General features: G+C 48.8%; 47 protein-coding genes, 1 tRNA gene and 1 pseudogene (1 of these 49 cut by a window edge). 33 read left to right on the top strand and 16 right to left on the bottom strand.

The features are described from left to right. The first annotated feature begins 83 nt into the window (after positions 1 to 83). Positions 84 to 159: transfer RNA gene (locus tag HGT70_RS12095), tRNA-Trp, on the top strand. A 122-nt stretch (positions 160 to 281) separates the two neighbouring features. Here HGT70_RS12095 and hdfR read toward each other — a convergent pair. Continuing rightward, entirely contained in the window at positions 282 to 1,106 is an 825-nt protein-coding gene (hdfR, locus tag HGT70_RS12090) for an HTH-type transcriptional regulator HdfR (RefSeq protein ID WP_214195995.1), read from the bottom strand. A gap of 121 nt (positions 1,107 to 1,227) precedes the next feature. Here hdfR and HGT70_RS12085 point away from each other — a divergent pair, with 121 nt between their 5' ends. Further along, positions 1,228 to 1,566, top strand: coding sequence for a MaoP family protein (locus tag HGT70_RS12085; RefSeq protein ID WP_071432712.1), 339 nt, complete (start codon positions 1,228 to 1,230; stop codon positions 1,564 to 1,566). A gap of 27 nt (positions 1,567 to 1,593) precedes the next feature. Here HGT70_RS12085 and HGT70_RS12080 read toward each other — a convergent pair whose 3' ends face one another. Continuing rightward, positions 1,594 to 3,105: a YifB family Mg chelatase-like AAA ATPase gene (locus HGT70_RS12080; RefSeq protein WP_214195994.1), complete on the bottom strand. Its 1,512-nt coding sequence runs from the start codon at positions 3,103 to 3,105 to the stop codon at positions 1,594 to 1,596. A 262-nt stretch (positions 3,106 to 3,367) separates the two neighbouring features. Here HGT70_RS12080 and ilvL point away from each other — a divergent pair, with 262 nt between their 5' ends. From ilvL to ilvA, 6 genes are all read left to right on the top strand, one after another. After that, a complete protein-coding gene (gene ilvL, locus HGT70_RS12075) occupies positions 3,368 to 3,466 on the top strand; it encodes an ilv operon leader peptide (protein WP_099824934.1) in 99 nt (32 codons plus the stop codon). 147 nt (positions 3,467 to 3,613) lie between these two features. Next, positions 3,614 to 5,260 carry an acetolactate synthase 2 catalytic subunit gene (gene ilvG, locus HGT70_RS12070; protein WP_214195993.1) on the top strand — a complete coding sequence of 549 codons (1,647 nt, stop codon included), beginning with the start codon at positions 3,614 to 3,616 and terminating at the stop codon, positions 5,258 to 5,260. Beyond that, a complete protein-coding gene (ilvM, locus tag HGT70_RS12065; protein WP_071432706.1) occupies positions 5,257 to 5,514 on the top strand; it encodes an acetolactate synthase 2 small subunit in 258 nt (85 codons plus the stop codon). Before ilvG ends, ilvM begins: the two co-directional genes overlap by 4 nt. Before the next feature lie 17 nt (positions 5,515 to 5,531). Further along, positions 5,532 to 6,461, top strand: a complete 930-nt coding sequence (locus HGT70_RS12060; protein ID WP_071432704.1) for a branched-chain amino acid transaminase — start codon at positions 5,532 to 5,534, stop codon at positions 6,459 to 6,461. Between the two features lie 63 nt (positions 6,462 to 6,524). Then, positions 6,525 to 8,375 (top strand): dihydroxy-acid dehydratase, encoded by a 1,851-nt coding sequence (gene ilvD / locus HGT70_RS12055; protein WP_071432702.1) that lies wholly within the window; start codon positions 6,525 to 6,527, stop codon positions 8,373 to 8,375. A 4-nt stretch (positions 8,376 to 8,379) separates the two neighbouring features. Beyond that, positions 8,380 to 9,927, top strand: coding sequence for a threonine ammonia-lyase, biosynthetic (gene ilvA / locus HGT70_RS12050; RefSeq protein WP_071432700.1), 1,548 nt, complete (start codon positions 8,380 to 8,382; stop codon positions 9,925 to 9,927). Here ilvA and ilvY read toward each other — a convergent pair whose 3' ends face one another. Then, entirely contained in the window at positions 9,928 to 10,812 is an 885-nt protein-coding gene (gene ilvY, locus HGT70_RS12045; protein WP_071432698.1) for an HTH-type transcriptional activator IlvY, read from the bottom strand. A gap of 155 nt (positions 10,813 to 10,967) precedes the next feature. Between ilvY and ilvC the strand changes: the two genes are divergently transcribed. Further along, on the top strand, positions 10,968 to 12,446 hold the full coding sequence (ilvC, locus tag HGT70_RS12040; RefSeq protein WP_214195992.1) for a ketol-acid reductoisomerase: 1,479 nt from the start codon (positions 10,968 to 10,970) through the stop codon (positions 12,444 to 12,446). A 102-nt stretch (positions 12,447 to 12,548) separates the two neighbouring features. Here the strand turns inward: ilvC and HGT70_RS12035 are convergent, their stop codons facing one another. The 3 genes from HGT70_RS12035 to HGT70_RS12025 form a co-directional block, all read right to left on the bottom strand. Continuing rightward, positions 12,549 to 13,883: an MFS transporter gene (locus HGT70_RS12035; RefSeq protein ID WP_071432693.1), complete on the bottom strand. Its 1,335-nt coding sequence runs from the start codon at positions 13,881 to 13,883 to the stop codon at positions 12,549 to 12,551. A gap of 218 nt (positions 13,884 to 14,101) precedes the next feature. Then, a complete protein-coding gene (gene yhjD / locus HGT70_RS12030) occupies positions 14,102 to 15,112 on the bottom strand; it encodes an inner membrane protein YhjD (protein ID WP_071432692.1) in 1,011 nt (336 codons plus the stop codon). A 54-nt stretch (positions 15,113 to 15,166) separates the two neighbouring features. After that, complete coding sequence (locus HGT70_RS12025) at positions 15,167 to 16,657, bottom strand: aminotransferase-like domain-containing protein (protein ID WP_071432690.1); 1,491 nt, start codon at positions 16,655 to 16,657, stop codon at positions 15,167 to 15,169. 140 nt (positions 16,658 to 16,797) lie between these two features. On the opposite strand from HGT70_RS12025, the gene HGT70_RS12020 reads away from it, so the two are divergent. Then, the gene (locus HGT70_RS12020; protein WP_071432688.1) at positions 16,798 to 17,382 is read left to right on the top strand and encodes a LysE family translocator; all 585 of its coding nucleotides are present in this window, start codon (positions 16,798 to 16,800) and stop codon (positions 17,380 to 17,382) included. Between the two features lie 34 nt (positions 17,383 to 17,416). Here HGT70_RS12020 and mqo read toward each other — a convergent pair whose 3' ends face one another. Both mqo and HGT70_RS12010 read right to left on the bottom strand, forming a co-directional pair. Further along, the gene (gene mqo, locus HGT70_RS12015) at positions 17,417 to 19,042 is read right to left on the bottom strand and encodes a malate dehydrogenase (quinone) (RefSeq protein ID WP_214195991.1); all 1,626 of its coding nucleotides are present in this window, start codon (positions 19,040 to 19,042) and stop codon (positions 17,417 to 17,419) included. Positions 19,043 to 19,420: 378 nt separating this feature from the next. Beyond that, positions 19,421 to 19,669: a DUF1158 domain-containing protein gene (locus HGT70_RS12010; protein ID WP_071432685.1), complete on the bottom strand. Its 249-nt coding sequence runs from the start codon at positions 19,667 to 19,669 to the stop codon at positions 19,421 to 19,423. Positions 19,670 to 19,913: 244 nt separating this feature from the next. Between HGT70_RS12010 and mntP the strand changes: the two genes are divergently transcribed. The 6 genes from mntP (at position 19,914) to HGT70_RS11980 (ending at position 25,725) form a co-directional block, all read left to right on the top strand. Next, positions 19,914 to 20,486 (top strand): manganese efflux pump MntP, encoded by a 573-nt coding sequence (mntP, locus tag HGT70_RS12005; protein WP_071432682.1) that lies wholly within the window; start codon positions 19,914 to 19,916, stop codon positions 20,484 to 20,486. Positions 20,487 to 20,522: 36 nt separating this feature from the next. Then, positions 20,523 to 20,885 carry a protease inhibitor I42 family protein gene (locus HGT70_RS12000; RefSeq protein ID WP_071432680.1) on the top strand — a complete coding sequence of 121 codons (363 nt, stop codon included), beginning with the start codon at positions 20,523 to 20,525 and terminating at the stop codon, positions 20,883 to 20,885. Positions 20,886 to 21,056: 171 nt separating this feature from the next. Next, complete coding sequence (locus tag HGT70_RS11995; RefSeq protein ID WP_214195989.1) at positions 21,057 to 22,892, top strand: ABC transporter ATP-binding protein; 1,836 nt, start codon at positions 21,057 to 21,059, stop codon at positions 22,890 to 22,892. 79 nt (positions 22,893 to 22,971) lie between these two features. Further along, a complete protein-coding gene (locus HGT70_RS11990; RefSeq protein WP_071432676.1) occupies positions 22,972 to 23,475 on the top strand; it encodes a TIGR00645 family protein in 504 nt (167 codons plus the stop codon). A 71-nt stretch (positions 23,476 to 23,546) separates the two neighbouring features. Further along, entirely contained in the window at positions 23,547 to 23,966 is a 420-nt protein-coding gene (locus HGT70_RS11985; RefSeq protein ID WP_157725398.1) for a DUF2946 domain-containing protein, read from the top strand. A 55-nt stretch (positions 23,967 to 24,021) separates the two neighbouring features. Then, positions 24,022 to 25,725, top strand: coding sequence for a DUF2534 family protein (locus HGT70_RS11980; protein ID WP_071432674.1), 1,704 nt, complete (start codon positions 24,022 to 24,024; stop codon positions 25,723 to 25,725). Between the two features lie 45 nt (positions 25,726 to 25,770). Here HGT70_RS11980 and gorA read toward each other — a convergent pair whose 3' ends face one another. Next, the gene (gorA, locus tag HGT70_RS11975) at positions 25,771 to 27,123 is read right to left on the bottom strand and encodes a glutathione-disulfide reductase (RefSeq protein ID WP_071432672.1); all 1,353 of its coding nucleotides are present in this window, start codon (positions 27,121 to 27,123) and stop codon (positions 25,771 to 25,773) included. Positions 27,124 to 27,263: 140 nt separating this feature from the next. Between gorA and rnz the strand changes: the two genes are divergently transcribed. Beyond that, entirely contained in the window at positions 27,264 to 28,175 is a 912-nt protein-coding gene (gene rnz, locus HGT70_RS11970) for a ribonuclease Z (protein WP_214195987.1), read from the top strand. A 52-nt stretch (positions 28,176 to 28,227) separates the two neighbouring features. On the opposite strand, the gene HGT70_RS11965 is transcribed toward rnz, so the two are convergent. Next, positions 28,228 to 29,070: a 23S rRNA (adenine(2030)-N(6))-methyltransferase RlmJ gene (locus HGT70_RS11965; RefSeq protein WP_071432668.1), complete on the bottom strand. Its 843-nt coding sequence runs from the start codon at positions 29,068 to 29,070 to the stop codon at positions 28,228 to 28,230. A gap of 194 nt (positions 29,071 to 29,264) precedes the next feature. Between HGT70_RS11965 and prlC the strand changes: the two genes are divergently transcribed. Both prlC and rsmJ read left to right on the top strand, forming a co-directional pair. Then, a complete protein-coding gene (gene prlC / locus HGT70_RS11960) occupies positions 29,265 to 31,307 on the top strand; it encodes an oligopeptidase A (protein WP_214195985.1) in 2,043 nt (680 codons plus the stop codon). Between the two features lie 4 nt (positions 31,308 to 31,311). Next, entirely contained in the window at positions 31,312 to 32,073 is a 762-nt protein-coding gene (rsmJ, locus tag HGT70_RS11955) for a 16S rRNA (guanine(1516)-N(2))-methyltransferase RsmJ (RefSeq protein WP_214195983.1), read from the top strand. A gap of 46 nt (positions 32,074 to 32,119) precedes the next feature. Here rsmJ and uspA read toward each other — a convergent pair whose 3' ends face one another. Both uspA and pitA read right to left on the bottom strand, forming a co-directional pair. Continuing rightward, a complete protein-coding gene (gene uspA, locus HGT70_RS11950; RefSeq protein ID WP_071432661.1) occupies positions 32,120 to 32,551 on the bottom strand; it encodes a universal stress protein UspA in 432 nt (143 codons plus the stop codon). Positions 32,552 to 32,758: 207 nt separating this feature from the next. Continuing rightward, positions 32,759 to 34,246, bottom strand: a complete 1,488-nt coding sequence (gene pitA, locus HGT70_RS11945) for an inorganic phosphate transporter PitA (RefSeq protein ID WP_214195981.1) — start codon at positions 34,244 to 34,246, stop codon at positions 32,759 to 32,761. Between the two features lie 230 nt (positions 34,247 to 34,476). On the opposite strand from pitA, the gene HGT70_RS11940 reads away from it, so the two are divergent. The 6 genes and pseudogenes from HGT70_RS11940 (at position 34,477) to HGT70_RS11910 (ending at position 41,574) form a co-directional block, all read left to right on the top strand. Further along, the gene (locus HGT70_RS11940) at positions 34,477 to 35,673 is read left to right on the top strand and encodes a BaiN/RdsA family NAD(P)/FAD-dependent oxidoreductase (protein WP_214195979.1); all 1,197 of its coding nucleotides are present in this window, start codon (positions 34,477 to 34,479) and stop codon (positions 35,671 to 35,673) included. A 105-nt stretch (positions 35,674 to 35,778) separates the two neighbouring features. After that, positions 35,779 to 36,336: pseudogene (locus tag HGT70_RS16735) on the top strand (SLAC1 family transporter). Then, positions 36,314 to 36,952, top strand: coding sequence for an SLAC1 family transporter (locus HGT70_RS16730; protein ID WP_214195973.1), 639 nt, complete (start codon positions 36,314 to 36,316; stop codon positions 36,950 to 36,952). The pseudogene HGT70_RS16735 and the gene HGT70_RS16730 overlap by 23 nt, the downstream one beginning before the upstream one ends. 70 nt (positions 36,953 to 37,022) lie before the next feature. After that, the gene (locus HGT70_RS11920) at positions 37,023 to 39,452 is read left to right on the top strand and encodes a glucose/quinate/shikimate family membrane-bound PQQ-dependent dehydrogenase (protein ID WP_214195972.1); all 2,430 of its coding nucleotides are present in this window, start codon (positions 37,023 to 37,025) and stop codon (positions 39,450 to 39,452) included. A gap of 279 nt (positions 39,453 to 39,731) precedes the next feature. Further along, positions 39,732 to 40,577, top strand: a complete 846-nt coding sequence (locus HGT70_RS11915; protein ID WP_071432653.1) for an aldo/keto reductase — start codon at positions 39,732 to 39,734, stop codon at positions 40,575 to 40,577. Positions 40,578 to 40,743: 166 nt separating this feature from the next. Then, complete coding sequence (locus tag HGT70_RS11910) at positions 40,744 to 41,574, top strand: fumarylacetoacetate hydrolase family protein (RefSeq protein ID WP_071432651.1); 831 nt, start codon at positions 40,744 to 40,746, stop codon at positions 41,572 to 41,574. Positions 41,575 to 41,643: 69 nt separating this feature from the next. Here the strand turns inward: HGT70_RS11910 and HGT70_RS11905 are convergent, their stop codons facing one another. Then, positions 41,644 to 42,957 carry an MFS transporter gene (locus tag HGT70_RS11905; protein ID WP_071432650.1) on the bottom strand — a complete coding sequence of 438 codons (1,314 nt, stop codon included), beginning with the start codon at positions 42,955 to 42,957 and terminating at the stop codon, positions 41,644 to 41,646. A gap of 251 nt (positions 42,958 to 43,208) precedes the next feature. Next, a complete protein-coding gene (locus HGT70_RS11900; protein WP_214195970.1) occupies positions 43,209 to 44,210 on the bottom strand; it encodes a LacI family DNA-binding transcriptional regulator in 1,002 nt (333 codons plus the stop codon). A gap of 149 nt (positions 44,211 to 44,359) precedes the next feature. On the opposite strand from HGT70_RS11900, the gene oxlT reads away from it, so the two are divergent. Continuing rightward, the gene (gene oxlT, locus HGT70_RS11895) at positions 44,360 to 45,619 is read left to right on the top strand and encodes an oxalate/formate MFS antiporter (protein WP_071432646.1); all 1,260 of its coding nucleotides are present in this window, start codon (positions 44,360 to 44,362) and stop codon (positions 45,617 to 45,619) included. On the opposite strand, the gene mmuM is transcribed toward oxlT, so the two are convergent. Both mmuM and mmuP read right to left on the bottom strand, forming a co-directional pair. After that, the gene (gene mmuM, locus HGT70_RS11890) at positions 45,603 to 46,556 is read right to left on the bottom strand and encodes a homocysteine S-methyltransferase (protein WP_214195969.1); all 954 of its coding nucleotides are present in this window, start codon (positions 46,554 to 46,556) and stop codon (positions 45,603 to 45,605) included. The genes oxlT and mmuM overlap by 17 nt on opposite strands. Beyond that, positions 46,543 to 47,946, bottom strand: coding sequence for an S-methylmethionine permease (gene mmuP / locus HGT70_RS11885; protein WP_071432641.1), 1,404 nt, complete (start codon positions 47,944 to 47,946; stop codon positions 46,543 to 46,545). Before mmuP ends, mmuM begins: the two co-directional genes overlap by 14 nt. A gap of 194 nt (positions 47,947 to 48,140) precedes the next feature. Between mmuP and kdpF the strand changes: the two genes are divergently transcribed. The 7 genes from kdpF to fumA form a co-directional block, all read left to right on the top strand. Beyond that, complete coding sequence (gene kdpF, locus HGT70_RS16875; RefSeq protein WP_071432640.1) at positions 48,141 to 48,230, top strand: K(+)-transporting ATPase subunit F; 90 nt, start codon at positions 48,141 to 48,143, stop codon at positions 48,228 to 48,230. After that, positions 48,230 to 49,933, top strand: coding sequence for a potassium-transporting ATPase subunit KdpA (gene kdpA, locus HGT70_RS11875; protein ID WP_214195968.1), 1,704 nt, complete (start codon positions 48,230 to 48,232; stop codon positions 49,931 to 49,933). Before kdpF ends, kdpA begins: the two co-directional genes overlap by 1 nt. 1 nt (position 49,934) lies before the next feature. Further along, the gene (gene kdpB, locus HGT70_RS11870; protein WP_214195966.1) at positions 49,935 to 51,974 is read left to right on the top strand and encodes a potassium-transporting ATPase subunit KdpB; all 2,040 of its coding nucleotides are present in this window, start codon (positions 49,935 to 49,937) and stop codon (positions 51,972 to 51,974) included. A gap of 9 nt (positions 51,975 to 51,983) precedes the next feature. Next, positions 51,984 to 52,562: a potassium-transporting ATPase subunit KdpC gene (kdpC, locus tag HGT70_RS11865; RefSeq protein WP_214195964.1), complete on the top strand. Its 579-nt coding sequence runs from the start codon at positions 51,984 to 51,986 to the stop codon at positions 52,560 to 52,562. A gap of 3 nt (positions 52,563 to 52,565) precedes the next feature. Continuing rightward, complete coding sequence (gene kdpD / locus HGT70_RS11860) at positions 52,566 to 55,229, top strand: two-component system sensor histidine kinase KdpD (protein WP_214195962.1); 2,664 nt, start codon at positions 52,566 to 52,568, stop codon at positions 55,227 to 55,229. A 1-nt stretch (position 55,230) separates the two neighbouring features. Beyond that, entirely contained in the window at positions 55,231 to 55,899 is a 669-nt protein-coding gene (locus HGT70_RS11855) for a response regulator (protein WP_214195960.1), read from the top strand. A gap of 221 nt (positions 55,900 to 56,120) precedes the next feature. Further along, positions 56,121 to 56,679, top strand: the start of a protein-coding gene (gene fumA / locus HGT70_RS11850) for a class I fumarate hydratase FumA (protein ID WP_214195959.1). The gene runs 1,094 nt beyond the window's last position; 559 of the gene's 1,653 nt are visible here — the first part of the coding sequence; it begins with the start codon at positions 56,121 to 56,123; the stop codon falls past the right edge of the window.

The following is a 56,679-nucleotide window of genomic DNA, read 5'->3' as shown; positions in this document are numbered from 1 at the left end:
GAGCGGTAGTTCAGTTGGTTAGAATACCTGCCTGTCACGCAGGGGGTCGCGGGTTCGAGCCCCGTCCGTTCCGCCACCTTTTTAGGGGCGTAGTTCAATTGGTAGAGCACCGGTCTCCAAAACCGGGTGTTGGGGGTTCGAGTCCCTCCGCCCCTGCCAGAAAGTAGAATCCTTTACATACGTAAAGGATTTTTTTTTGCCTATAATTAGCGTATTGATATTTATACCTACTAAAATAGGCGTTATCCGCTCTTCAACGTCCAACGCCTAACATCCAATCCCTAACCTACACTCACCGGAACCTTCGCTAACTGCTTTAATTCTTCTAAATGATCACTATTTTGCAGCCATACAGCATAAAGTGTCCTCGGGATAACCGGAGAGTTATCCATTTTTACAAGATCTGGGTATAACTCCTCCCAATAATCAGGAAGGAACGCACAACTTTGTGTTGAGCCAAGAAGTTCTCGGGCAATATTGGCAGAAGTGGTTGTCAGCAAATAAGAGTCATCGATTTCTGCGAGATATTCATCGTGATATTGGAAATCAGCGCCCCATTCAACTTTAATATACCGGTAATTTTCTACTTCTGTACTATTTCTGGAGCGAAATAGAGCCAAGTTTAACGACCCAATAGGTTGGCTAATAAGCTCATCCATTTTTGGTGCTTCGGTAGTAATTAATAAATCTAACTGACGCTCATGTATTTGCTTTACTAACAGGTGTCGCTGCGCGACCCTCGCTTCGATATGAAGCTCCTCATATTCAGCATATAACGTCTTAAGCCAATTAGTAAGATAGGCCTCCCACAATGCCGTGCTCGCTCCTACGGACAACTCATGATGCTGTAGGGCCAGTGCAACATCCTTTTTTGCCTGTGCCCACGTGGCCATCAACGATTCTGCGTAAGGCCGAAGCTTTTCGCCAGCTGTAGTTAATCGTATATTGTTTCTATGACGGGTAAATAAGCTTACGCCAAGCTGATTCTCCAATTGCCTAATTCGAAAACTCACTGCAGATTGAGTAAGATAAAGCGCTTCTGCAGCACGGCCAAAGTGACGTGTGCGGCTCACTTCCAGGAAAGTTTTGAGTAATTCAGTATCCAAAGGACTTCTCCAAAAAAATTTATCGTATCAATTTAAATCTTTTGTTTTACACTTTGTCAAGCCTAACTAATACTCCGCGGCATGAACTACTCAGCTAATAATAGAAGCAGGAGCGTGTTATATGGCGGAAAGCTTTGTAACTACCCACCGTTTTTTCGATAACAAGCATTACCCTCGTGGATTCTCACGTCATGGAGATTTCACGATCAAAGAAGCTCAACTGTTAGAGCGTCAGGGATTTGCAATGAACGAGCTAGATTTAGCCAAGCGCGATCCAGTGACCGATGAAGAACAACAATTTGTTGAAGTCTGCCGAGGCCAGCGCCCCGCGGTGACTGAAGCTGAGAAGGTGTGGTCTAAGTATATGGCGCGTATTAAACGCCCTAAGCGTTTTCATACCCTATCAGGTGGCAAGCCACAAATGGATACTGTCGAAGACTATAGCGACAGCGACGATTAATTAATTGGCCCACTAAGGTGGGTCTTTTTATTCATAAAGCTGTGTCAAATACTGACTAATACGATCAGCATAGCGGTAACTTAATGCTTCTTGAAGCGATGTCCTACTAATTTCCGTGTCATTCTGTAGATCGGCAATTGTTCGAGCAATTCTTAAGATATGCAGAAATGCTCGGTGAGAAAGAGACAATTTTTCTAAACAGCCACATAGCCAATTCGAATCATCTGATGAGATGGCACAGTAGCGGCTTATTCCATTTGTACACAATAATGCGTTTTCCATACCCTGCCTTTGCAATTGTACTCTCCGGGCAATCACGACTCTGTTACGGACCTCCAGGCTAGATTCACCTTTCGACTGCATGAGCTCTTTAGAAGGGGCGGTAACCTCGATAGAGAGTTGAAATCGGTCAGTTAATGCAGCTGATATGCTACGCTCAAGCTTATTCGATATATATTTTGATCTACATCCCCTAGAGTCTGATAAGCCATAGGACAAGGGGAGGTTCATCGCGGCCACTAACTGAAACCTCGCGGGATAGATAACGTGTTTTTTAGCCCGTGAAAGTGCAACGTAACCTAGCTCCACGGGTGTTCTCAAGGCATCTAAGGTTTTCCTATTAAACTCTAGAAGTTCGTCCAAAAATAATACACCTTGATGTGCAAGGGTTATTTCACCTAGTGACGAGGGATGAATGCTCCCAATCAATCCCGCTGCGGTAATACTATGATGTGGTGCTCTGAAGGGACGGGATAGGGGTAAATCAATATGACCAGTCGTTAAATTAACGACCTGTGCAAGCTCTAACCTTTCTTGCTGAGTTAAATCCGGTAGTAAGCCAGGAAGACAAAAGGCTAGGCTTGTCTTCCCCGTACCAGGAGGTCCAATCATAAGTAAACTATGGCCCCCAGCGGCAGCGATTTCTAGAGCACGCTTAGAATAATACTGTCCAGCGATTGTCTGTAAATCGTTTCCTAATAAGGGTGGGGTGTTGGATGCTGGTTTGACATGCCGTGCAGGCACAGGAAGCTCGCCCTGTAGATAGCGACAGACCTGTTTCAAGTTTTGTGCGTAGATAATGGATTCCCTGTTGAAGTTCAGCTCAGGGATATAGGCACTCTCCGGGACAATAATACAGTGGTTCACCCCAATGGCGGCAATTATCGCCGATATAGCTCCCTTACAGCTACTTAACGAGCCTTCTAGGGATAAGCCTGAGTAGTACTCGTAACCTTCCTTACGTCTAGATATAACCTGCCCTGATGCGATAAGAATAGCGATAGCTATCGGTAAGTCATAATTATTGCCCTCGTTAACATCCTCATCCGGCGTTAAACTCAATGTCATTTTTTTCGCAGGGAAGTGATACCCACTGTTAATGATGGCGCTACGTACCCTTGCGCGAATTCCTCGTGAGGCAGCGCTGCTAAGGCCGATGAGGGTAAAACTGGGTAGGCCCTGACTAATATCAATCTCGATGGTAACAAGTGTGCTGTTGAGACCTGCATGTTGTCGAGTAAGAACCTTTGCAATTGCCATTATCACCTCCGCTTTCATTAGAAGTATGCCAATAATCGAAATAGTTATTTGGGTTGTTTTAATTTTATTGGGAGATATCTCGATTAAATTCTTAAGAACTTACAGAAATACTTTTTTTTACTTAGTACATAAAAATCAAATCGTTAACCATAATTTTTTAAAACTCCAATGTGGTTGGAAACAAAAAAATATTGCGTTATTGATAAAAACTATGATAACTCTGTAGGTATTGATTCCATTAAGATGAATATCTGAACTGATTATGAAAGCCCTTTTACGAGTGATTAGCCTTATTCTCATTAGCGTGGTGGTGATTATTCTCCCATCCTGCGGGGCTACGTTCGGAAGAGAAAAGGCTTAAAAATCAAGTCGTAATCTAAAGAAAACCCCCGCACTTCACAGTACGGGGGTTTTTTTTTGGTCCAAACACAACAAAATAATAAAAGATAGGGTAGCAGTATTTTCAGCAGAAAATTCTGTATAACCCAAAAAAGGCAGAGGTTTAACGATGACTGGTGCGCAGTGGGTAGTACATGCCCTGAGAGGGCAAGGAATTGAAACAGTATTTGGGTATCCTGGCGGCGCAATCATGCCGGTCTACGACGCATTATACGATGGCGGAGTAGAGCACTTACTGTGTCGGCACGAGCAGGGCGCAGTTATTGCGGCGATAGGCTATGCACGAGCGACGGGGAAAACAGGCGTTTGTATCGCGACATCAGGACCTGGTGCAACCAATTTAATTACGGGTCTTGCTGATGCCATGATGGATTCAGTCCCAATTGTCGCCATCACCGGTCAAGTTTCTTCTGCGGTGATTGGTACTGACGCCTTCCAAGAAATTGATGTCCTAGGCCTCTCACTTGCCTGTACTAAGCATAGTTTCATGGTGCAAAATGCCGAAGAACTCCCACAAATCCTAGCAGATGCTTTTGCTCTTGCGCAGTCCGGCCGTCCTGGTCCGGTGTTAGTGGATATCCCCAAAGATATTCAAATGGGGGTCGCCGATTTTCATCCGGTACTAAGCACCGTCTCACAGAATAACCACACCTTCTCTGGCGAGTTGGATGAAGCAAGAGCTTTACTACTGCAAGCTAAAAAACCAATCGTCTATGTGGGGGGCGGCGTTGGTATGGCGGGAGCAGTCTCTGAACTACGTACCTTTTTATTAGAGACCTCACTTCCTTCCGTTTGCACCTTAAAAGGACTAGGCTCCGTTCTTCACGATAGCGCGACTTATCTAGGTATGCTGGGGATGCACGGGAGCAAGGCGGCAAACTTGGCTGTACAGGAAAGCGACTTACTGATTGCCATCGGTGCTCGCTTTGACGACCGTGTTACCGGGAAACTTGATACTTTTGCACCCCATGCTGCCGTTATCCATATGGACATCGATCCTGCAGAGTTGAATAAATTACGCCGTGCTCATGTCGGTTTACAAGGCGACCTCGCGACACTGCTGCCGCAGTTGGCGATGACGCTATCGATCGCTCCTTGGATCGATCATGTGTCAGCGTTAAAGCGTGATACTCAGCCAGATTATAATCATCCCGGCGCACCCATCTTTGCCCCTGCTTTACTTAACCAGCTGGCGCAGAAAATGCCGTCGAATAGCGTAGTGACCACTGATGTTGGCCAACATCAAATGTGGACAGCACAGCATATGTTCTTCAATCAGCCGGAAAATTTCATCACCTCGAGCGGATTAGGCACCATGGGCTTTGGTCTGCCTGCTGCGATCGGCGCGCAAGTCGCTCGTCCTAACGATACGGTAATTTGCGTATCGGGAGATGGGTCGATAATGATGAATATTCAAGAATTGGGAACACTTAAACGTAAACAACTACCGGTAAAAATCTTACTGCTAGACAACCAACGGCTAGGTATGGTCCGCCAGTGGCAGGAATTATTCTTTGAAGAGCGTTATAGCGAAACGTTACTTACCGACAACCCAGATTTCTTAATGCTCGCACGGGCCTTCGATATACCGGGCAGAAGTATCAGTAAGAAAGATGAGATTGAGTCCGCCTTAAACGAATTTTTAGCCGCGCCGACGGCTTACTTCTTACACGTACAGATCGACGAAAACGAAAATGTTTGGCCGCTCGTTCCACCCGGTGCGAGTAACACTAATATGATGGAGAAAAGCGCATGAACCAGCATCAACTCACTATCGCCGCGAGTCATCGTCCAGAAGTATTAGAACGTATTCTGAGGGTTGTGCGGCATAGAGGCTTCGAAATCAAAACGATGCAAATGGCACAAACCTCAGGGCCACAACAGGTCAACATTGAAATGACAGTCGCCAGTAACCGTGGTATTGAATTGTTATCGACGCAACTGACTAAATTAATTGATGTGGCTAGCGTTCACATCACACAACATCAAACACAACAAATACGTGCATAAATCGTAAGGGACAGACAATGAGTACAAAAAAAGCAGAGTTCATTTGGTTTAACGGTGAAATGGTGAAGTGGGAAGAGGCGAAAGTCAGTGTCATGTCGCATGCACTACATTACGGAACATCAGTATTCGAAGGCGTCCGTTGCTACGACTCCCACAAAGGCCCAGTTGTCTTTCGCCATCGCGAGCATATGCAACGCCTACATGACTCTGCAAAAATTTATCGCTTCCCCATTCAGCAATCTGTCGATGAGCTAATGACCGCGTGCCGTGAAGTGCTGCGAAAAAATAACCTTAAAAGCGCTTATATCCGCCCTTTAGCTTTCGTCGGTGATGTTGGGTTAGGCGTTAACCCACCCGATGGATTTAGTATGGACGTCATAATCGCGGCCTTCCCGTGGGGAGCCTACTTAGGCGCTGAAGCTTTAGAGCAAGGTATCGATGCAATGGTCTCTTCATGGAACCGAGTTGCTCCTAATACATTGCCAACTGCAGCAAAAGCCGGTGGCAACTACTTATCCTCTCTACTAGTGGGAAGCGAAGCGCGTCGGCATGGCTATCAAGAAGGGATCGCTCTAGATACTCAGGGCTATATCTCGGAAGGGGCGGGAGAGAATCTCTTCGAAGTCAAAGATGGTGTGCTCTTCACTCCACCGTTTACCTCTTCGGCATTACCCGGTATTACGCGCGATGCGATTATTACTCTCGCAAAAACGTTAGGTATCGAAGTCCGTGAGCAAGTGCTTTCTCGCGAATCTCTTTATCTTGCCGATGAAGTCTTTATGTCCGGTACTGCGGCAGAAATTACGCCAGTAAGAAGTGTCGATGGTATCACTGTGGGCGAAGGAAAACGTGGCCCTGTGACGGCGAAAATCCAGCAAGCATTCTTCGGGTTATTTACGGGCGAAACGGAAGATAAGTGGGGCTGGTTAGATCCTGTTAACGCGTAAACCCTTATTCATTTTATACGGGTATAACGTACCCGCTTTGTCGTTATTCGGAGTAGATTGAGCATGCCTAAGTACCGTTCAGCAACCACCACCCACGGCCGTAATATGGCTGGCGCCCGTGCCTTATGGCGCGCAACTGGAATGACTGACGATGATTTTGGTAAACCCATTATCGCGGTCGTTAACTCTTTTACCCAATTTGTACCCGGTCACGTTCATCTACGAGACCTAGGTAAACTCGTCGCAGAACAAATTGAAGCATCTGGTGGGGTGGCGAAAGAATTTAATACCATCGCCGTAGATGATGGTATCGCGATGGGGCACGGCGGGATGCTCTATTCCTTACCCTCACGAGAGCTGATCGCTGACTCAGTAGAATATATGGTGAACGCGCACTGTGCCGATGCCATGGTGTGTATCTCGAACTGCGACAAGATCACGCCGGGCATGTTGATGGCCTCAATGCGCTTGAATATTCCAGTCATCTTTGTCTCGGGTGGCCCGATGGAAGCGGGGAAAACCAAGCTTTCCGATCAAATTATCAAACTCGATCTGGTCGATGCGATGATTCAAGGGGCTAATCCGAATGTAAGCGATGCCGATAGTGAGCAGATCGAACGATCGGCCTGTCCGACCTGTGGCTCGTGTTCTGGTATGTTTACCGCCAACTCGATGAACTGTTTAACCGAGGCTCTAGGTCTGTCACAACCGGGTAATGGCTCACTCCTGGCTACGCATGCAGACCGCGAACAGCTATTCCTCAGCGCGGGTAAACGTATTGTGGCCTTGACCAAGCGCTACTATGAGCAAGATGACGCGAGTGCACTGCCGCGTAATATTGCATCGAAAGCTGCTTTCGAGAATGCGATGACCCTAGATATTGCGATGGGTGGGTCGACGAATACCGTATTGCATCTACTCGCCGCGGCCTTGGAAGGGGAAATCGATTTCGATATCTCTGATATTGATCGGCTATCGCGTCAAGTCCCACATTTGTGCAAAGTTGCGCCGAGTACACCTAAGTATCACATGGAAGACGTACACCGTGCTGGTGGAGTAATTGGGATCTTGGGCGAATTGGATCGTGCAGGGCTCCTGAAAACCGACGTTCCAAACGTTTTAGGTTCAACGCTAAAAGAAACCCTAGCACAGTACGACATCATGCAAACTAAAGATGACGCTATTAAAACGATGTATCGTGCAGGACCTGCCGGGATCCGTACTACTAAAGCCTTTTCACAATCTTGTCGCTGGGACACCTTGGACGATGACCGTCAAAATGGCTGTATTCGTGAGCGTCAATATGCGTTCTCGCAAGATGGCGGCTTAGCAGTACTCTATGGCAACTTGGCAGAGAAAGGCTGTATCGTTAAAACCGCAGGCGTTGATGAAGAGATCCTGACCTTCCGCGGCCCGGCTAAAGTGTATGAAAGCCAAGATGATGCGGTTGACGCAATCCTTGGCGGTAAAGTCGTGGCAGGCGATGTCGTGGTCATCCGCTATGAAGGACCGAAAGGCGGACCCGGTATGCAAGAAATGCTCTACCCAACCACCTATTTAAAATCCATGGGGCTTGGCAAACAGTGTGCCTTAATTACCGATGGCCGTTTTTCCGGCGGTACTTCAGGGCTATCAATCGGTCACGTCTCACCCGAAGCCGCGAGTGGTGGAATTATTGCACTGGTAGAAGAGGGAGATATGATTGCCATCAATATCCCACAACGCGGCATCACCCTAGATATCAGCGATGAAGAACTCGCTAAACGCCAAGACGCGCAAAATCAGCGTGGAGATCGTGCCTATACGCCACACAATCGCCAACGTGAAGTATCTTTTGCACTGCGCGCTTATGCTTCTTTAGCGACCAGCGCAGATCAAGGTGCTGTACGTGATAAGAGCAAACTTGGGGGATAAGTCGATGGCGACAGTTAAACCCTTGCCTGCTGAGCCATCAGCAGGCGAATACCTGCATGCTATTTTGCGCTCACCCGTCTACGATGTTGCTCAGGTAACGCCGTTACAAGTGATGAATAAGCTCTCTGAACGCTTGGGTAATACAATTTTAGTTAAGCGTGAAGACCGTCAGCCTGTACATAGTTTTAAGCTGCGCGGGGCCTACGCAATGATTGCGGGATTGAGTGAAGAGCAAAAATCCCGTGGTGTAGTTACCGCATCGGCTGGGAACCATGCGCAAGGCGTCGCACTATCAGCCGCAAAACTCGGTATCAATGCAAAAATCGTTATGCCGCTCGCCACTGCAGATATCAAGGTTGATGCAGTGCGCGCCTTTGGTGGTGAGGCAATATTGCATGGTGCCAATTTCGATGAGGCTAAGGCCAGAGCAATCGCTTTATCCGCGGAGCATGGCTACACCTTCATCCCTCCCTTTGACCATCCTTCTGTTATTGCTGGGCAAGGAACGTTGGGCATGGAGCTATTGCAGCAGGATGCGCATCTTGACCGAATCTTTGTACCCGTAGGCGGTGGCGGGCTAGCGGCTGGCGTTGCGGTACTCATTAAACAGTTAATGCCTGAAATTAAGGTCATTGCGGTCGAGGCGAGCGATTCAGCCTGCTTAGCCGCAGCACTGGAAGCTGGGCAGCCGGTCGAATTACCTCGGGTAGGACTCTTTGCCGAAGGGGTCGCGGTCAAGCGTATCGGTAGTGAAACCTTCCGCTTATGCCAGCAATACATCGATGATATCGTGACCGTCGATAGTGATGCTATCTGTGCCGCGATGAAAGACTTATTCGAAGATGTGCGTGCGGTGGCTGAACCGTCTGGGGCGCTGGCCTTAGCCGGAATGAAGAAATACATTCAACAGCACGGAATACAAGGTGAACGTCTAGCGCACGTACTTTCTGGTGCTAATGTTAACTTTCACGGCCTACGGTATGTCTCCGAACGCTGTGAGCTAGGGGAGCAACGAGAGGCGCTCTTAGCGGTAACGATCCCTGAGCAACAGGGGAGTTTTCTAACCTTTTGTCAAACGCTCGGCGGACGATCGATCACTGAGTTCAACTATCGCTACGCCGATGAGGGTAAAGCTTGCATCTTTGTTGGGGTAAGATTAACCCGAGGCGATGAAGAGCGTAAGGAAATCGTTGCTGAACTCCAGAATCATAGTTACCAAGTCGTTGATCTTTCCGACGATGAGATGGCAAAACTGCACCTGCGTTACATGGTGGGTGGACGGCCAAGCAAAGCTCTACAGGAACGTCTTTTTAGCTTTGAATTTCCAGAGTCCCCCGGAGCCTTACTTAAATTTCTAGAAACGTTAGGGACGCATTGGAACATCTCGTTATTTCACTATCGTAGTCACGGTACCGACTACGGGCGTGTGTTGGCGGGGTTTGAGCAAAATCCACGCGAAACCGATTTTGAACCGCATCTCAATGCCTTGGGATATGCGTATCACGATGAAACGGAAAATCCCGCGTTTAAATTTTTCTTAGCAGGTCGGTAACTACAGAAGGTTCCAAAATGCATCGATCAGCGGCTCGCGTAGCCGCTGTTTCTGCATGCAAATCCCCAGCTCTAAAGGGGAGCCTAAATCCTCACCTTCGATTAGCATTATACGGTTACGAACCATCTCTGGGCTGTTTTCAATAACTACCGCCGGGAGTAAGGCGACTCCGCATCCCAGTGCCACCATAGAAACGATCGCCTCATGTCCGGCTACGGTTGCATAGATTGATGGATTAGAAAGTCGCTGACGGCGAAACCACAGATCGATACTGCGTCTCACCGGTCCCTGTTCGGGGATAATAAAAGGGATTTCTTGCCATACTCTCGCTTCGTTATTCATGACTTGCTGGCGTACAGGACAAGGTAATGCGGGGGCTATCATAACCAGAGGCAAGGTCGCAAGGGGCGTAAAATCAATTCCTGCCGGGAGCGAAAGCGGTTTCCCTGCAATAGAAACATCCGCATGACCTGAGCTTACAATCTCCACAGCATCGGCGGGGTCGCCGGTAAAGAGTTTAATTTCGACCTGGGGGTGGACCACTCTAAACCGATCTAAGATCGGCGGTAGATGGCTATAGGCCGCGGTCACCGAACAGAAAATTTTCAATTCACCGCTGAGTGAAGGGCTATCAACTGCCATCGCATGTTTAAGTTGTTGATATTGCAGAGTAGTCTGCTGAGCAAATACCTTCAGCTGCTCACCTGCCTCCGTCAGTGTTACCGAACGGTTATCACGCAAAAATAATGGATAGCCTAGTTCATCTTCTAATCGCTGGATTTGTCGAGATAGCGTTGATGGACTGACATGCATCGCTCGCGAGGTCTGCCCGAAATGACAAGAATCAGCTAAATGAAGAAATAACTTTAAGTCGCGCAAATCCATGATCATCATGCCTTATTGTGTTGCGTTAACTGCAATGTAATGTTGTTAATATATCAATTTAAGCAATGCATTTCCTGTCATATGATAAAGACATAATGAAACGAAAGACGTTTCAATAACTATACAAAATACGCACAACATTATCTGGAGTAATCATGGCTAACTATTTTAATACGCTGAATTTACGCAACCAACTGGCGCAATTAGGTAAGTGTCGTTTTATGTCCCGCGAAGAGTTCGCCGATGAAGCAAACTACCTAAAAGGTAAAAAAATCGTCATTGTCGGTTGTGGTGCTCAAGGCCTTAACCAAGGCCTAAATATGCGCGATTCCGGCTTAAACGTTGCCTACGCATTGCGCAAAGAAGCGATCGATGAAAAGCGTGCATCATGGCGTAAAGCGACTGACAACGGTTTTAACGTTGGGACTTACGAAGAGCTAGTCCCTGAAGCCGATCTCGTTGTGAACCTGACTCCAGATAAACAGCACTCAGCAGTCGTGCAAGCGGTTCAGCCCTTGATGAAAGAAGGCGCAGCATTAGGTTATTCCCACGGTTTTAACATCGTAGAAGTCGGTGAAACTATCCGCAAGGATATCACGGTTGTTATGGTGGCGCCGAAGTGTCCAGGTACTGAGGTTCGCGAAGAATATAAGCGTGGATTCGGTGTACCGACCTTATTGGCCGTTCACCCAGAAAATGATCCGAAAAAAGAAGGCTTAGCGATTGCTAAGGCTTGGGCCGCTGCAACTGGCGGACATCGTGCCGGCGTTCTAGAGTCTTCGTTTGTCGCAGAGGTCAAATCAGATCTGATGGGCGAACAAACCATCCTGTGTGGCATGCTACAGGCCGGCTCGATTCTGTGCTTTGATAAACTCGTTGCAGAAGGGACTGACGCCGCCTATGCGGAGAAATTGATCCAATTTGGTTGGGAAACTATCACAGAATCCCTGAAGTTTGGCGGGATCACCTTGATGATGGACCGCCTGTCTAATCCAGCAAAATTACGTGCCTATGCGTTGTCCGAGCAATTAAAAACGCTGATGGCTCCGCTGTTCCAAAAACATATGGATGACATTATCTCCGGTGCATTCTCATCGGGTATGATGGCAGATTGGGCAAATGACGATAAAGACCTGCTAACTTGGCGTGAAGAGACCGGTGAAACGGCTTTCGAAAATGCGGCGCAGTATGAAGGGAAAATTGCAGAACAAGAATACTACGACCAAGGGGTCGTCATGGTCGCGATGGTTAAAGCTGGAGTTGAACTGGCTTTCGAAACCATGGTTGATGCCGGTATCATCGAAGAGTCAGCGTATTATGAGTCTCTGCATGAATTACCTTTAATTGCGAATACCATCGCGCGTAAGCGTCTTTACGAAATGAATGTCGTGATCTCGGATACGGCAGAGTATGGTAACTACCTATTCAGCTTCGCGGCGGTGCCATTGCTGAAAGACTTTATGGCGAACCTGAAACCAGGTGATTTAGGTAAATCTGCAACGACCGACAATAATGTCGATAACGCGCAGTTACGTGAAGTGAATGAAGCGGTACGTCACCATCCAATCGAAGAAGTCGGCCGTAAATTACGCGGCTACATGACAGATATGAAGAGTATTGCTGTAGCGGGCTAACCGCAGACAAACCTCGTATAAACCCCTATATTGGTGACCAATATAGGGGTTTTTTTATGGATGACAGTTGGATTTATATCCCCCGCGATCCGGGGGATAATATTAGTAACCCTGTGCGGTCAGCACGGTATGCCGGGTCTCTTTACTCATAATTAGCGCGATCAATGTCAGTACAGCCATTGACGCGAGGTAGAGACCAACGGCAAAGAGTCCCCAATTAGCATTTAGCCAGGTTGCAATATAGGGGGCGATGGAAGCCCCCAAGATAGAGGCGAGATTATAAGAGAACGAGGCGCCAGTGTAGCGGACTTCGGTCGGAAATAATTCGGGTAGCAGGGCACCCATCGGGCCAAAGGTTAATCCCATAATGGTGAGACCAAGAGTAAGAAATACCATGACCAAACCTTGTGATCCGCTGGATAGAATTGTTGGAAAGAGCAGGGCAAATACAATGATCAATAAAGTGATCGCGATCATTGTGGGGCGACGACCGAAACGATCGGCTAAGATCCCGGCAATGGGGATCGCGATACCAAAGCCGATCACGGCCACCATCAACATCCATAAAAAGCTATTCCTCGAAAAACCTAATCCCTGCGGTACCGGTGCGGTTCCATAGCTCATCGAATACACCGTCATAATATAAAACAGAGTATAGGTAGCCAGCATGATGAAGGTACCGAGAACCATCGCTCGGAAATGCTTTTTAAATAACAGGCTAATCGGTAAAGTGACTTGCTGCTGGGACTGTTTAGCCTGAGTAAACACCGGGCTTTCGTGCAGTGATACGCGAACGTAAAGACCAACGATCACGAGCACTGCCGAGAGAATAAATGGGACACGCCAACCCCACTGCATAAACTGTTGGTCAGTAAGTAACCATGACAGCAGTAAAAAAGTCCCATTAGCAAAAAAGAAGCCGATTGGCGCGCCAAGCTGTGGAAAAGATCCGTAAAGCGCTCTCTTTTTTAGTGGTGCATTTTCTGTCGCGAGTAGCGCTGCGCCTCCCCACTCTCCGCCTAAACCCAAACCTTGACCAAAACGCGCCAGAGCCAGCAAGAGTGGTGCTGCTACGCCGAGAGTCTGGTAGCCGGGAAGTAGACCAATCAGTACGGTGGAGACCCCCATAGTGACCAGCGAAGCCACTAGCGTCGCTTTACGTCCGACTTTATCGCCGAAATGTCCAAATAGGGCGGAGCCGATAGGCCGTGCAATAAAAGCGATAGCGAAAGTCGCAAGCGATTGTAACGTTGCTACGGTAGGATCGCCCTGCGGGAAAAAGATATGGGGAAAAACAATCACTGCCGCGGTGGCATAAATATAAAAATCGAAAAACTCAATTGCCGTACCGACTAAAGAGGCGACGATCACTTTATTACGAGGATTTAAAGGTGGAGCATGTTGAGGTTGCTCACTCACCGTTTCTGAAGTTTGCATAATTCCATTTTCTTATTGTTGTAACATCGAAAATTCATCTTACGCAGCGACTACGCAGGGTTCAATTGACGCAAGGGAGCTTAGGACGAGAAGAAAGTGAATAATCGCAGTGTTAAGAGGTTAGGTAATACAAGTTATTGGCTAATAGATGAAAAGCTGGTGGGATCGACTGAAAAGAGGCTAAAAAAAATAGTTAATTTAATTTAGCCTCTGTTATATCAATCGGTGGCTGGCTCTTGTACTTCTTTATCCGAAGGAGGTGGCGTCGCAGTTGCTATCCATGCGGCACAAAATAGCGTTAGGCGTGCGAAGAAATAGAAGAACGCCATCAAGCCTAATACCGACCCAAAGGCTGCCCCTGAGGGTGAGGAAGCCAACTTAGGCAATGTAAAGGTCATAATAAACTTAATCAGCTCAAATCCAATCGCTGCCAATAAGGTCCCACGAAATAGTGCTTTTCTATGGGGCTTGTGGCGAGGCAGAATCCAAAATATCCATAAAAATATTAAGTAGTTACAGCCTATTGAGATACAGAGTGCACTCACGGTAATGAGGGGGCGTAACCAACTGATATGATCCAGCCCCAGCGCACTGATTAATGTCGATTGCGCGGATCCCGCGATTGAGTTCAGAGAAACCGAAATAACTAAGGCGATGACTAAGCCGGTTAACGAAATAAAATCGCGCAAATACTTATGCCATAATTTTTCCTGATCCTTCGGCGCTCTCTCCCAAACATCCCGCGATTGCGCTCTAATTGCCTCGCGTAAATTACCGACCCAGCTAATCCCGGAATAGAGTGCCAGTAGCAGCCCCGTAATCCCGACGGTAGTACGCTGCTCAATAGCGGTATTAACAGTACTTTTCAGCGTTGAGGTTAACGTAGGGTCGCTAATACTATTGACTATCTTATCAATTAATTCCGCAAGTAAAGCCTGATTCGAGGCGAGGATAAAACCCAGTGCCGCGAAGGAGACCATTAATATAGGAATTAATGAGAGAAATGAAAAATAGGTAATTGCTGCACCGAACTGGCTACCCAATCGGTCGTTAAACCGCTCGACCGCGCGCAGGAAATGGGCAACGGGTTTCAGTGCGGTAAACCACAGGTAAAAACGTGAAGCTTGTTTAATCGAATGGTCTACAGACGGATTCCCTGTTTTTATAGGAATAATTGACGATACCCGATCCTCGTCTTCCTTTTTTACTTTCTCTTTATTCTCAACCATAAAAATTCCATCATTGTGGTTTGGGCAGTAAATGAGTACTGATTACAGTATAGCTTATGGTTCACCACTATTTTCAACCGCGGTCGTTAAGCCTGGTGTTTGATATTCTTGTGCGGCAATTCCCGTCATTTCACATGCCAACTCGCCAGTACGACGTAGTGCATAGCGGTAACGTTCATCGAAAGGATAGCAGCAGGATAACCGTAATGCGTGGTGATAATGGTCGCTGAGGGAATAAAGAGAACCTGGGGTCACACAAATACGCTCATTTAATAATTGTTCAAACAGATCGACAGTATTAATTTCTCCGGGTAGTTCCGCCCAAAAAACGAATCCACCAGTAGGACGTGTCGCCTGCGTACCTTCTGGAAAATAACGTGAGATCATATCCCTGACTTTATCCATATTACTCGCATAGCGCCGACGCAGTGATCGCAGGTGATGGTCATACCCGCCATTCGCCAGAAATTCGGCAAGAGTATTGGTCAATAACGCCGATTCTCCTAGGGTACTAAGGCCTTTAAGCCGAGAAACGGCTTCGTGGAAACGGCCAGCCATCATCCATCCAATACGAAAATCAGGGGCTAGGGTTTTCGTGAAACTTGTGCAGTAAATTACCCACCCTTCTTTATCGAAACTCTTTATCGCCGGTGATGGGGGGGATTGGAACTGTAGCTCACTATAAATACCGTCTTCAATAATTGGCAATTTGTACTGTTGCGCCAAGTGTGCGAGCCTTTTTTTATCGGCGACGGAGGTCGTAAATCCTAATGGGTTATGGACGGTAGGGATGGTGAGAAGCGCAGAGATCCTTTTTTCCTTCAGCATTAACTCGAGGACGTCCATTTTGATCCCTGTACGGGGATCTGTCGGGATCTCCACAGCTTTTAATCCGAGTTCGGCTAACAGCGGAAATAGAAAGAAATAGGTGGGACTTTCGATACCAATACAATCGCCTGGAGAGGTAATGACACGTAAGGCTAATTGGATCGCCTCTGAGCAACCATGAGTAATAATGATCTCTTCTGCGGAAATGGATAAACCTGAATAGAGGGTACGCTTGGCAATTTGTTCGCGTAGAGGTTCTCCATTATTTGGCAGTGCGTAGGTTGAAATAATGTCAGGCTTTCTGCGTAATAGTGAGGCTGAGATTTTGGCTAGTTTAGCCGTTGGAAAGAAGTCCTCATGTTGCGGACAGGCTAAAGATATATTGGTATAAGCAGGATTACGCTGCGCGGAAAAAGCGGCTTCGATTAACGCCATTTTCTCACGGCCTAGCTGGCGTGGTTTTAATTGTTTTGGTGCAGATGCCGCAACTTCCGCGAGTACGCTACGAACATAAAAACCCGATTGTGGGCGGGCTTCTACTAAACCGCGATTCTCTAAACGCTGCCAAGCCGAGAGCACAGTATTGACACTGACTTGATGGGTTTGTGCCACGCGCCGAATAGCAGGAAGCCGTTGCCCCGCCTTAATTTTTCCTTGATGAATCAGCGTGGCAAATTCGTCAGCAAGTTGTTGATAGCGTGTCGATACCTCAGCCATGGATACACCTTATCCCTTATTTAATGAGTACAATTAACTATAATAAAAATTGTACTCATTACAATAATCATTTTTTGTCTCTGTTACCGTCTTTATCGCTGATGTAGCATAGCCTCAATCTTTTTTGCAGGATACCCATCATGCTTGATCCTTCTTACATCAGTTATGTCGTCGTTATGTCGGTCACACCGGGTCCCAACAATGTGATGTTGGCGACATCTGGTGTGAACTACGGTTTAAAAAAAACCTTACCTATGGTTCTGGGGATCATCGCTGGATGTCTTATTCAGCTCTTATTGTCCATCCTAGCCTTTGAACAATTATTGCATTGGATGGCAGTAATCCGCATCCCACTGACTTTATTGGGAAGCGGATACTTATTTTGGCTTGCTTGGAAAATTTTCCGCTCTTCAGCCCCCCAGTTAACACAGGCCTCTGCACCGATGAGTTTTGTGGGCGCAGTCTTATTCCAAGCCGTTAACCCAAAGGCTTGGCTAATGTGCTTAAATGTCGCGCTCGTTTATGCGGCAAACATTCCCCTGAGCTGGATGTTATTGAGCTACGGCCTAATGACGCTACCTTGCGTCGTGATTTGGGCGATGTTAGGCGATAAGATGAGTGGTCTTTTACAGGACGCAAATAAACGCTGGGTATTCAATAGCGTGATGGCGCTAACCTTAGTGATGACCGCCAGTTGGATGTTGGTAGAAGTGATTAAGGCGTAGAAAGAGTGGCCTGCGAAGAGCAGGCCTTGATGAATTACGAAAGCATAGGTTCGGCTTGCGCCACTGAATGAGTTGTTACGCCCTCAACGAGTGGCTCGCCTTCAGGTTCAGGATAAGCAAGACCCAATACTTCACTGGTATGTTTGAGTACCTGTTCAGTGGCTGGTTTATCCTCGTTAAGCGCGGTGTTCCAATAGGGGATCAGCTGCTTTATCTTCTGCTGCCAACCTTCTGAAACGATCTGATCCTTAAAGATCCGTCCCATCAGATCGAGCATTGCTTGCGCCGCGGTAGAAGCGCCAGGCGAGGCTCCGAGTAGGGCCGAGATAGTCCCATCTTTAGATGTAATAATCTCAGTTCCAAGTTTCAGCGTTCCGCCTTTATTGCCATCATTTTCGATAACTTGTACTCGTTGACCTGCAACGACAAGACGCCAATCTTCAGCCTTAGCGTGCGGTACATATTCCCGTAGCGCGTTGAGACGGTCTTTATCGCTTAACAGTACTTGCCCGATAAGATATTTCACCAAGCCAAAATTACGCGCCCCGACTTGCATCATAGGGACGATATTATTGGGTGTCATCGAGCCGAACATATCGAGTAGTGAGCCTTGTTTTAAAAACTTGGTCGAGAAGGTCGCAAATGGGCCAAACAATAATACTTGCTTGCCATCGAGTACTCGCGTATCTACGTGCGGAACGGACATCGGCGGCGCGCCAACGCTGGCCTTACCATAAACTTTAGCCAGATGCTGCTGGACTAAAGTGGGGTTCTCGGTGACTAAGAAGGAGCCGCCGACTGGAAAACCAGCGAATTTTTTTGCTTCCTCAATACCCGTCTTCTGCAGGAGAGGTAAAGCTCCACCGCCTGCTCCAATAAAGATATGCTTTGCAGTCAGCGTACGCGAAGTATTATTCATCAGGTTCTGTAGCGTCACTTGCCATAAACCATTCTCTAAACGTGTTATCGTCCGAACTTCTTGGCGAAGCGATAAACGAAAACTCTCGTGTTTGCTCAGACTGGCGATAAGTTGTTTGGTTAGCTCGCCAAAATTGACGTCTGTACCGAACGGTGAATGCGTTGCGGCAACGTTTTCACCTGGCCGACGACCTTTCATAATCAGTGGCGCCCATTGCTGAATTTGTTCAGGACTATCGGAAAACGCCATTCCACGGAATAAACAACTAGTCTTCAGACTTTCTGCACGCTTGCGTAAGAAATTAACATTGTCATCCCCCCATACAAAACTCATATGCGGGGTGGTATTAATAAAGCTATGTGGCTCTTCCAGCCGTCCCTGTTCGACGAGGGAGGCCCAAAATTGCCGAGATACGAGGAATGCTTCATTAATCGACACTGCCTTAGAGATATCAATCGAGCCATCTGTACGTTGCGGGGTATAGTTCAATTCAGCTAACGCAGAATGACCGGTACCGGCATTGTTCCAGCCATTAGACGATTCTTCAGCTACACCCGGCAGGCGCTCGACCATTTCAATGCGCCAAGTGGGTTCTACCTCTTGTAGAAGTGTTCCCAGTGTTGCGCTCATAACTCCTGCGCCAATGAGTAGCATATCAAGAGGGGATGATTCGGGTGTATTCGCAGTCATAGCAGGGCTCGCACTCATAGAGAGTGGTAGATGTAGTGATGGTTTCGACATGAGGCAATATCCTCTTCTGTAATGCGTATATCCGCTTACAGCGTGGTGACGGAAAATGAAGCTATCGGTAAGATATCGATAAATATAACATTTCCCTGTCGAATTTAAACACTAGCGCTAAAGTATTTTTTTGGAAGGAGAATAAGAAACAGTAAGCTTAAAATTGGAAATAAAATTTATTTTTTCTTATGTTTTACAGTGATTTAACTATTTTTTATTGTTATATAATCCATTAATAGGCCCGACACCCATCGGCCTTTGTTTATTTAGGTGAAATTAATTAACCTATTGATAATAAAGGTTTGTTTTTTTGTATCAAACATAAATTGCTCATTGTCAAAAAACAGTTAATTAAGTGTTAAAACCAACACTTTTTGCCTACGCTGCAGAGGCAATAAAACGCCGCCAAATAAAACGAATAAGAAAATATTCGACGGTACCTAAGAAGAGAAACCAGAGTGCGAAGACGATAGTGTAGAGTTGATTAAGATCCATCAAGTGAAATACTTTCATCATGGTTTGAGCGAGGCTAAGACCAAAGCTAGGCACGGGAAGTAATAGCGCAGACAGAAAACCTAATAGCAAAATTCCGGCCGGTATGAATAGTGTTTCAAGAGGGTTTTTCATATGGGACTCATATTTTCTTAAAGACGAAGGCTAGGATAATCGAGCCTGATTCAAAAAAATAATTTTACCAAGAATATCCTCGGCTTGCGCCTCGTTTATGTAGGAGGGTTAAAGTTATAGCCTTTGCTATACTTAACTGCATGATTTTATTGCTTTTTTATTTTAATGATAACGTGATAGACTCCGTGTAAAACGAATTCTCGTATCGAATATTACTGTTACTTTATTAATAACTCTGATCACTATGAACATACTTACGACACTTATCTTGGCCTTAGGCATGTCTATGGATGCTTTTGCTGCTGCATTAGGCAAGGGCGCCGTTCTCAAGCAAGTCACTTGGAAAGAAGCACTACGAACAGGGTTGATCTTCGGGGTTATCGAAACACTTACCCCGCTGATCGGTTGGGCGTTGGGCCTTGCCGCAAGTAAATATGTCATGGCTTGGGACCACTGGATTGCCTTCGTATTACTTACGGTTTTGGGCGGACGGATGGTAATTGGCGGGCTTCGCCAACGTAATGATGAAGACATCGCTCAGCCAGAGCGTCACGGGTTTATGGTACTCGCCCTCACGGCGGTGGCGACAAGTTTAGATGCGTTAGCGGTAGGTGTTGGGCTAGCCTTCCTTCAAGTTAATATCGTCCTGACTGCATTGACCATTGGGATAAGCACGACCATCATGGCAACCACAGGTATGCTGATTGGGCGTTTTATCGGCCCAGTACTCGGGAAATGGGCCGAGATCCTAGGCGGTGTTGTGCTCATCGGGATTGGTACATCGATTTTAGTTGAGCACCTTGGCCTACTAGGCTGAGCACTCAACTAGTTTGCACCTCTATAGTGAGGAAGTATGAAAATAAGTAAGAAATTATTAGTAGGCGCCTTAATGTGTTCAGCGTTTTCTGTATTTGCCACTCCTATCCCGCAGACACTTACCGGTGTGAAAGGTAAAGTGGTCGAGTTAGCGGTGGAAAGTAATCCTACTACCGGTTACCAGTGGATGATAAAGCAGCTCCCACCCGAGTTAATTTTTGTGGCAAGCGATTATCAACAAACCTCTGACTGTCCGAAGGGCGCGGTGGGTTGCCCAGGAAAACAGACGTTCACCTTTATCGCTCAACACGCTGGAACCGGAACGTTACAGCTGATCTATGGCCGCTCTTTCGACAAAACCTCGTGGAAAGAGAAAGACGTCCTCATCACCATAAAATAATCGACGATTTATCTTCACGACACTTTTTATGAAGCCAGCCTCTTAATCGAGGGCTGGTTATCTTCTGAGTCTCTGCGTAGGTCGCGACCAATATTCTCCGCTTGAGGCGGAAGTTAAGCCTTTTTTAAAGTAAACTTATTAGTTCATGCACTGCGTAGAGTCGATATAGTTATGATTTCTGAGCGTTTTGAACGATTAATTGATATTTTTCGCGAGCCGCCAAGCCTCGCACCGCCTAAGGACATTGGCGCTTTCTATCTTTACTACCTACGCCAAGTGTGGCCGTGCTTTGCGGCATTACTGGTTGTTGGTTTCTTGGGCGCACTTATTGAAGTCGCGCTATTTAGCTACCTTAGTACTATCATCGATTTAGTTAACCAGAGCCAGCCGGCCACACTCTTCCATCAACATTGGCCAATCCTGTTATGGATGGGCGCGGTAGCGTTACTTATTCGTCCTGTGATGATCTGGTTGCACGATTTACTTATCCATCAAACAATTAATCCCCGCATGACGAGCATGATCCGCTGGCAGAACCATCGCTACGTGTTACGCCAAAGCCTCTCCTTCTTCCAAGGAGACTTTGCGGGGCGTATTGCACAACGGATCATGCAGACCGGTAATTCTGTACGCGATTCTGCGGTGCAGCTGGTGGATGCAATTTGGCATGTAGTGATCTATGCCGTGACCTCTCTGGTACTTTTTGCAGAGACCGACTGGAAGCTAATGGTTCCACTCATTATCTGGATGATTGTCTACGTTGCGGCACTGCGCTATTTCGTACCGAAAGTAAAGCAACGCTCTGTCGTTTCTTCAGAAGCACGCTCCAAATTAATGGGCTTTATTGTCGATGGTTACACCAATATAGCGACCTTAAAACTCTTTGCGCACAGCGCACTGGAAGAGCAAAACGCACGAGAAACCCTACAGGATCAGACTGAAAAGACACAGTTAGCGGGACGTATGATTACGGCTATGGACGTCACCCTCTCTACGATGAATGGGGCGCTTATCGTTACGACTACCGGGCTTGCGTTATGGCTCTGGAGTCAGTCGCTAATCTCTGTAGGAGCGATTGCGCTCGCCACAGGACTGGTTATTCGTCTGGTTAACATGTCAGGCTGGATAATGTGGGTCGTGAACGGCATCTTCGATAATATAGGTACCGTACAAGATGGGATGAAAACCGTTTCTCAGCCGTTGAGCGTGCAGGATAGCCCCACCGCGCAACAGTTGAAGGTAACACAAGGCGAAATCGTCTTTGACCACGTGCGTTTCGGTTATTCTAAAGAGCGAACCATTATCGATGGATTGAACTTAACCCTTCATCCTGGCGAAAAAATCGGGTTAATTGGCTCATCGGGTGCTGGGAAATCGACGCTCGTTAACCTGTTACTGAGAATGTACGATGTCGACGACGGACAGATCAGTATTGATCAGCAAAATATTGCCACGGTGACTCAGGATAGCTTACGCAGCCAAATAGGGATGATCACACAGGATACTTCTCTCCTGCACCGTTCGATTCGTGACAACCTACTCTATGGACGTCCGAACGCCACGGAAGAAGAACTTGCGTCAGCGATACTCGGTGCACGGGCCGATGAGTTTATTCCACAACTCTCCGATAACGAAGGGCGTGTGGGACTTGACGCACAAGTCGGTGAACGGGGTGTGAAACTCTCCGGCGGTCAGCGTCAGCGTATCGCAATAGCGCGCGTCTTACTGAAAAATGCACCGATACTCATTATGGACGAAGCGACCTCCGCGTTAGACTCGGAAGTAGAAGCCGCCATCCAAGAAAGTTTAGAATCTCTAATGAGTGGTAAAACGGTCATCGCCATTGCACACCGTCTTTCAACGATTGCCCGGATGGATCGGCTGATCGTCCTACATCAGGGTCGTATCGCTGAACAAGGTACGCACCAGCAACTCTTGGCGCAACAGGGTATATATGCGCGTTTATGGCAGCGTCAAACGGGCGGGTTCGTCGGCGTTGATGAGTAATCGATAACGATTAGTGGGTCAGTTTAGGCATTCAATTTGCTACAATGACCCACACTTCTTTTTAGTTGCTTGGATAATTATGGAACGTTTTGTCGAAAATTTAATGTATGCCACTCGCTGGATCCTGGCACCTGTCTACTTTGGTCTATCGATTGGATTACTCGCATTAACCGTAAAATTTTTCCAAGAAGTCATCCATGTCCTCCCTGAGCTCTTCTCGGTTAGCGAAAATGATCTCATCTTACTTCTCCTCTCGTTGATCGATATGTCGTTGGTAGGAGGATTACTGATTATGGTGATGCTATCGGGTTATGAAAACTTTATTTCGCGACTGGATATAGATGAGAGCAAAGAAAAACTAAGCTGGCTGGGGAAGATGGATGCTGGGTCGTTAAAAAATAAAGTTGCCGCCTCTATCGTGGCGATTTCCTCAATCCATTTATTACGCGTTTTTATGGAAGTACGCACCATTGAAAACAGTAAAATACTCTGGTACGTCATTCTGCATGTGACCTTCGTCTTTTCAGCATTCGTGATGGGATATTTAGATAAATTATCCCGCCACGATAAGTCCGCGCATTAATCACTAACGTCTTTGTCTTGGGACGGTTTATACTCAGGTCCCAAGGCTTTGATAATAAATAGACAGCGCTCATGTTCCTAACACCGGTGAAATATCGACTCGCAGCAGTATCTGCAATACTGTCGATTTTACTGCTGTTTATCGCCCCGCTGATCTCCTTGTCACTCTATCTCTCTCATTCCCAATCACTCCTAACTGCTGCTGAAACTCATGCGCAAAGGATGAATAACGAAGAGATGCCAGGGATGGACATGCCGCACGGTATGGCTATGCAGAAGGGCGACCATACTATGTCACCTGAGTCAGGAATGCTCTGTGGCTACTGTGAGTTATTGGTCCACTTTCCCTTCTTCGCGTGGATCGCCGCCGCGGTGCTTTGGCTAATCACGGCATTATCCCGATTTTCCCCATACTTACCCTACCGAACAATCGTTCTACTTCCCTGTTATCCGCCACGGCTATCAAGAGGCCCCCCGCGCGTCTTAAGTTAATCAACGCTGCACTCAATGAAGTGCGTAGACTTTCTTTTTGACAAGCGAGATCGCTATGACTCACTCTGTAAAAATGACGTCGGATAACACTAGTGCATTTATGCTACTGCTACGTCGTTTACATTTCTATATTGGCCTATTTGTTGGCCCATTTATTTTTATCGCGTCATTAACGGGGATGCTATATGTGGTAACGCCGGGTGTAGAGCGCGCGCTATATGCCTCTACCCTCAATGTCGTTCCAGACGGCAAACCCCATTCGCTCGCCGAGCAAGTTACGGCTGCACAGCGCGCAGTACATTCGCCCGGAAGTATTACGGCTTTACGCCCTGCGCCTACCGCGACAGATACGACACGCGTACAGTTCTCGCAAGCTGGATTGGGACCTTCTGAAACGCGGGCAATCTTTGTCGATCCTTATCGACTCACCATCACTGGGGACTACACGGTCTATGGAACCTCGGGGATATTACCGTTGCGCACCACACTTGATCATCTCCATCAAAGCTTATTACTGGGGAATATCGGGCGAGCGTATAGCGAACTCGCTGCGTCATGGATGTGGATTGCCGCAGTAGGTGGATTGATCCTCTGGGTAGCCTCTTACCGGCGGTTAAAGATGGCGGCAGGTCGCTCCCGTTTCAGCCAACGTTGGCATCGGCGAATGGGGGGTATATTACTGCTGGGAATGTTATTTCTTTCGGCGACTGGCATCACGTGGTCGCAATGGGCGGGTGAGAACGTTAATCGTATGCGTCATGCTTTTGGATGGTTGACGCCTCAAGTGACCGCCATCGTCGGTGTTCCTGCGCAACAGCAGCCGCATACTGCGCACGCTGAGCACCAAGCGATGGATATGGGGAGTATGCCAGGTATGGATATGAGCACCCCCTCGCCGACACCTCGGCCGACCTATAACGTGGCAGATAATGAATGGGACCGCATACTGTTAGCCGCTCGTCAGAGTGGAATTCATGCCAACAAAATCGAAATTCGACCACCGAAAGATAGCCATCATACCTGGACGGTATCCGAAATTGATCATCGTTGGCCAGTACAGGTAGATGCCGTAGCCCTAGACCCCAAAACACTGGCGGTTATTGATCACGTCGAGTTTCGTCATTATCCGCTTCTGGCAAAATTGACCCGCTGGGGAGTGGATGCACATATGGGGCTACTCTTTGGCTGGGTAAACCAGCTGATGTTAGCCCTTTTTGCACTCGGACTTTGCGCCATGATTATCATGGGGTATCGATTATGGTGGGTACGCCGTCCTGACCCGGCCAATCACTCGCCAGCAGTAACCTTAAGTGAGGCTTGGCGAAACTGTCCTATCGTGACACGAAGCCTAGTCATTGTGATAGCTGTACTAGTAGGTTATGCCTTACCCGTTCTTGGAGTAAGCCTAGTACTCTTTGTACTGATCGACATATTACGCTGGAAGAGGGCGAAAACCATGCAACTCACGCCGCTAGACGAGCTACCGCTTGCGACAGCTGAACAGAAGCAAAAGCAGAGAAAGAAACGTCATTTTATTCGTGGTGTCATCGCTATTTGGTTAATCACCTGTACGGTCATGACAAGGGCGATTATAGGGGGCGTTATTGATGAATATCATATTCCCTTTACGGAATGGTCGGGCGGGATGTATGCAATACAGGGTATGATGATTATCATCTACACCAGTGTATTCACCGGATTGATGTCGATTCCGCTCTGGTACTTCTTCTTAGGCGAGAGTGACCCACAAGGAGAGTAGCTTGGCCAAAAAAAACCACCCGCGGGTGGTTTTTTAGTATGTATATCAGCGCATGGTGACAAATTCTTCTGCCGAGGTAGGGTGGATCGCGACAGTGTTATCGAAGTCGCTCTTCGTTGCCCCCATCTTCAGGGCAACGGCAAACCCTTGCAACATCTCGTCCATTCCATAGCCAATGCCATGGATACCGACAATTTTCTCTTCTTTGCCGACGCAGACTAGCTTCATACGACAAGGCTGACGATATTGCGTAACCGCCGTATACATCGCGGTGAATGACGAGGTGTATACCTTAACCTGCTCGTCACCGAATTTTTCGCGCGCATCCGGCTCGCTAAGTCCGACGGTACCGATCGGCGGATGGCTAAAGACTACCGTAGCGACGTTTGAATAATCGAGATGTTCGTCAGGCTTATTGTTAAACAGACGCTCAGAAAGACGACGACCCGCAGCAACAGCGACAGGGGTCAGCTCGATCGCTCCCGTATTATCGCCGACTGCATAGATTCCTGGCACAGAGGTGTTTTGGAACTTATCGACGTTGATATAGCCTTTATCGTTAAGCTCCACACCCGTTGCTGACAGATTAATCGCATCCGTCGACGGCGCGCGCCCAATGGCCCAAATTAAGCAATCGGTATTATGTTGTTGTCCGTTGGTGAAATGGATCGTTAAACTACCATCACTATTTTTCTCGATACGCTCAGCCTCGCACTGCTTGTGTAGGTGCGGCCCTTCTTTTTCCATTACCTCTACTAGCGTATCAGAAAGCAGCGGATCGAAACCACGCAACGGCTTATCCTTACGTAAGAAGAGGTCGGTTTCTGCTCCTAGGGAATTGAGCACACCGGCGACTTCCACGGCGATATAGCCCGCACCGATAACGGCAACGCGCGCAGGTAGTTCTTCAAGCTCAAAGAAACCATCCGAATTAATGCCATATTCAGCGCCTGGAATTTCTGGTAAAACTGGGTGGCCACCCGTAGCGATCAGGATATGATCAGCAGTATAGGTTTCGCCAGCCACTTCAACGGTATGGGCATCGACAAAGGTAGCAAACCCTCTGATAACGTCGACATTATTTTTTCCTAGCACGTTATCGTAGGAAGTGTGAATACGGTCGATATATGCAGAGCGATTTTTGATCAGGGTTTTCCAATCAAATTTATTTACCGTGGTATCGAAGCCATAATCAGGGCCGTACATATGAATAGCTTCAGCGATCTGTGCTGCATGCCACATGACTTTCTTCGGTACGCAGCCCACGTTTACACAGGTTCCGCCAAGCGCTTTCGCTTCAACTAAGGCACATTTTTTGCCATGCATCGCAGCGCGGTTAATAGAGGCAATGCCACCACTCCCGCCACCAATAGCGAGATAATCATAATGTTTTGTCATCGTTCCTTCCATCTCAGTTGAAGTCGGTCGTTAATAAGTATCTCGGCACAGTGTAACCTGTGGCGGAAAAACTATGCAAAGTTTGCTTCTATAGCTGTAATAGGCTTAGATCATTAAATAAACTTCAATCGGACACTGTGATGCATCTAACTTTTCTCGGAACCTGTGCAGGAGCACCTAGTCTACACCGCAATGTCACCAGTATAGCACTGACCTTCTCACCTAAGGGGGAGACGTGGCTATTCGACTGTGGAGAGGCAACTCAGCATCAGTTTATGCGTACCGCACTAAAGCCGGGGCGATTAGAAAAAATCTTTATCACTCATCTTCATGGTGACCATATTTTCGGCCTACCTGGCCTATTAACGAGTCGTTCGATGAGTAGTATCGTTACGCCGCTGACCATTTATGGTCCGAAAGGGCTAAAAACCTTTATTGATACGGCATTACAAATCAGCGGATCTTGGGTAGATTTCCCGCTTACAATCGTCGAAGTGGAGCCTGGAATCGTCGATGAAAACGATGAGTTCCGAGTGATTGCTCAGCCTCTAGACCATGCTATCACCTGTTTTGGCTATCGGGTTGAGCAGAAAGATCTCCCCGGTAGGCTGGACCAAGACCTATTAAAAGCGGATGATATTCCGGCAGGTGTTTGGTTACAGCATCTTAAAAGAGGGAAAGATGTTCGCCTACCCGACGGACGTGAGCTGAGTGCTCAACGTTATTTGGGCCCGGGTAAGAAAGGGAAGGTCGTGACTCTCCTCGGCGATACCGCACCCTGCGAAAATGCCATCTTATTGGCTCAGGACGCTGATATTCTGGTTCATGAAGCGACTTTGGAAGCCGCGATGGCGGAAAAAGCGAATGGAAGAGGGCACTCCACAACCGCGCAGGCGGCAGAGATAGCACAGCGCGCACAGGTAAAAAAACTGATCGCGACCCACTTTAGCTCTCGTTATCGCCATCATGACATGCCGCGTCTTTTGGCAGAGTGTCGCGCAGTATTTACGAACACCGAGTTCGCAGAGGATTTCATGGTCGTAGAGATTTAGGCCTAGCGAGTGTGGGATTAAGCGCTACATCGATAGTAGCGCTCAGAGTGCATTATTCAGGAACGATCCATTCAACCGAGGTATGACCAATCCCCTGAGGGACTAATTGTTCATGCAGCCAAGGAAGTACCGCTTTCATCTGCTGCTCTAACTTCCATGGCGGATTAATCACAATCATCCCTGAAGCGGTCATTCCACGTTGATCGCTGTCTGGTTTGACCGCCAATTCAATTTGCAGGATACGACGGATCCCGGTGTCTTTAAGATCGGCGACCATACGTTTAATTTGTTGGCGTAATACTACTGGATACCACAACGCATAGACGCCGGTAGAAAAGCGCTTATAGCCTTCTGCTATCCCTTGGACGACCGCTTGATAGTCGGTCTTAATCTCATACGGAGGATCGATAAGGATCAGGCCGCGGCGAGACGGAGGGGGAAGCTTAGCCTTTAGCTGCTGATAGCCATCGCTACGCGAAACCACTGCGCGCTGATCTTTTTGGAATTCACCGCGTAATAGCGGGAAGTCGCTAGGATGCAGCTCTGTTAGCTGCAACTGATCTTGCTCGCGTAATAAATGGCGGGCAATCAGCGGAGAGCCTGGGTAATACTTAAGTTGCCCAGAGGGATTCAAATCACGGACGGCTTGTAAGTAAGGCGTCAATTCTGCAGGAATATTGCTCTGCTGCCAGATCCGGGCGATCCCTTCGGTATATTCGCCTGTCCGTTCAGCGTGCTCGCTATTAAGAAGATAACGGCCAGCTCCTGCATGAGTATCCAAGTAGAGAAAAGGCTTATCTTTCTCCTTCAGCGCCGAAATAATAAGGCTTTGCACAGTGTGCTTTAAAACGTCGGCATGGTTACCCGCGTGGAAGCTGTGGCGATAGCTCAGCATGTGATGTCCTTTATTGCAAACACATATAAAAACGAGACAGGTATAGCTGTCTATGAAGGGTAAGTATAACAAATTGCATCCGCAGGCAGTAGCATTACGCGAGATAGTCAGGAGAGCGATTGATATTTGTATATCTGTCCCCATATCTTAAAAATACGCTCAGCGTCTAACTCAAACTTCTATAGGATGGTGCTATGACAAACCCACTACTCACCCCTTTCGGCTTGCCTCCTTTCTCAGCAATAAAACCCGAGCATGTTGTGCCTGCGGTCACGGCGGCCTTAGACGAGTGCCGAGCAACGGTGGAACGAGTCGTCGCCCAACCTGGCCCCTATACGTGGCAGAACCTTTGCCAACCGTTGGCCGAAGCGGACGACCGCTTAGGGCGTATTTTTTCGCCGGTCAGCCACCTCAACTCGGTTAAGAACAGCCCCGAGTTACGTGAAGCCTATGAAGGCGCATTACCACTACTTTCTGAATACGGGACTTGGGTGGGACAACATGCCGGTCTTTATCAAGCCTACCGTAGTTTGAAGGATGGCCCTAACTATGCCGCTTTGTCAGTCGCTGAGCAAAAAGCGGTCGATAACGCACTACGCGACTTTGAGCTTTCTGGAATCGGCTTACCGAGCGAGAAACAAAAACGCTATGGCGAAATCTCTGCGCGGTTATCAGAAATCGGTGCGGCTTATAGTAACAATGTCCTCGATGCGACGATGGGCTGGAGCAAGCTCATCACTGATGAAAATGACCTAGCGGGCATGCCAGAAAGTGCCCTAGCCGCGGCGAAAGCCCAAGCGCAGGCGAAGGAACAGGATGGGTGGCTACTGACGCTGGATATTCCGAGCTATTTGCCAGTCATGACGTATTGCGATAACCAAGCGCTACGTGAAGAAATGTACCGCGCCTACAGCACTCGTGCTTCAGACCAAGGCCCGAATGCCGGTAAATGGGATAACGGCCCGCTGATTGAAGAAGAATTAGCACTGCGCCACGAAATCGCACAATTACTTGGTTTCGGCTCATTTGCAGAGAAATCGCTGGCCACTAAGATGGCCGAATCGACGGATCAAGTCATCGGCTTCCTTAACGATCTCGCCGAACGCGCTCAGCCACAAGGCCAGCGAGAGCTTGCGCAATTACGTGAGTTCGCTCAGCAACAGTATGGCGTTAGCGATCTCCAGCCTTGGGATATCACGTGGTACGCCGAAAAACAAAAGCAACATCTCTACACTATCAGTGACGAACAACTGCGACCTTATTTCCCGGAAGCCCGTGCCCTAAGCGGTTTATTCGAGGTGATTCGCCGTGTCTATGGTCTTCGTGCGGCAGAACGTCATGATGTCGATGTTTGGCATCCAGAGGTTCGGTTCTTCGATCTATTTGATAGCAAAGATCAGTTGGTAGGTAGCTTCTATCTCGACCTCTATGCGCGTGAAAATAAGCGTGGCGGTGCGTGGATGGATGATTGTGTTGGACGGATGAAAAAAGCAGACGGGTCGCTACAAAAACCGGTCGCCTACCTTACTTGTAACTTCAACCGCCCAATTGGGGATAAACCAGCGCTTTTCACTCATGACGAAGTCGTTACTTTGTTCCATGAGTTTGGCCATGGTCTACACCATATGCTGACTCAAATCGATACCGCGGGTGTGTCAGGTATTAACGGTGTGCCTTGGGATGCGGTCGAGTTACCGAGTCAATTCATGGAAAACTGGTGCTGGGAACCTGAAGCATTAGCCTTTATCTCTGGCCATTATGAAACAGGTGAACCACTGCCTCAGTCATTACTTGAAAAAATGTTGGCAGCAAAAAACTATAATGCTGCAATGTTTATTCTGCGCCAGCTAGAGTTCGGTCTCTTTGATTTCCGTTTACACGCGGAGTATCAACCGGAAAAAGGCGCTCGCCTACTAGAAATATTACAAGACGTGAAACAGAAGGTTGCCGTCATGCCGTCGCCAGCATGGGGACGGTTCCCACATGCCTTCAGTCATATTTTTGCTGGTGGCTACGCGGCAGGTTACTACAGCTACCTCTGGGCGGATGTGTTAGCCGCCGATGCATGGTCGCGTTTTGAAAAAGAAGGGATTTTTAATCGCGAGACCGGTCAGTCCTTCTTAGATAACGTCCTAAGTCGCGGCGGGTCTGAAGCTCCGATGGAACTCTTCAAGCGCTTTCGCGGACGTGAGCCACAGATCGATGCGATGCTGAAGCAGTATGGAATAGAAGGCTAGGTAAGTGAACATTTACTTACTTGATGAAATGGGCGCCCAATCGGGCGCCCTAAATGCTATCGCTGAACGCTGGGAATTAGTGCACGACGAGAATGCTCCATTAGCGCTAGTACTAACGCCCGAACATTTAGAATTACGTAAACGTGACGAACCTAAACTAGGCGGCGTATTTGTCGATTTCGTTTCTGGGGCGATGGCTCACCGACGTAAGTTTGGCGGTGGTCGCGGTGAAGCGGTCGCCAAAGCGGTGGGGATTAAGGGCAGTTATCTCCCGGACGTGGTGGATGCAACGGCTGGACTTGGCCGGGATGCTTTTGTTTTAGCATCGTTAGGCTGTCGGGTAAGGATGATTGAACGGCATCCCGTCGTTGCGGCATTGCTGGAAGATGGGCTACGCAGAGGGTATCAAGATCCAGAGATTGGTGAGTGGTTACTACAGCGCCTAACGCTTATTTACGGCGCGAGCGCGCAGCAACTTAGTACTCTGACACCTAGACCTGATGTCGTTTATCTTGACCCCATGTATCCACACCGCCAGAAAAGCGCGCTGGTCAAAAAAGAGATGCGGATATTTCAGTCGCTAGTCGGGCCAGATGAAGACGCCGATGCTCTACTGGAGCCAGCTAGAAAATTAGCTAAAAAGCGCATCGTAGTGAAACGTCCCGACTATGCGCCCGTACTTGATGGCGTGGAGACCAGCGCAGCGGTGGTAACGAAAAGTCATCGGTTCGATATCTATCCGTCACTCAATCCAGAAAACCCTTAATAAGCGCTCCCGATCGGTATTAATACGACCGGGAAGCGTTCACTAATTACTCTTCGTCGCGAAACGGTACGATAAGCATATCGACGTGGACATTATTGATAAGTTGACGTGCCGAAGACATCAATTTACTCCAAAAATCTTGATGATGGCCACAAATGACTAAATCGATATCATATTTATTTATCGCATCGATCAGCACCTGAGCTAGCTCGCCTGTCCCGCTTAATATCTCACTAAAAGGGTAACCCGCTTGGTTGGCGAGTGTCGTCAACGCCTGCGAGGTCTCTTGCGAGATGCGCTTTTGCATATCTCCCAAATTGACATCGATAAGCCCGGTATAAAGGTCGGAGTAGTTGACATCAACATGGATAATAGAAACTTTGGCATTATAAGGTTTTGCCAGAGACACTGCTTTCTGGACTAACTCTTCGCTTTCTGGTGAGAGATCGACCGCCACCAAAACATGATGATAAGACATGGTAAACTCCTTGTTAGCGCAATAGCCACGACACCAAAGGTCGTTCGTATTGATGTTTCTATGAAGTCCAATCATAGCCTTATGCGTAAGGACTGTCATGGTGAAACACGATAATTAATTAATAGAAGTATAGTGTGGCTTAGCAAGAAAGAGGGAGAATGTGCGGGGAAAGTAAGACACAGATCAATGACCTGTGTCTTATTGTCTTTAGAGAAGCTGTAATGCTATCCAGTACAAGGCACCTGAAAGCAAAATGGAGACAGGTAACGTCAGTACCCACGCTAACGCAATACTGCGTATCGTTTTAGACTGAACACCGCCGCCATCAACAATCATGGTACCTGCCACAGAGGATGACAGGATATGGGTGGTTGATACCGGCATTCCGGTATAACTCGCAAGCCCTATCGATACTGCAGCCGTAATTTGTGCTGACATACCTTGTGCGTAAGTCATACCATTTTTGCCAATCTTTTCACCGATGGTCGTCGCCACACGACGCCAGCCCACCATTGTCCCTAAGGACAACGCAAGCGCGACGGCCAAGATAATCCAGATCGGCGCATACTCAATAGTACCGTTGAGATCGCCCTTTAAATTACCTAAGAAACGCTTATCGTCTGAAGATGTTGCTGGCAGCTTAGCAATCTTATCGGTGGTATCCGACATACACAGGAGTAGACGGCGGACTTGGGCGCGATTCTCTACGCTCAATTGGTCATAACTCGAGAGATTATTTAATAAATCTTGTGCATGATGAACGGTGGCAAGCCCATTTTCACTATTACAGTGGAAGGGTTCGTTACGATCAATCGCAGCGTTGGCAGCAGCTGGCGGTGCGATAAGTGTCGCGACTTGCGGGTTATGCTGCTGGTAATACTGCTCAAGGTGATTCACCGCGTCTCGCGTACGTGTAATATCATAGCCTGAGGCATTCATATTCACCACGAACCCGGCGGGAGCAACGCCGATCAGGACTAACATCACCAGACCAATGCCTTTTTGACCATCATTAGCACCGTGCGAATAGCTCACGCCGATGGCCGAAACGATTAGCGCGATACGCGTCCAAAAAGGCGGTTTCTTCTTACCGTCTTTCTTTTCACGTTCGGCCGGTGTCATATGATTACGGCGACGTTTCTTCGTTCCACTCCAGTACTTACGGAGTAAAAAGATCAAAAAGCCTGCGATAACCATGCCGACGATAGGCGAAAGAATAAGCGATAAAAAGATATTGATTACTTTAGGGAGGTTAAGTGCTTCGACCAGTGAGCCGCCCGTTACCAATGCATTCGTCACGGCTATACCAATAATGGCGCCGATTAACGTATGCGAACTGGAGGCCGGTAAGCCAAAATACCACGTTCCCAAATTCCAGATAATCGCCGCAAGCAATATCGAGAAAATCATCGCCAGCCCATGGGCTGATCCAACATTGAGAAGTAGATCGGTAGGCAGTATATGCACTATCGCATAAGCGACACTCAGGCCGCCGAGTAATACACCGAGGAAATTAAATAAACCCGCCATCAACACGGCGAGTTGTGCACGCATGGCACGGGTGTAAATAACGGTAGCAACCGCATTTGCCGTATCATGAAAGCCATTAATTGCTTCGTAAAACAGAACAAATAGGAGCGCCAAGACTAAGAATAGACTGGTACTCAAATCAAGACCGGTAAACAGATGGAACATAATGTTGCGCCATTTTTAGGGACATACCCGAGGCATTATCAGTGAGTTAGGCCCTTACAGGAAAGTAAAATATCTAACTTTTTTACCTCTCCGTACCATCGAGCTAGGGGGGATTCGAGATTTTCCTATAAAAATGAGTAAGTTATTTAATTATTGTTTAACTTTTTTTTTTCTGACTAGCCACCAGCGACTTGGGTCACTACAATCTGGACTTTTAGTCGGGGGATGATGTGGAAAAATTCGATGTAGTAGTAGTTGGGGCAGGGGCTGCGGGGCTATTCTGTGCGGCTCAGGCCGGGCAGTTAGGGTTGAGCGTCTTAGTCGTGGATAATGGTAAGAAAGTTGGACGTAAGATACTGATGTCTGGCGGTGGACGCTGCAATTTTACTAATCTATACATCGAACCCGCGGCTTATCTCTCTCAGAATCCTCATTTCTGTAAGTCAGCACTTGCTCGCTATACGCAATGGGATTTTATCGACCTAGTTAACAAATATAAGATTAACTGGCACGAGAAAACGCTTGGCCAGCTATTTTGTGACGACTCTGCGCAGCAGATTGTGGATCTTCTCATTGCGGAGTGTGAGCTGGGTAAGGTCACAATTCGTCTACGTAGCGAAATTATCGATCTGCAGAAAAGTGTTACGGGTGAGTATCTGCTCAAATTAAATGGAGTGGATGTAAGTACCCGCAAACTTGTCATCGCCTCCGGTGGACTCTCAATGCCAGGTCTGGGTGCAACCCCTTTTGGTTATAAAGTTGCGGAGCAATTCGGTTTATCGGTTCGTCCTGTGAGTGCAGCATTAGTCCCGTTTACTCTTCACAAGCCTCTGCTTGAAACGCTACAACAGCTCTCCGGAATTGCAGTGCCAATCACGATCGATGCGGTAGAGGGAACTCGCTTTAAGGAGTCGATGCTCTTTACTCATCGTGGTCTCTCTGGGCCTGCGGTATTACAAATTTCGAGTTATTGGCGCCCCGGGCAAGCCGTTACCATTAATCTATCCCCCGATACTGATCTCAACGATTTTATCGACGCGCAACGCCGTGAACATCCTAATTTATCATTGAAGAACAGCTTAGCTCGTGTACTACCCAAGCGCTTAGTTGATAACCTAGTGGAACTGACGTTAATTCCAGAATTAACGCTTAAGCAGCTGACGCCGCGCCAACAGCAACAGGTTGTTGAGCAGCTGACCGCTTGGCAAATTTACCCTAATGGCACAGAAGGTTACCGTACGGCCGAAGTCACGTTGGGCGGCATTGATACACAACATCTCTCATCGCAGACCTTCGAAGCCCGTGAAGTACCAGGACTTTACTTTATTGGTGAGGTGGTTGACGTGACCGGTTGGCTAGGGGGTTATAACTTCCAATGGGCATGGAGTTCTGCTTGGGCCTGCGCCCAATCACTAGCAAAAAAATAGATTAATAAGCGTCAATCTATTACTTTAATTGATAAGATTAATAATTTTAATCCGTTTCTGAACGCTTAGCAGACCGACTATAGTGCCTCTTATCGGGAGGGACTTATGTCGTTAACTCTAAAAAATAGCTATAAACTCTTTGGCCATTTAGGCTCACTCACTGAGATCATTCGTTTTTTCACCCCTAATTGGTTTGCGGTAACGATGGGAACGGGGGTGCTTGCCCTCGTTTTTGCGCAAACGACGACGGCAAATACGCCTCTATTTACCCTGGCGCGTACGCTATGGGGCATAAACATTGGCCTCTTTTTACTCTTTATCTTGCTCTATGCTGGGCGCTAGTTAGTCTACCCGCAAGAGGCTACAAAAGTTCTGTTTCATCCCCAAATGTCGATGTTTTTGGGTACTATCCCGATGGGGCTGGCAACCATTATCAATGGATTTATCAGTTTTGGTTTACCGCTGATGGGCGCGACGGCAGTCGTCATTGCCCAGCAGTTATGGAAAGTCGATGCCGTGCTCGCCATACTTTGTGGTGTTGGCCTACCGTTGATGATGTTCACTCGGCAATCCCATCCGTTGTCCTCGATGACGGCTTTATGGTTACTGCCTATCGTTACGGCGGAAGTCGCGGCGGTAAGTGGATGGATCGTGGCCCCCTAGATCGCTGATCCTGTACAGCAACAGGAAATGGTTATTTTCAGCATGTTACTCTGGGCGTTCTCTGTTCCTAGCCCTATCTATCTTGGCGATCCTGTGGTTGCGTATGGCCTTACACAAACTTCCACCGATTACCCTTTCGGCGACAACATGGTTGGCATTAGGACCGATAGCGACGGGATCACTTGGGATGTTTTTACTTAGCCAGCAGAGTGTGCTGCTCAAGGGTCATGCTGTCCTCGGAGAATATTATACAGTGCTATCAGGAGTTGCTTGGGTAACGGGTATTTTGCTGTGGGGGCTGGGGGCTTGGTGGTTGTTACTTGCTTTAGGCGTAACGGCTCATTATGCGAAACAAGGTATTCCATTCAATTTAGGCTGTTGGGGTTATACCTTCCCCCTGGGAGTGTTTACCCTGGCTAGCTTCAAGCTTGCACAATTAACCTCAATAGCCGTTTTTTCATCGTTATCGCTAGGTCTGCTGTTACTGTTAGCGGGAGTGTGGGGCGTCGTGATGACCAAAACGTTACAAGGCGTATGGAGTGGCAGGCTGTTTGTTGCTCCATTTTTACAAAATAATCAAAGCCGTAGCGAGGAAAAAAAAGAAAAGTTATCGTAATGAAACGTTGATGTTATTAGATGCAACAGTATTATAACGGCTCTTTTTTTTATTTTTGGCAGGAAATTCCATGGGAAACAAACTTCATAAGCCATTATGGCTTAAGGTAGTGACCCGCTTATACGGCCTACTCGTACTCTTAACCGCGCTCTTCTTTGTTGTCGAGGGTGGAAAGCTAGTGAGTTTAGGCGGCAGCGGGTACTTCCTAATTTCAGGTATCGTACTGTTGATCAGTAGCCTACAACTCCTGCGCTTACGCGCTTCTGGGGCGGTACTTTATCTACTCTTCACCATAGGCACCGTGATTTGGGCGCTCGTTGATGTGGGCCTCGTCTTCTGGCCGCTCATCTCCCGTCTGATGTTCCCGGGCGGTCTCGCCATTGTCGCTCTTATCTTACTGCCACTATTACGTCAGGCACCTACGACGCCTACCTTCCGTACAGGTAGCTATATCCTTGCACTGTGTAGCGCAGTCGGATTCGGTGCGGCATTCTGGGGGATGTTTCAGCCGCACGATCCCGTCGCTTTCCAGGGTGAACCAAAGCCTCTAGTACCGGTATCCAAGCAAGCGCCATTGACTAATTGGGATAACTACGGAAATACACCGGGAGGGAGTCGCTTTGTCGCCGCTGACCAGATCAACCGTAATAATATTCAACAATTAAAACCTGTTTGGACTTTTCACACCGGTGATATCCCGCTTAGCCCAGACGGTAATGGTGCAGAAGACCAGCAGACCCCGCTGCAAGTAGGCGATAAAGTTTTCTTATGTACCCCGCATAACAATGTCATTGCCGTAGATGCCGACAGCGGTAAAGCGCTATGGAAAGCAGAAATCAATGCGAAATCTTCAGTGTGGATGCGTTGCCGTGGGTTGGCTTATTTCGATGCCACGAAGTCACTGCCTCATCCCGAGCTACCGGGCAGCAGTCAACCTCTTGCCGTAAATAGTGCAGAGATTGCTAACTGTCCTCGTCGTATTTTAATGAATACCATCGACGGGCGTCTGATTGCTCTAAATGCAGATAATGGACAGTTCTGCGCAGGGTTTGGTGACCATGGTACGGTAAATCTATTGACAGGAATGGGTAAAGCACCCGACCCGCAGTATGTATTAACCTCGGCGCCTACGCTTGCCGGAACGACTGTCGTGGTCGGTGGGCGTATCTCGGATAACGTAAGTACCGATATGCCGGGTGGGGTATTACGGGGTTTTGATGTGATGACCGGGGCCTTACGTTGGGCATTCGATCCGGGTAATCCAGATCCTAATGCGACCCTACAACCGGGGCAGCACTATGTTCGCAGTACGCCAAACTCGTGGGCACCTATGTCTTACGATCCACAGTCCAATACGGTATTCATGCCGATGGGTAGCTCTTCCGTGGATATTTGGGGGGCAAACCGTACGCCGTTGGATCATAAGTATGGCGCATCTATACTCGCGGTCGATGCGAATACGGGCAAGGAAAAGTGGGTTTATCAAACCGTCCATAATGATTTGTGGGACTTTGATATTCCAATGCAACCGAGCTTAATCGATTTCAACACTCCCTCGGGTGAAAGTCGTCCGGCAGTAGTCGTAGGAACGAAAGCGGGGCAGATCTATGTATTAGATCGCCTAACCGGTAAGCCCTTAACAAAGGTCGAAGAAGTTAAGGTTAAACGGAGCACTATACCGGGTGAGCAATACAGCGATACGCAGCCACGCTCCGTAGGAATGCCACAGATTGGCGCTCAGACACTGAAAGAGTCGGATATGTGGGGGGCAACGCCTTTCGACCAACTCATCTGTCGAGTCAGTTTCAAATCGATGCGTTATGAAGGTCTCTACACGGCACCGGGTACCGATAAATCCTTGAGTTTCCCTGGGTCGCTGGGTGGAATGAATTGGGGAAGTTTATCGACCGACCCGAATAACCACCTGATTTTCGTTAATGATATGCGTCTAGGACTGTGGCAGCAGCTGATTAAAGCCGATCCTAATACCGCAACGGCAGCGAATACTGGTGGAGAAGCCGTCAATACCGGCATGGGCGCAGTACCGATGAAAGGCGCACCTTACTCGGTGAATAAAAACCGCTTTATGTCGCCTCTTGGCATCCCTTGTCAGGCACCGCCTTTCGGTACACTGTCAGCTATCGACATGACCACTCAAAAAATTGTGTGGCAGGTTCCACTAGGGACTGTACAGGATACCGGACCGATGGGAATTAAGATGGGCATGAAGATGCCGATCGGTATGCCGTCACTAGGTGGTAGTCTCGCCACGCAAGGTGGATTGGTCTTCATCGCGGGTACACAAGACTATTATCTGCGAGCCTTTGACAGCTCAACCGGTAAAGAAGTGTGGAAAGCACGTTTACCCGTGGGCAGCCAAGGTGGGCCGATAAGCTATGTCTCGCCGAAGACCGGTAAACAGTACATCCTGATTTCAGCGGGTGGGGCGCGTCAGTCTCCCGACCGTGGTGATTATGTGATTGCTTACGCGTTGAACTAAACGGTAGTTAACGACGTTATAGACCAAATGCCCCGCGAGTTGGCTAACCAATTAGCGGGGCATTTTCGTTAACCAGGAAAAAACTAACCATCTTCCCCATTAGCCGCTTCACACTACTCAGATCCAGCTTAAGCTACGCACGCCATAGTCGGAGTGAGTGTTCGCTAGTATTGAGCGCTATTTCATCGATAACTTATCGCGAGCAGAGTAGTGATCTGCGCTCTGTTCGATGATGAACTAAGCTTAATTATATATTCCTTCAAAAATTAGGAGTAATCGATGACCCATCAGTCAACGCTACAGATCGCGGGTAATACCCTTCCTAGTCTCGGCATGGGGAGCTGGCGTTTGGGACAAGGACGTTATGACTCACAACAAGAAATTCAGGCGTTGCAACGCGGACTCGACCTCGGGCTACGCGTGATCGATACGGCGGAAATGTACGGTGAAGGGCAATCTGAAACCTTAATCGGTAAGGCTATTGCCGATCGTAGAGATCAGACCTATCTAGTGTCGAAAGTGTACCCTTGGAACGCCACCGAAAGAGACCTGGAAACTAGCCTTGATGCCTCCCTCTCACGGTTGCGTACAGACTTCCTCGACCTTTATCTTCTGCATTGGCAGTCAGGTAATGATCTGCAAGAAGTGGTTAGCCTGATGGAGGCGATGAAGGCAAAGGGAAAAATTAAAGCGTGGGGGGTCTCTAACTTCGATTTACCAGCCATGCAATCGCTCATTAGCGTCGAAAACGGTGCCAACTGTGCGGTAAATCAGGTTTTTTATAATCTAGCGGGCAGAGGGATCGAGTACGATCTCGCACCATGGTGTGCAAAGCAGAACATCGCGATGATGGCTTATTGCCCTCTCGGCGGAGCAGGATCGCACCTACTCGACCTCGACGAAGTGAAAACACTGGCTGAAAAATATCACGTCAGTCCAGCCACCTTATTGCTGGCTTGGGTCATAAGGCAGAATAATATTCTGGCGATCCCCGAGTCAGGGAGCCTCGCACACGTTGAAGATAATGCCCGCGCTCTACAACTCACGCTGAATGAACAAGATTGCGCGCTACTTACACAGTATTATCCTGCTCCTCAAACCGCAGAACCGCTCGAAATTCGTTGAATAGCAGCAAAAGAGGGGGAGTTTTTAGCGAAAGGACGGTGAAAACATTAGCTGCGTGATCGTCGGACTGATAGAATCAGCCGCTCACGACGTCACCATCGCAATGCTCATCCATTTCGGGCGGATATGACGATTTTCTACTAGACATCAACGAAAGCCGAATTTTATGCAGGTATGTAGCTTTATTATTAATAGTAGCGGCCATGAAACCTTTGGTCTGGTCAGCGAACAAGGTGTGATCGACGCAGGTAAACTGCTTGAATACCGTGATTTAAAACACCTACTGGAAGATGATGGGTTAGCAGCATTACAGGCCCTTTCGACGCGTACTGTGGATTATACGTTTGCCGAAATCAGCTTCTTGCCGGTGATCAAGACCCCGAATAAAATTTTGTGTGTAGGGATGAATTATTCAGAAAAACGTATCGAGTTTGGGGAAACTAACCCTGCGCCGACGCTATTCATTCGTTTTGCTGACAGCCTTACCGCGCACTTACAGCCGATCCAAAAACCGGTCAGTAGCGAGCAATTTGATTACGAAGGCGAATTAGCGGTAGTGATCGGAAAGGCTGCGCATCAGGTGACTGAGACTGAGGCTTTAGACTATGTGGCAGGCTATAGCTGCTTTATGGATGCGACTGTACGTGATATGCAGTTTACGTGGTTCACAGCAGGAAAGAACTGGCCAGCAACGGGTGGTTTTGGACCTTGGATGACGACGCACGATGAAATTCCCGACCCGCAGCAGCTCGAACTGAAGACCTTTTTAAATGGTGTGCAGGTTCAGAAAGACTCGACTCAAAACATGGTGCACAGTGTGGCGGCGATTATTGCTTATGTTACCCACTTTACGCCGCTATCACCTGGAGATGTCATTATTACCGGTTCACCAGGCGGTGTCGGTAAATCCCGTACTCCACAACTCTTTATGTTTCCGGGCGACGATGTTGCTGTAGAAATCAGTAAGATTGGCCGCTTATCACATGTTATTCGTTAAAAAGAGCCGATAGCAGGGGAGCCACTATCGGTTGAAGTGCGGTAAGGTACCTTACCGCGAAACCTTTAATTAACGATTAGACGCGGCGATCTGCTTTCCCGGATGGTTTACGGCCTCTTCATCAGGCTGGATATCACATTGCTTAGGCAGCATCATAGATAGGATAGCGGCAATCAGCAGTGATACCGACAGGGCATAGATTGCGACGTTATGGCCATAAAAGTTAATCATCACACCGACCAGATACGGACCACAAAATCCGCCTAAATTCCCCAATCCGTTAATCACCCCACGGGCTGCACCTGCCGCTTCCGCTGAGGCGATCCGCCCTGGAATACTCCAGAAGGGGCTGGTTGCTGCTTTCAAGAAGAAACCACAGACGACCAATGCGATATAGGCGGCAACAATATGATGGCGGAGTACGACTGAGGCGACGAGAGACGCGGCGAAACAGAGTAGTGAGATACCTACCCACATCCGACGCTTTCCTGAACGGTCACTCAGCAGTGAAATGACATAAATACCTGCCAGCATTGCAACGAACGGTAGAATCGCAAGGCCGCCAACATCCGCCATATTACCACCGGTAAGGTTTTTCAAAATGGCCGGTAGCCAAAGCGTATAACCGTAGTCGCCTGTTTGATAAAAGAAGTTGAGGAAAATAAGTGTCACTAACCCACGGTTTTTGAAAACATCTCTTAACGGTGCGTTACTAACCGCAACCTTTGCTTCACGGGCTTCGCGTTCGGCCTTTAATTGCGTTAGTAAGTATTCACGTTCTGTTTCCGGTAACCACCGTGCTTCTTGTGGGCGATCGCTAATTAGTGCCCACCACAACATCATTACGATGGCGGACAAAATCCCTTCGATAAAGAATAACCAGCGCCAGTCCAAGGCAGAGATAATCGCACCAGAAACCGGTGCGGTAAAAATGCCACCTAGTGGTGCGAACATCATCACGATAGCATTGGCTCGCCCCAGCTCTTTCTCTGGAAACCAGTTACTAACCATTGTTAAGACGACGGGGAGCATTCCGCCCTCAGCGATACCTAAGAGGAAGCGTAAGAAGAGTAGTTGGTATTCGTGTGTGACGAACCCCGTAGCAATTGAGATGAAGGCCCATGCAGTGAGTGAGGCAGCAATAAATTTCTTACCGCTACCATGTACGGCAATTCGTCCACCGGGGATCTGTAGAAAGAGATAGCCAATAAAGAAGATACCGCTGACGACACCCGCCATCTGGCTAGTAATCCCTAAGTCTTGATCCATTCCGCCAGGAAGCGCGAAACTGATATTCACCCGATCCATGAAAGAAATGATACAGGCGATTAATATCGGAACAATAATCCGATACCAACGGGTTCCTGGAACTTTATGACTCATAGTACTCCTCCCCTCAGAAAACACTGTCTCTGAAAAAATCTTCGCTTATCTTCCATGAAAAATTATCCTTTATCATCGTCATTCGGTTATGAATTTATAAGCATAGTCACTATATTCTTCGAAAGGACGGATATTTTGTGACTACTATGAAACAATGTTTTTACAAATGTTTTTGCGAGCTAAGTCACGCTGAATCGTGTTAAGAAATGATGTTACGGATAACGTGATCCGGCAGGGGTTAGACGGACGCTCTATTGGGTTGAGAAAGTGTCTCCATTAAGAAAGCGGGTTTCAAGAATGACTTGGCAGGGGGTGGTAATACCTTGTACGCGTTGTAGTAATAATTCTGTTGCGCGTTGACCGACCTCAAAACGTGGAGTATGAATGCTGGTTAAGCGTGGTGTCGTGATTTGTCCGATCTCTAAACCATGGAAGCCGACGATGGCGATATGCTGCGGGACCTCGATAGCAGCCGCTTGGCAGGCACGTAACACCCCTATCGCTAAATCATCGTTCGTACAGAAAATCGCATCAAGTTCCGGAACGGAGTGCAAGGCTTCTTGCATCATGGTCGCGCCAGTTTCAATAGACGAGACCCTTTTAGGGCTGATATGAGTAGAGGGTAATCCCGCCTCGTCCAGCGCAGCACAATAGCCTTGATAACGCTGTTGATCGCGCAAATCTGACATTGAGCCAAAATAGGCAATATGTTTCCTACCCGAGTCGATAAGCGCTCGTGTAGCTTGATAACCCGCCTGTAAATTATCAAACCCAACGTTGATCCTGTCGGGATGCGATGCAATTCCCATCACTTCAGCGATAGGGATCTTGGCTGCTTGTAGGTACTTTTCGGCTCGCAGGGTGTGTGCCGTATCGGTCAAAATCAGCGCTTTAATATTAAAAGCCAGTAGCGCCGCGATTTGCTCCTCTTCTTTCTGTAAGGAGTAATCGTAGGTAACGACTAAAGTCTGAAAGCCTTGCGCTTCAGCGACCTTCTCAATCCCAGCCAACAGATCGCTAAAAATCTGATTATTAAAGGACGGGATAAGCACGCCGACTCGCGGGATGGATTGGCTCGTAATATGAGGATTATCTGGATCGGGTTCGAACCCAACCTCTTCAATGACGCTGGCAATACGCTCGGCAGTCTCAGCCTTCACTTTTTCAGGTGTGCGTAAATAGCGGCTTACCGTCATTTTAGTGACCCCGGCAAGCACGGCAATATCATTTAGGGTAATACGTTGTTTTTTCATAGATTACGCATTGGCAGCAGAGGGACTTATTATGCCGTGGGTATACCGAAAAAGATATGTTCTGCCGAGAGACCAATAAGTTATTTTTACTTGTCCGGACTGGCACAGACCTTGCTTCAGTTAACGCCTATCACGAGGGAGGAAAACTGATGAGCGTGCAGACTGAAATTAGCCTTACCCCTACGCAAGTTCGACCTGCGCAAAAGTGGCAACAATTGGCTCTGGGGCTACTGTGTATGGCCTCAATCTCTAGTCCTCAGTACGTCTGGACGCTTCTGACAAAGCCTCTCTTGGAACGGCTTGATGTCACGCTGCCAGTCTTACAGGTGACGTTTTCGTTATTAATTGTTTTTCAGACATTCCTCTCCCCATTACAGGGCAAATTAATTGATCGCTATGGTGCGCAGCGGTTAATCGGGCTAGGTACCTTGCTGACGGGGTTCAGTTGGATAGGTGCGGCGGTTAGCCACTCGTTATGGATGCTGTACCTGATGTATGGCGTAGTCGGCGGTATCGGGACGGGGATTGTCTACATCGGTATTATAGGGCAAGTTGTACGTTGGTTCCCGCACCAGCGCGGTTTCGCGGCAGGGATGGTCGCGGCAGGCTATGGTATGGGGGCTATCGTGACAACCTTGCCCATTTCTACTTCGCTCGCTCACCATGGTTTAACGGCCACCTTAGCCACGTTTGGGGTAGGTTTTACGGTAGTGGGAGGATTAGCTAGTCGTGGACTGCGCGAGGCACCTGTCGTGAAGGCAACAGCGGACGTTAATCTTCCAAGGCAACGCAACTACTCTTCCTCACAAATGCTTAAGCAGCCCTTATTTTGGCTACTCTTTTTTATGATGGCGTGTATGTCTACCTCTGGGCTGATGGTCACCTCGCAACTCGCGAGTTTTGCTACAGATATTGGAGTCGGACAGGCGCTGATTTTCGGTATGGCGGCGCTACCGCTGGCGATGAGTCTTGATCGCCTCACCAACGGCCTTACCCGCCCCCTCTTTGGGTGGGTCTCTGATCGTATCGGGCGCGAAAATACGATGTTTGTCGCCTTTATCCTAGAGGCATGTGCCATGACGCTATGGCTGACCTTCCGGCAGGACCCGCTATTATTCATCCTACTGTCGGGGGTCGTATTTTTAGGATGGGGAGAAATATTCTCTCTTTTCCCCGCAACCCTAACCGATACGTTTGGCCAGCAACATGCGACGAGCAATTATGGTTGGTTATACCTATCTCAGGGGGTGGGATCGATCCTCGGTGGCCCACTCGCCGCGTTACTCTATCAAGCAAGCCACGGGTGGGTACCGGTTTTTAGCCTAGCCATTGGGTTGGACGTGCTCACCGCACTCTTAGCGATTACAGTGCTCAAACCTTGGCGTAAGCGTTTTATTGCCCATTCGTGAGGGCTGACTGCTGTTGGGCCAATGCCTGAATATCTGTAGGAGAGGTTCGGCAACAGCCGCCGATCAGCCGTGCGCCTGCTGCCAGCCAATCAGGGAGATAGTCGCTCAGTTGTTGACAATGGGTACCGCCCTGGTGCCACGTTTTACTTGTCGCATCGTAGGTCTCACCAGAGTTGGGATACACCACGAGCGGCAGAGCGGTTAATCGGTGTAAATGCGCGAGTGCCGCTGTTGTTTCTGTCAGTGCGATACAGTTAATCCCCAATGCAACGACCTGAGGTTGCGTCGCCAGGAAATTGGCGACGGTTGCTAACGGGGTACCATCGCTGAGGTGCTGAGCATCTTTAAGGGTAACGCTAAACCACGCTCTCGCCTCGGGAAATTCTTGTATCAGCTGACATAATGCTTGGATCTCAGCGAAAGAAGGCTGTGTCTCGCAGGCGAGTAGATCTGCACCCGCAGCCAGCAGTTGTGTAATGCGGGGGCGATGAAAATCAATAAAAGCTTCAGGTGTTAACGAGTAATCGCCGCGGTATTCCGAACCATCCGCTAAAAAAGCGCCATAAGGCCCGACCGATCCCGCGACTAGGGGGCGGGGTGCCGTTGGCTGTTCGCGAAGAAACTCAGTTCGTGCTTCTATGGCCAGCGTCACGCTACGGGCGATGAGTGCTTGCGCCTGTTCAGTATTCAGCCCCCGCCGAGCAAACCCTTCAATCGACGCCTGATAGCTAGCGGTGATGGCACACTGTGCACCGGCCCGAAAATAGTCGAGATGCACCTGACGGATAATTTCTGGCTGATTAATTAAGACATTGGCTGACCAAAGGCTATCGGTAATCTGGCATCCCCGCGTTTCCAGCTCGGTAGCCAGAGCACCGTCCAACACAATAAAGGGGTGCTGAGTGAGTAACGAGGTCAGGGGATTAGTCAGAGACATGCTTCACGTCCTTAGCTTTTTTTGCAGAGGTTAGGTAGTAGGCGGCATAGCAACACGCAACGAAGGGTAGGCCACACCATAGCGCAATTCTCTGGCTTGGGTCGAAGGCCAATCCTAAACAGGCGATAAGACACAAGGCAAAGCCAAGAATAGGGAGTACAGGAAAGCCAGGGGCGCGATAGGCAAGACCCTCGATCGGCTGGCCGGAGGCAATATAGTGGCGACGGAACCGATAGTGGGAAGCACAGATACTCAGCCATACGGCGACAACGGCGAAGCCAGAAATGGCCGAGAGCGCGACAAAGACGGTATCAGGCGCGACGATACTCGAAAAGAGCGCTAACACTCCACCCAACATACTAATACTAATAGCAAATACGGGTATTCCACGACGATTAACCCGCGCAAATGCACGCGGTAGCGTCTGTTGGTTAGCTAATGACCATAGCATCCTTCCCGATGCATACAGACCAGAGTTAGCGGCCGAGAGGATTGCGGTAAGGATAACAAAGTTGAAAATATCAGCCGCATAAGGGATACCAATCTTCTCGAAGACCAGCACGAAAGGACTTTTCTCAACCCCGGCTTGCTGCATAGGGATGAGCGCTGCCAACACAAAGACGGTTCCCAAGAAAAAGATCACGAGTCGGGCAATCGTCGTACGGATCGCAACGGGGATAACCTTCTCCGGATTTTCAGTTTCACCCGCCGCAATCCCGATAAGTTCCGTGCCTGAGAATGCGAAGTTCACCGCAACCATGGTCATGAGGATCGGTAGCGTGCCATGGGGAAACCAGCCTCCGGCGGTAATAGTGTGTAAAAAGGGAGGTGGCGTCCCGTCATGCATCGGTATTAGGCCGAAAATGGCAGCGCCCCCCAAAATAATGAAGACTAGGATCGTAATCACTTTCACGATCGAGAACCAGAACTCACCCTCAGCGAAAAAGCGCGTAGAGATAATATTGAGACCAAAAATAATGACGCAGAAGAGTAAACACCACTGCCAGATCGGGACGGTTGGGAACCAATACTGCATACAGAAGCCAGCAGCGGTGAAGCTCGACCCCAAGGCTACGGTCCAGGTCAACCAGTAGAGCCAGGCAACCGTATAACCTGTGGCGGGGCCGAGATAACGCGTAGCATAGACATGGAACGCACCCGTTTCTGGCATGGCGACTGAGAGCTCTCCGAGACTTTGCATCACTAGCCAGACCACCAAGGCCCCAATTAAATACGCGAGTAACGTTCCCGCCGCACCTGTACTGGCGATAATGTAGCCGGTATTAAAAAATAGTCCGGTACCAATCACCCCGCCAAGAGAGAGCATGACGAGATGACGGGCTTTCATCGTGCGCTGCAATGAACCATTCTGTTTAGCTTCTGATTGCATGTGACCTTCTAAACGTTTAGACATCTAAATAGCTATCAGCATGTTATACGTTGATTTTTTTTATAATGCAAAAGCCAGCGACTTCCTAAGGTCCGAATTTTTATATTTTATTTATATCTCTTCGCCAATCTTTACGATTTTTTTATCTTAAAAACCTTAATATTCAGGAAGTTAAAAAATCTGGAGTTAAGCGTATGTCACCAGCCTTTATGATCGGAACTGTGCTCATCCTCGCCTTATTAGGCTACTTATTTTATACCTTATTTCATGCGGAGAATTTCTGATGCCCAGTCAAGCCGCGCTACTTATTGCGAGTTTTCTGGTAACGGTGTTGGTCTGTGCCAAACCTTTGGGTAAATTGTTAGCTGCGATGATCCACGATCAGGCCTTCGTCGGATGTGGCGCTATTGAAAAGGGGCTATTCGGCCTATGCGGTATTCGGCGCAACGCGATGAATGGCTATCACTACCTCGCCGCTATCTTGGTATTCAACCTACTCGGTTTTCTATTTCTTTTTATAATACTGCTATCACAGGCATGGTTACCGTTTAATCCGCAACATCTGCCTGGCTTGAGTTGGGACCTAGCGCTCAACACGGCAATAAGTTTTGTGACAAATACCAACTGGCAGGCCTATGCTGGAGAAACCACTATCAGCTATTTCAGCAGCATGGTGGGTCTGACCGTTCAAAACTTCCTGTCGGCAGCCACAGGTATCGCCATACTGTTCGCCCTAGTCCGCGGATTCATCTGGCGTGAACAGACACATTTGGGGAATGCATGGCGCGATTTACTGCGTATTACGCTTTTCTTATTACTCCCACTCTCACTTCTCAGCGCACTCTTCTTTATCAGCCAAGGCGTGGTACAGAGCCTACATAGCTACGTGGATTACACCTCGCTGGAAGGCGTTAAGCAGAGTCTACCGCTAGGGCCGGTTGCCTCCTTAGAGTCGATCAAACTATTGGGGACTAATGGCGGCGGTTTCTTTAACGCTAACTCGGCCCATCCGTTTGAAAACCCAAATGTCCTGACTAACTTTGTACAGATGGTGTTGATCTTCCTTATTCCCGCAGCCCTCTGTTTCGCCTTTGGCGATGTGGTTAAGGATAAACGGCAGGGCAATGCGCTGCTGTGGGCGATGAGTCTAATGTTTATCGTTGCCGTGGTAGTCGTGATGTACGCTGAATTGAAAGGAAATCCGTCTCTGACGCTGGCCGGTGGCGACAGCGCGTTTAACTGGGAAGGTAAAGAGAGTCGCTTTGGTCTCTTAGCCTCGTCGTTATATACCGTGGTGACGACGGCCGCGTCTTGTGGGGCGGTTGTTGCCATGCATGACTCGCTCACCGCATTAGGGGGGCTAGTACCTTTATGGTTAATGCAGATAGGTGAGGTTGTATTCGGTGGGGCAGGCTCGGGCCTGTATGGCATGCTGATTAACGTTATTCTTGCCGTATTCATTGCCGGACTGATGATTGGGCGTACCCCCGAATACCTCGGGAAAAAAATCGGCCCCCACGAAATGAAAATGGCGGCACTCTATATCCTAATAACACCGTTATTAGTGCTTGCCGGAACCGCCCTAGCGTTAATGACGGAAGCAGGACGTGCGGGCATCAGCAACCCTGGTCCGCATGGTTTTACCGAAGTTCTTTATGCACTTTCTTCTGCAGCAAATAATAACGGTAGCGCATTCGGTGGGCTCTCTGCGAATACCCCCTTCTGGAATCTGTTACTGGGTCTCGTCATGCTGCTGGGGCGCTTCCTACCCTTTATTCCGCTACTGATTATTGCCGGGCGACTGGTAAAACGTAATATTCAGCCACGTAGTGCCGGTACTCTACCCACTCATGGGGCTTTATTCGTCGGGTTACTGATCGGAACGGTATTACTGACCGGAGCATTAACCTTCATTCCTTCTCTCGCGTTAGGCCCAGTGGCCGAGCATTTACAACTTCTTACTCAGTCTGCGGCTGGGAGTCATTAATATGCGGAACTCAACGACCTCTCGTCAGGCTCTATTACAAGCCTGCGGTGACTCATTTAGAAAACTCTCCCCCGTCACTCAGTGGCGCAACCCGGTGATGTTTGTGGTATGGCTAGGTAGTGCGCTCACTAGCGTGATGGCCCTCTTCGCATTGGCACAGCAGCAGTGGTCGGAGGCTATTTTTACCGGTGCGATAAGTCTATGGCTATGGTTCACCGTCCTCTTCGCTAATTTCGCGGAGGCCTTAGCCGAAGGGCGGAGCAAGGCGCAAGCGGAAAGTTTAAAAGGACTAAAACAAACGAGCTGGGCGAAGAAGCTCGAACAGCCGACTGAGCATGCTGCGTTTACCACGCTGTCCGCTGAGGCGTTACGTAAAGGCGATTGGGTACGGGTAGACGCTGGCGACATTATTCCTTGCGATGGGGAGGTCTTAATCGGCGGGGCATCGGTCGATGAAAGCGCGATTACCGGTGAATCTGCGCCCGTTATCCGTGAAGCCGGAGGTGACTTTGCTTCGGTAACCGGCGGAACGCGGATTTTATCAGATTGGCTGGTGATCCAATGTAGCGTGAACCCCGGTGAAACGTTTATTGACCGGATGATCACCATGGTTGAAGGCGCAAAACGGCGTAAAACCCCCAATGAGGTTGCCCTCTCTATCCTATTGATATCTCTGACCATCATCTTTGTTATCGCGACGGCAACGCTCTATCCATTTTCGTTGTGGGGAGGGCATGCTATCAGCGTCGTGGTATTGGTCGCTTTATTGGTTTGTCTTATTCCGACGACCATCGGCGCACTCTTATCCGCGATCGGTATTGCCGGGATGAGTCGGATGCTTAACGCCAACGTGATCGCGACCAGCGGTAGAGCCGTCGAGGCGGCAGGCGATGTGGATGTCTTACTGATGGATAAAACCGGCACGATCACATTTGGTAATCGCCAAGCTTCCGCCTTTTATCCGGCCGAAGGCGTGACTGAGGAGGCACTCGCCAATGCCGCGCAACTCGCTTCGTTAGCGGATGAAACGCCAGAAGGACGGAGTATCGTCGTCTTAGCAAAACAGCGCTTTAATTTACGCGAACGTGAGTTGAGTTCGCTGCAAGCCACCTTTATTCCCTTTACCGCTCAAACCAGAATGAGTGGAATAGACTTCGCACAAACACGCATTATGAAAGGTGCGATGGAGGCGGTGCGTGACTATGCCCGCCAGCAAGGCGGTAGTTTCCCTGATGAAGTTGTGCAGACGGCGGATGAGATCGCACGTCGTGGTGAGACCCCGCTGGTAGTGATTGAGAATCAACGCGTCATGGGGGTGGTCGCCCTGAAGGATATCGTCAAAGGCGGAATTAAAGAGCGTTTTAGTCAGCTACGTAAGATGGGGATTAAAACGGTGATGGTAACGGGGGATAACGCCCTGACAGCAGCGGCGATTGCTGCTGAAGCCGGTGTCGATGACTTCCTGTCGCAGGCGACTCCAGAAGCTAAGCTCGCGCTAATCCGACAATATCAAGCGGAAGGACGAATGGTGGCGATGACCGGTGATGGGACGAATGATGCCCCAGCACTGGCGCAGGCAGACGTAGCGGTCGCGATGAATTCCGGTACTCAAGCGGCAAAAGAAGCAGGAAATATGGTCGATTTGGACTCGAACCCGACCAAGCTACTGGAAGTCGTACATATCGGTAAACAAATGCTGATGACCCGTGGCTCACTCACCACCTTCAGTATTGCTAACGATGTGGCGAAGTATTTCGCCATTATTCCTGCGGCCTTTACGGTGGTCTATCCGCAATTGGCAGAGTTGAATATCATGCATCTTCACTCTCCCTCCTCGGCGATTTTATCTGCCGTCATCTTTAACGCGCTGATCATTGTTGCGCTGATCCCTCTAGCGCTACGTGGTGTCCCGTATAAAGCAGTTTCTGCGTCGGCCTTATTACGCCGTAATCTATGGATCTACGGGCTAGGCGGACTCATTTTACCCTTCCCGGGAATCAAGGTCATCGACCTGTTATTAACCGCGCTGGGTGTGGCTTAGGAGAATAAAATGAACATTTTTCGACCTGCTGTTTCGCTATTTCTGCTGTTAACGCTACTTACGGGGATCGTTTATCCTCTGCTCACTACCGTCGTGGGTAATCGACTATTTCCCCAACAGGCGCAGGGATCGCTGATCAAAAAAGGTTCAGCACTGCTAGGTTCCACGTTAATTGGGCAAGATTTTACACAAGCGGGATATTTCCATGGCCGACCCTCTGCGACGGCAGGGCACGCGGATAATCCTCTCGCCTCCGGTGGGAGTAACCTCGCAGTGAGCAATCCACAACTTGCGCAACGTATCGATCAACAGGTGAGTCTACTACGCTCACAGAACCCCCTCGCCAGTCGTGCAGTACCGACCGAGTTGGTGACCACATCAGCGAGTGGGCTTGACCCTACGTTATCGCTTGCGGCGGTAGAGTGGCAGATCCCACGTGTCGCGCAGGCGCGGCACCTTGCGGTAAGCGACGTGAAAAAGCTCGTCAGTGCCTATACGGAACAACCACGACTGTCCTTTATGGGGCCAACTGTGGTAAACCTAGTCGCACTTAATATAGCGCTCGATCAGCGCCTAGTGGGGAAGTAATGCATGACTGACGACGATCGCCGTCCAACACCAGAAAGCTTGTTGCTCGAAAGCCAACAAGCGGCACGCGGTAAGCTTAAAATCTATTTTGGTGCTTGTGCGGGCGTTGGAAAAACCTGGGCGATGTTGCAAGAAGCCCACCGCCTACAGGCGCAAGGTATCGACGTGCTGGTCGGGATCGCCGAAAGTCATGGGCGAGTGGCAACCCAAGCATTACTGCAAGGATTGACGGTTCTCCCACGGCAAAAAGCCCGTGGGCAACTCTACGATGAGTTTGATCTCGATGGTGCGTTACGGCACCAGCCGAGTATCATTTTAATTGATGAGCTTGCCCACTCCAACGCGGCAGGGAGCCGCCATCCCAAGCGCTGGCAAGATATTGATGAACTGCTCGATAGCGGCATCGATGTCCTGACAACCCTGAATGTTCAGCACCTTGAGAGCTTGAATGATGTAGTCAGTGGCATCACAGGGATCCAAGTCAGAGAAACGATCCCCGACCCATTCTTTGAGCAAGCTAACGAAGTCGTATTGGTCGATATCTCCCCCGACGATTTACTCGAGCGCCTACAACAAGGCAATGTCTACGTCGGCGATCGTGCCGAGCGTGCGATAGAAAATTTTTTCCGCAAAGGTAATCTTTTCGCATTACGCGAATTGGCCTTGCGACGCACGGCAGAGCGGGTCGACGGACAAGTCCGGGCGTGGAGAGATAGTCGGCGCTTAGACGACCGAGTGTGGCACACGAACGATGCACTGTTAGTCTGTATTGATGGTCGCATAGGGAGTGAGAAGCTCATTCGCGTCGCGGCTCGGCTAGCAAGTCGCCTTGGCTGCGAATGGCATGTTATTAGCGTCGACGTTGTCGGCTACCGCTCTCGTTCTCGGCTTCAGCGCCATAGGGTATTGCAATATTTACGGATTGCGGAAAATCTTGGCGCGCTAACATCGGCCCTCTCGGCTGATGATCGCGTTACCGCTATCGTCCGTTATGCCCGCGAGCATAATTTGGGTAAGTTAATTGTTGGTCGTCAGACAGGAGGCGGAGCAATCACCCAAGCGTGGCGGCAACGCCTCACCCGACAACTCGGCGCTGCCGCCCCCGATCTTGATGTACTGATTATCGCTTGCGACCACGTCAAAGATACATCGTCTTCCTCGTCGTTCAGTCAAGGTTTGGGTCCTCGGCCTTGGCTCGGCTATCTGGCTGCGACGCTTGCTTGTGCCGCGATCACCACACTCTTTAATATCTTTATCCCACAATTTTCGCCGATTAATGTGGTCATGGTTTACCTACTTGCCGTGGTCTTGATTGCGCTGAAGTTTGGTCGACTGCCTTCTGTGTTTGCTTCATTGATCAATATCGTTGTATTTGATTGGTTTTTTGTGAATCCGAAAGGAGAGTTGGCGATCTCTGACGCCCAGTATGCCGTCACCTTTTCCATCATGTTGGGGGTCGGTTTATTGATCGGTAACCTTACCGCCGGGCTACGCTATCAAGCGCGGGTTGCCCGATCGCGAGAAAAACGCAGCACACAGCTCTACGAATTGGCGCGTGAATTAAACCAACACGGTGAAGCACAGGAGATTGCGCTAGCCGGTCAGAAGGCAATCGGACGTGCCTTATCAACGACCTGCGAGATATGGCTGCCTAATCAGGACAACCAGCTACAGCCCTTAGCAGGAACCCTCAGTGAATTATCGCCGGATCGCGCCATCCTTCGCTGGTGTTTCGAGAAAGGGCAGGCGGCAGGCGCCGGGACCGATACGCTCGCAGGTGTCCCTTATCGGATGCTACCGCTGCAGAGTAATAACCAAGTTTATGGGGTGGTGGTGTTAGCGACCGTTAGCCCACAATTTCTGGTCAGCCCAGAACAGCAGCGTTTATTAGAAACGTTAGTACTCCTTATCGCGGGAGCGCAACAGCGTGTGATGCTGACGCAGCGTGAACAGTTTTCACGTGTCGCCATTGAACGGGAGGCGTTACGTAATTCCCTACTCTCGGCGTTATCCCACGATCTCCGTACGCCATTGACGGTGCTTTTTGCCCATACAGAAATGCTGACGTTAGAACTCGGTGAACAGCCTAGCGATATCATGGAACAGCTGGCAGCGTTACGAGAGCAAACGCTGAGTATGATCCGTCTTGTCAGCAATATGTTGGATATGGCCAGAATTGAGGCGGAAGGTTTTCGCCTCACCGCGGATTGGCTGAGCATTGAAGAAGTGTTACAAAGCGCGTGCGAGGCCATCGAACGACTATTTCCTGAGGTGGAAATCCGCTACCTTAGTCCAGAACACGTCATTTTAGTCCGTGGCGAAGGACCTTTATTGGAGCGTGTGTTTGTAAATCTCTTTGAAAATGCTATTAAATATGGATGCGGTAGGACAGCGCCGATCACCGTGGGTATTTATCCTGATGCCCACCACGTTCAGGTAACGATCTGTGATCAAGGCCCGGGCCTGCCGCCGGGTGACCCTGCGCGATTATTTAGTAAATTTAGCCGTGGCGAGAGCGAATCAGCGATCCCCGGCGTCGGGATGGGCCTTGCGATATGCAAAGCGATTACCGAATTGCACGATGGCCATATTTCAGCACAGAATGGGGCAGAGGGTGGGGCCTGTTTTACGTTAACCTTACCCGCTCAGTACCCTCAGGTAGACTAAGATGACAACTCTGTTAATTATTGAAGATGAAGTACAAATCGGTCGCTACCTCAAGCGGGTGCTTACCGCCGACCATATTAAAATCTTTCATGCAGAGAACTTACACCGTGGACTCGCCCTCGCCGCCGCTCGCCCCCCTGATCTTGTGTTACTTGACTTAGGACTCCCCGACGGAGAGGGCTTGGATTTTATCCAGCAATTTCGCGGATGGAGCGATAAACCGATAATCGTACTCTCTGCCCGTCATGATGAATCAGTTAAAATTACAGCGTTGGATCGAGGTGCCGATGATTACCTGACGAAACCCTTTAGTGTCGGTGAGTTACAGGCGCGGGTTAGGGTCGCGCTACGCCGGAGCGAGCGTGAGGTGGAGGACGTAAAAAAATTCGGTGAGATTGAAATCGATAGGCAGGCACACACCGTTAAGCGGGCGGGAGAGCGAGTGCATCTGACGGCGATGGAATACAAGCTTCTGCTACTGCTCGCTAACCATGCGGGTAAGGTACTGACGCAACATTTCATCCTGACCTCACTCTGGGGGCCAAATGCCGAAGATAGCCAGTATTTACGCGTCTATATCGGCCATCTGCGTAAAAAACTAGAACCTGATCCACGCCGTCCACAGCACCTATTGACCGAGAATGGTATTGGCTACCGATTTGTGGAATAAGCGCCTATCGCTCGAAAATAATCCAAGGATCGTCGCTTTTATCGATAAAGATCACTATACCTGGTGCGAAGCTGTGGTTAATTGAAAAAGAGCAGGGATGACATTTGTAATAAATATGTTAATAATCGCATCACAAATGTTTTCCTGGTGAGTCTGCCCTAACGCTTCACAGATAAGGAGCGCAGTAGGGTGCCCAGATAATAAGTAAAGTGAGCTGAAGAATGTCGACAAAACCCTTTTTTTTCCAAGAACCCTTTCCCCTGTCAGAAGATAACACCGACTATTACTTATTGAGTACTGACCACGTCTCCATGACGGAGTTCGAAGGCCAATCGATCCTGAAAGTCGATCCGGCCGCGCTAACCTTACTCGCACAACATGCTTTCCATGACGCATCATTTTTACTGCGTGCGTCTCACCAGCGGCAGGTAGCAGCAATCCTCGATGATCCTGACGCCAGCGAAAACGATCGCTATGTCGCCTTACAGTTTCTGCGTAACTCCGAAATTGCCGCGCGAGGGATATTGCCAACGTGCCAAGATACCGGAACGGCAATTATTGTCGGGAAGAAAGGGCAGGCCGTCTGGACCGGGGGGGGCGACGAAGCCGCGTTAGCGCAAGGAGTCTATAACACCTATACCGAAGACAACCTCCGCTATTCGCAGAATGCACCACTCGATATGTATAAAGAAGTGAACACCGGCACGAACCTCCCTGCGCAGATCGACCTCTATAGCGTTGATGGCGACGAGTACAAATTCCTTTGCATGGCCAAAGGGG

This window comes from Rosenbergiella collisarenosi (assembly GCF_018494085.1).
GTDB classification, from domain to species: domain Bacteria; phylum Pseudomonadota; class Gammaproteobacteria; order Enterobacterales; family Enterobacteriaceae; genus Rosenbergiella; species Rosenbergiella collisarenosi.
This window is presented reverse-complemented; position numbering and strand designations above follow the sequence as displayed.

Bases quoted from the DNA above. Each gene is read 5' to 3' on its own strand.
- ilvG (WP_214195993.1), top strand. From the start codon at position 3,614: ATGACTGGTGCGCAGTGGGTAGTACATGCCCTGAGAGGGCAAGGAATT.
- kdpB (WP_214195966.1), top strand. From the start codon at position 49,935: ATGCGGAACTCAACGACCTCTCGTCAGGCTCTATTACAAGCCTGCGGT.
- HGT70_RS11910 (WP_071432651.1), top strand. From the start codon at position 40,744: ATGCAGGTATGTAGCTTTATTATTAATAGTAGCGGCCATGAAACCTTT.
- HGT70_RS11900 (WP_214195970.1), bottom strand. From the start codon at position 44,210: ATGAAAAAACAACGTATTACCCTAAATGATATTGCCGTGCTTGCCGGG.
- HGT70_RS12020 (WP_071432688.1), top strand. From the start codon at position 16,798: ATGCTTGATCCTTCTTACATCAGTTATGTCGTCGTTATGTCGGTCACA.
- ilvD (WP_071432702.1), top strand. From the start codon at position 6,525: ATGCCTAAGTACCGTTCAGCAACCACCACCCACGGCCGTAATATGGCT.
- kdpC (WP_214195964.1), top strand. From the start codon at position 51,984: ATGAACATTTTTCGACCTGCTGTTTCGCTATTTCTGCTGTTAACGCTA.
- kdpF (WP_071432640.1), top strand. From the start codon at position 48,141: ATGTCACCAGCCTTTATGATCGGAACTGTGCTCATCCTCGCCTTATTA.
- HGT70_RS12000 (WP_071432680.1), top strand. From the start codon at position 20,523: ATGAAAATAAGTAAGAAATTATTAGTAGGCGCCTTAATGTGTTCAGCG.
- mntP (WP_071432682.1), top strand. From the start codon at position 19,914: ATGAACATACTTACGACACTTATCTTGGCCTTAGGCATGTCTATGGAT.
- ilvC (WP_214195992.1), top strand. From the start codon at position 10,968: ATGGCTAACTATTTTAATACGCTGAATTTACGCAACCAACTGGCGCAA.
- HGT70_RS11855 (WP_214195960.1), top strand. From the start codon at position 55,231: ATGACAACTCTGTTAATTATTGAAGATGAAGTACAAATCGGTCGCTAC.
- prlC (WP_214195985.1), top strand. From the start codon at position 29,265: ATGACAAACCCACTACTCACCCCTTTCGGCTTGCCTCCTTTCTCAGCA.
- HGT70_RS12010 (WP_071432685.1), bottom strand. From the start codon at position 19,669: ATGAAAAACCCTCTTGAAACACTATTCATACCGGCCGGAATTTTGCTA.
- kdpA (WP_214195968.1), top strand. From the start codon at position 48,230: ATGCCCAGTCAAGCCGCGCTACTTATTGCGAGTTTTCTGGTAACGGTG.
- yhjD (WP_071432692.1), bottom strand. From the start codon at position 15,112: ATGGTTGAGAATAAAGAGAAAGTAAAAAAGGAAGACGAGGATCGGGTA.
- HGT70_RS11915 (WP_071432653.1), top strand. From the start codon at position 39,732: ATGACCCATCAGTCAACGCTACAGATCGCGGGTAATACCCTTCCTAGT.
- uspA (WP_071432661.1), bottom strand. From the start codon at position 32,551: ATGTCTTATCATCATGTTTTGGTGGCGGTCGATCTCTCACCAGAAAGC.
- ilvA (WP_071432700.1), top strand. From the start codon at position 8,380: ATGGCGACAGTTAAACCCTTGCCTGCTGAGCCATCAGCAGGCGAATAC.
- HGT70_RS11990 (WP_071432676.1), top strand. From the start codon at position 22,972: ATGGAACGTTTTGTCGAAAATTTAATGTATGCCACTCGCTGGATCCTG.
- HGT70_RS11965 (WP_071432668.1), bottom strand. From the start codon at position 29,070: ATGCTGAGCTATCGCCACAGCTTCCACGCGGGTAACCATGCCGACGTT.
- HGT70_RS11985 (WP_157725398.1), top strand. From the start codon at position 23,547: ATGTTCCTAACACCGGTGAAATATCGACTCGCAGCAGTATCTGCAATA.
- HGT70_RS11905 (WP_071432650.1), bottom strand. From the start codon at position 42,957: ATGAGTCATAAAGTTCCAGGAACCCGTTGGTATCGGATTATTGTTCCG.
- mqo (WP_214195991.1), bottom strand. From the start codon at position 19,042: ATGTCGAAACCATCACTACATCTACCACTCTCTATGAGTGCGAGCCCT.
- HGT70_RS12035 (WP_071432693.1), bottom strand. From the start codon at position 13,883: ATGCAAACTTCAGAAACGGTGAGTGAGCAACCTCAACATGCTCCACCT.
- mmuP (WP_071432641.1), bottom strand. From the start codon at position 47,946: ATGCAATCAGAAGCTAAACAGAATGGTTCATTGCAGCGCACGATGAAA.
- HGT70_RS11995 (WP_214195989.1), top strand. From the start codon at position 21,057: ATGATTTCTGAGCGTTTTGAACGATTAATTGATATTTTTCGCGAGCCG.
- ilvY (WP_071432698.1), bottom strand. From the start codon at position 10,812: ATGGATTTGCGCGACTTAAAGTTATTTCTTCATTTAGCTGATTCTTGT.
- oxlT (WP_071432646.1), top strand. From the start codon at position 44,360: ATGAGCGTGCAGACTGAAATTAGCCTTACCCCTACGCAAGTTCGACCT.
- ilvM (WP_071432706.1), top strand. From the start codon at position 5,257: ATGAACCAGCATCAACTCACTATCGCCGCGAGTCATCGTCCAGAAGTA.
- HGT70_RS12080 (WP_214195994.1), bottom strand. From the start codon at position 3,105: ATGGCAATTGCAAAGGTTCTTACTCGACAACATGCAGGTCTCAACAGC.
- pitA (WP_214195981.1), bottom strand. From the start codon at position 34,246: ATGTTCCATCTGTTTACCGGTCTTGATTTGAGTACCAGTCTATTCTTA.
- gorA (WP_071432672.1), bottom strand. From the start codon at position 27,123: ATGACAAAACATTATGATTATCTCGCTATTGGTGGCGGGAGTGGTGGC.
- HGT70_RS12085 (WP_071432712.1), top strand. From the start codon at position 1,228: ATGGCGGAAAGCTTTGTAACTACCCACCGTTTTTTCGATAACAAGCAT.
- HGT70_RS12025 (WP_071432690.1), bottom strand. From the start codon at position 16,657: ATGGCTGAGGTATCGACACGCTATCAACAACTTGCTGACGAATTTGCC.
- HGT70_RS11980 (WP_071432674.1), top strand. From the start codon at position 24,022: ATGACTCACTCTGTAAAAATGACGTCGGATAACACTAGTGCATTTATG.
- kdpD (WP_214195962.1), top strand. From the start codon at position 52,566: ATGACTGACGACGATCGCCGTCCAACACCAGAAAGCTTGTTGCTCGAA.
- HGT70_RS12060 (WP_071432704.1), top strand. From the start codon at position 5,532: ATGAGTACAAAAAAAGCAGAGTTCATTTGGTTTAACGGTGAAATGGTG.
- rnz (WP_214195987.1), top strand. From the start codon at position 27,264: ATGCATCTAACTTTTCTCGGAACCTGTGCAGGAGCACCTAGTCTACAC.
- HGT70_RS11920 (WP_214195972.1), top strand. From the start codon at position 37,023: ATGGGAAACAAACTTCATAAGCCATTATGGCTTAAGGTAGTGACCCGC.
- mmuM (WP_214195969.1), bottom strand. From the start codon at position 46,556: ATGTCTCTGACTAATCCCCTGACCTCGTTACTCACTCAGCACCCCTTT.
- ilvL (WP_099824934.1), top strand. From the start codon at position 3,368: ATGAAAGCCCTTTTACGAGTGATTAGCCTTATTCTCATTAGCGTGGTG.